This window comes from Xenorhabdus lircayensis, from assembly GCF_016306625.1.
In the GTDB taxonomy this organism is placed as follows: domain Bacteria; phylum Pseudomonadota; class Gammaproteobacteria; order Enterobacterales; family Enterobacteriaceae; genus Xenorhabdus; species Xenorhabdus lircayensis.
Genome location: NZ_JACOII010000072.1, coordinates 1 through 49,680, shown reverse-complemented (window position 1 = coordinate 49,680; position 49,680 = coordinate 1). Strand labels below are relative to the sequence as shown.

Sequence of the window (49,680 nt, the reverse complement as noted above, 5' to 3'; positions counted from 1 at the left end):
CACTGTTTCATTGAGCAATCCCCATACGCTTCAAACACCGAAGGCAACCAGTTGCTTAACGGCAGCCAAGACGGGAAACTGACAAAAAAATCGCAAGTATTAAACGGGGAAGGGTATAACTGCATCATGGTGTGATCCCATGCCAGTTGCAATCCTTGCCATGCGCTGTAAATCCACAGCAGGATCGCCAGCCAGCGCAGTGGAGTTTTAGGCGCTATTGCCCCCAGTAGCGCAGCCCCCAAAATACCAAACAGCGCAACACGCTCATAAATGCACATCACGCAGGGCTGCAATTTCATCACATGTTGAAAATAAAGTGCTGTTGCTTCCAGGATAAGAGCTGTCAACGCCATCAATAACCATGCGCCTCGCCCTTGGGAACTCTGTTTTAAAAACTGAAACATTTTTGTCTTCCCATCTTATTAAGGTAAATAATTGGGTATATTGTGCCGCTTCATCAGCCATAAAAAAATAAAATTAAAGTCAACCACACTATTTTTTCAGGAAAGCAGTTAATAAAAAAGCCGGATAGTGTGGTTTTACACACCATCTGGCAGGATACAACGATAAATTGATAAATTCGGTCAACGATTACAGCGGGGCGATCAAACCGAGTTTTATGAGATATTCAGTGGCAGGTACTAGCCAGAACTCGACGCATAACCAACCTACTAATGTCATCACAATGGTATAAGGCAATGCCATCATCACCATGCGTCCATAAGAGAGGCGAATCAACGGAGAGAGGGCTGAAGTCAGCAGGAACAGGAAAGCCGCCTGCCCGTTTGGTGTTGCCACGGATGGCAAGTTAGTCCCCGTGTTAATGGCAACGGCCAAATATTCATACTGCTGTTGTGAAATCAGACCATTTTTCAGGGCAATCAGCGCTTCATTAATGTAAACCGTACCGACGAAGACATTATCAGAAACCGCAGAGAGCAAACCGTTGAACAGGTAGAATAAGGAGAGCTGTGAAGCTGGCGATGATTGTAAGACAAATTGAATAAATGGTGTAAACAGTTGTTGGTCAACAATCACGGCAACCACTGAGAAAAACACGGTTAACAATGCAGTAAACGGCAGAGCTTCTTCGAATGCTTTACCCAGTGCGTGTTCTTCGGTAATACCACAAAATGTGGTAGCCAGAATAATGACTGACAGGCCAATCAAACCCACTTCGGCCAAATGGAAGGCCAGTGCGGCAATCAGCCAAATGCCGATCAACGCCTGAACAACAAGCTGGGCTTTTTCTTGACGGGTACGTTTTTCAGTGGCTTTTTGATCGTAATCTTCCAAAACGGAACGAACGCGCTCAGGCAATTCAGCACCGTAACCAAACAATTTAAAGTGTTCGACCAGCAAGCAGACCAATAAACCACAAACAAACACAGGAATGGTAACAGGCGACATACGGATAAAGAATGTGACAAAATCCCAACCAACGTGCTTGGCAATAATCAGGTTTTGCGGTTCACCGACCATCGTCATCACGCCACCCAATGCCGTACCGATACCTGCGTGCATCATCAGGCTGCGCAGAAATGCCCGGAATTGTTCCAGCGTCTGCTTTTTATCTTCACTGTCAATGAATTTATCATCACTCAGCTCAAAATTGCCATTTTGGGAAAGAAATTGGTGATAGATGGCGTAAAATCCGACTGAAACACTGATTACGACTGCAATCACGGTCAGGGCATCAAGGAAAGCGGACAAGAAAGCACTTGCCAGACAGAATGCCAGAGCCAGCATTTTTTTGGAACGGATACTCAACAGCAGCTTTGTGAAAACAAATAGCAGCAACTGTTTCATGAAGTAAATGCCCGCGACCATGAAAATCAACAGTAAAATGACTTCCAGATTGTTGCTAATTTCATGGCCTACCTGTTTTGGCGAAGTCATTCCAATGATGACTGCTTCAATAGCGAGTAACCCGCCGGGTTGCAAAGGATAGCATTTTAATGCCATTGCCAGCGTGAAGATAAACTCAACAACGAGCATCCAGCCAGCAGCAAAGGGGCTGACGAAGCAATAAACCAGTGGATTGATGATAAGAAAGACAATGATAGCCAGTTTGTACCAATCCGGCGAGTTACCGAGAAAGTTTTTCACCACTGCACGTCGGATACCGATTTCCATTATTATTAACATTCCTCTTTGTGGATACGTGAGACAAATCTAAACAGCCATATCGAAATACATTGGGCATAATACGCCCGACAAGATAGCAATTTAAGGGGATCCGCACATAATTAATCCGTGAATGATTGCGTTTTTTATGAGCCCTTTCACTCTTTCGCGGTTTATTTACCAGGTAACTATGTCGAACAAACACATTCTGGTATGATCAGTGGCTATTATTAGCCAAGAAAACTGCTTTGGAATAATTAAAATTATGGTAATTAAGGCTCAAAGTCCTGCAAGTTTCGCGGAAGAGTATATCATTGAAAGTATTTGGAATAATCACTTTCCACCCGGTTCCATACTACCAGCAGAACGTGAATTATCTGAATTGATCGGTGTCACCCGTACGACTTTGCGTGAAGTATTGCAGCGCCTTGCCCGTGATGGCTGGTTGACTATTCAGCATGGTAAGCCAACAAAGGTCAATAACTTCTGGGAAACATCCGGTCTTAATATTCTAGAAACGCTGGCACGCCTTGATCATGATCGCGTTCCTCAGTTAATCGATAATTTATTGGCAGTGCGAACTAATATCGCCGCTATTTTTATTCGCACTGCGTTCAAACAGAATCCTGAAAAATCACTGGAAGTTCTGGCGGAAAAAGAAAACGTGGAAGATACCGCCGAGTCTTTCAGCGCTGTGGATTATGATATTTTCCGAGGCCTGGCCTTTGCATCAGGAAATCCAATCTATGGTTTGATTATCAATGGATTGAAAGGCCTGTATACCCGCGTTGGCCGCTATTATTTTTCCAGCCCTGAAGCACGTAATCTGGCATTGAATTTCTACCAGCAATTAAGTTCTCTGTGTCGGGAACAATCCTATGACAAAATCATGGATTGCGTGCGTAGTTATGGCAAAGAGAGTGGGATTATCTGGCATGGTATGCAGGGTGCTATGATCGATGAATTAGTAGAAGCCCGTTTCGGTTGATTATACTCTTCATTTTTTGATTTGCCGCGTTGTTGATTGCGTTTATTCGCCCCAGTCACGTAGTGATATACTATGTAGTTATATAATAGAGAATTATCTATGTTTCTGGGGATTTGTTCCTTTTCCCCAATCATCGCTCTAATCACTCCTCAATACATGCCTGCTATTTTAGGTAGTGCGCTTTAGGTAGTGCGCTTAATACCTGTTCTTTTTTTGAACTTATTTATACCACGATATTTCTGGTGTTTTAATTGACGTTGAAAATTTACCTAAACTGTATAATTCAATTTTTTAAATTATTATTCTATTTAACTAATATTTGAACGAGGTATTATTTCTATAATTTTACATAGTTCAATATTTATTGAATCGCATATTGTGAATGTAATGTTTCTTTTTTACCGAGAAAATCACTCCTATAGATAGGGATTAAAGGGGTTTTTTAGTATTTAATTCTTCTTTAATTTTATGATTTATGGTTGTTTTTTATATATTCACTCGTATTTTCAATAAAGGATTTACCTGCAATTTGTAATAAAAATGTGACTTAAATCTTAAAAGCTAATTATTCATATCGCAGTTTATTATTCTGTATTGGTTTTTTGTATTTAGCATATTATGCTTGAAAATATTACTCATCAATAGGGGACAGAATGAAGGTCCTTATTTTAGGCAGCGGCGTTATTGGTGTAACCAGCGCGTGGTATTTGGCGCAGGAAGGTCATGAAGTCATCGTGGTTGATCGCCAGAATAGTGCTGCAGAAGAAACCAGTGCCGGTAATGCTGGCCAGATCTCACCAGGGTATGCAACACCTTGGGGGGCGCCAGGGATCCCACTGAAAGCAATGAAATGGATGTTCCAACGTCATGCACCTCTGGCTATTCGTCCTGATGGTTCGTTATTTCAATTACGCTGGATGTGGCAGATGCTGCGCAATTGCGATGCAAGCCATTACGTCATGAATAAAAGTAGAATGGTACGTCTGGCGGAATACAGCCGAGACTGTATTAAACAATTAAGAGCGGATACGGGTATCCAATATGAAGGGCGTCAGGGAGGAACCCTGCAACTGTTCAGAACGGCCAAGCAATTTGATAATGCAACCAATGATATTGAAGTGTTAAAGCAGGAAGGGGTTCCTTATCGGTTATTGACTGCAGAACAATTGGCAACGGTGGAGCCTGCTCTTACCTATGCTTCTCATAAATTGATGGGTGGGTTGCAACTTCCGAATGATGAAACCGGTGATTGTCAGATGTTTACCAAGACACTGGCAAAAATGGCAGAAGACGCTGGCGTGAAGTTTATATTCAGTAAGCAAGTTAAACAGATTTTGGTAGATGGGAATAAAATCACGGGTATCCAATGCGATGATGGTATTATGACAGCGGATAATTATGTGGTAGCGATGGGGTCTTATTCTACTGAGATATTGAAAGATCTTATCAAAATTCCGGTTTATCCATTGAAAGGTTATTCGTTGACGATGCCGATTATAGATGAATCAAGAGCGCCAGCCTCAACCGTATTGGACGAAACGTATAAGATTGCCATTACCCGTTTTGATAACCGTATTCGTGTGGGTGGCATGGCGGAAGTGGTCGGTTTTAATTTGAATGTGCCCCAGAGTCGCTGTGAAACGTTGAAAATGGTTGTTCAGGATCTTTACCACAATGGTGGCAATATTGCGGAGGCTTCGTTCTGGACAGGTTTGCGTCCTATGACCCCTGATGGAACTCCTATTGTTGGCCCAACCAAATATTCGAATCTTTATTTAAATACTGGGCATGGAACATTAGGCTGGACAATGGCCTGTGGTTCAGGGAAGTTACTAGCTGATTTAATTTCGGGCAAGAAACCTGATATTGCGGCAGATGATCTCTCTGTATTCAGATATATCAATGGATTCAATATAAAAGTGCTTCCAATGAAGCCTTATTTACATATTGCATAAACTATAAAAGGGGTCGTCATGCCACGTCCTATTTTGGCAACGATCCATCTCGATGCATTCCGCCATAATTTGGCGGTTATTCGTCAAAGGGTCGGTAATAGTAAAGTCTGGTCGGTAGTGAAAGCGAATGCGTATGGGCATGGATTGGACAGAATATGGCAAGTACTCATGCAAACGGATGGATTTGCACTGCTTGACATGAATGAAGCTATTTATTTAAGAGAACAGGGATGGCAAGGACCAATCCTGCTATTGGAAGGTTTTTTCAAGCCCGCGGATTTGCAGATCATCAATGAGTATCGTCTGACAACCGCAGTACATAGCCATTGGCAGCTTGAGGAGATAGAAAAAGCCAGATTGGACAATCCCATTGATATCTATTTGAAACTCAATAGCGGTATGAATCGACTGGGATTCACCCCAGAAGAGTATCCGCAGGTAGTTTTAATGGCGGAAGGGGTTAAAAATATTAATTCAGTGACTTTGATGACCCATTTTGCTAATTCGGATAATGAAGTTGGTGTCGATGGGCAGTTTGCGGTTGTTAAACGCCTGCAAATGAACACACTTCCTCACTCTTTGGCAAATTCTGGTGCCGTTTTGTGGCATCCGAAGACACATGGAAGTTGGGTACGGCCAGGCATTATTCTTTATGGTGCATCTCCGAGCGGAAAGTGGCGTGATATTGCGGATGTTGGGTTGAAATCAACTATGACGCTGCAAAGCGAAATTATTGCAGTTCACGAACTTCCCAAAGGGGACAAAATTGGCTATGGCAGTCGCTATACGACTCAGCAACCCATGCGTGTAGGCACAGTAGCGTGTGGCTATGCGGATGGATACCCGCGGCATGCCCCAACGGGAACACCTGTCATGGTTGATGGCGTTCGTACTCAGTTATTGGGTGCTATTTCAATGGATATGCTGACAGTTGATTTGACGCTATGCCCACAGGCAGATGTAGGCAGTATTGTCGAGTTGTGGGGAAAAAACCTACCGGTGGATGAGGTCGCAGAATCGGCAGGAACTATTGGTTATGAACTTCTGTGCGCTTTAGCGAAGCGCGTTCCCGTCATAGTTGACTAAGGGCCTGCGGGGATAGGCTGTAATCCTTTCTATTGCAGGTATTTTTCTTTCTTTATTCTGGAGCAAATACCTGTTTTATACATATAGTGCGATTGAATAAAAATTCCTTATCAAATAGTTGGCAATAAATCTTTTGATAAATACACTTTATTCCTTATTTCATAAAATCCGTTCTGGTAGGAAATGAATTACAATGAATAAAAACAAGCTGTTTGTTGCTGTAGCGGGGCTTTGTCTGTTTTCTTCAGTGGCATATGCTGGAGAATGGTCTGTTGGTTTGTCGGCAGTGTATGAAGCTAAACCTTACAAAGGTATGAAAGCGAAAGATAAGGTGTTGCCGGTTCCCATGGTTTCTTACGAAAGTGAAAATTTTTATTTTCATACGCTGGCAGCAGGTTATTACCTCTGGAATCAACCTAAAGATCAGCTTTCCGTTGAGGTGTTTTACTCTCCTCAAGCTTTCCATCCCAATGATAGCAAAGATGAACGAATGAAAAAGCTGGATCGCCGTCGTGACACAATGATGGGAGGATTTACTTATCAGCATCACGAAGATTGGGGAATATTGCGTGCTTCCGTTGCTGCGGATATGTTGGGTGAAAGTAAAGGGGTCAGTGCTGATTTCGCCTATTTATACAGTTTCGAGCAAGGTGATTGGATATTGAAACCCGGTATAGGTGTGGTTTGGGGGAGTGAAAAACAGAATCGTTATAGTTATGGCATTACAAAACGCGAATCTGTACGTAGTGGCTTGGCTGAATACACACCGGGGGATAGTTGGAGCCCTTATGTTGAATTATCCGGTTATTATCCTTTTGCCAAGAGTTGGGCTGCTTTCATGACAGGGCGTGTGGAACATTTACCAAGTCAAATTAAAAATAGCCCGATGACCAATCGTTCATACTCCGGTATTATTTGGTCGGGCGTTACTTATACTTTCTGATATATCCTCCATCTTCCAATTGGGTATAAATAAAATGAAAAGCTGAACTCCCAAAATCATCATGGCAGAGTTCAGCTTCTCGTTACTTTCATTTAACTAGGTGTTGTTGTGGACTTCTTGCCGCCTGTGATCAATTGGGTCTGAATAGCAAGAAAAACGAATTCTATTATAGTAATCCGACTAACAGCAGCATCACGTTTAAAGTGGATGACAAAGATTACCCGCTATCTGATGGACCACTTTCTCTAATTTGTTTCCCTGAAAAGCCTGCCAAATTATCAAAGAGGGAAAATACAGGAAAAAAGACGTCTATGTGTATTCCGATGAGCCGTTTGGGTATGAATTTGGCGATATATTACAGCTCCTAGATACCACCAGAGATTTTGCGGCAGCGGATAACAACAGAAAGTCTGTCAGGGTTGCCGTTCTTAGGTCGTAATGGGTTATTGATACGGGCAGTCTCGATACAAGCCATATTTTTATAACTTTCTTTGCTCATATCTTTCATGCTACTAGAAAGTGCAGCACCCGGGTTCCAGCACACCACATCACTATGGTGATAATGGTGTATTTCAATCGTCCGTTTCCATTGAGGATCTCTGAGCAGGTTAAAATCGTCAGGTTCTGTATAGATACGATCGGTTCGTCCTTTGAAGATTAAATCTTCATGGACGTATTGCTCTCTATTGGCAACGGTATCAATAAAATGGGCTCCAAGCCCACTGACCTGAATTTGATTGATGTCACTGACATTGAAGTAAGAGTGAAGGGCAGCGGTAGCTTGATATTCACCGTGAAATTCTAACTCTATTTCGCAGGTTTCCCCTAATTTAAAGCGAGCAATCAGCGTGAATTCATGTGGCCATAATTTATGGGTATAAGCGTTATCTTGTAGTGCGAATGTCAAAATAACACCATTCTCATTCTCATTGTGTGCCTTGAGTTCCCAAGGCAATATCCGCGCAAATCCGTGGCTAGGAGCGGTAGATGAACCAAACCAAGGCCAACAGATGGGAATACCACCACGAATAGCAGTGCCTGCACCGAAAGCTGTTTTATCGCTTAACCATAATATCGGCTTTTCACCACTAGGTTGCCATGTGATTAGATGCGCCCCCTGAATACTGATCGCACCGCGTGCTATAGGATGGGAAACAACAATCAACGGAAAATCATCGATGTTTCGCTGACTGATATAAGGGGATATTTGTTCTACAACCGGTAATGAGAAAATTTTATCAAGCATCTGTCATAACCTTATGTAAACCTGAATTGGCAGTTGAACCAAGGCATAAGAATAACTCAATGTTTTGGAAAAATAAATTTTGGAGATATAAATATAAAAGCCATCTGTACACAGATGGCTTTTGAACGGGTATGAAGCTCAATTATTTAGAGATGTGAGCGATCAAATCCAGAACTTTGTTGGAGTAACCAGTTTCGTTGTCATACCAAGAAACCAGTTTGACAAAGTTGTCGTTCAGAGCGATACCTGCTTTTGCATCGAATACAGAAGTCAGTTTTTCGCCGTTGAAATCAGTAGAAACAACGTCATCTTCAGTGTAGCCCAGAATGCCTTTCAACTCGCCTTCTGCTGCTTCTTTGATTGCATTACAGATTTCTGTGTAAGTTGCTGGTTTAGCCAGACGTACAGTCAGGTCAACCACAGAAACGTTAGGAGTAGGAACACGGAAAGACATACCAGTCAGTTTGCCGTTCAGTTCTGGGATCACTTTACCTACTGCTTTTGCTGCACCGGTAGAAGATGGGATGATGTTCTGTGCTGCACCACGACCACCGCGCCAGTCTTTCGCTGAAGGGCCGTCAACAGTTTTCTGGGTAGCCGTTGTTGCGTGAACAGTCGTCATCAGACCTTCAACGATGCCGAATTTGTCATTGATAACTTTAGCCAGTGGAGCCAGGCAGTTGGTGGTGCAGGATGCGTTGGAAACGATCTCCTGACCTGCATAAGCGTTGTGGTTTACACCCATAACGAACATTGGTGTGTCGTCTTTGGATGGGCCAGTCAGAACAATTTTTTTCGCGCCAGCAGCGATGTGTTTACGCGCAGTTTCGTCAGTCAGGAAGATACCGGTTGCTTCAGCAACGACATCAACACCCACTTCGTTCCATTTCAGGTTAGCTGGGTCTCTTTCAGATGTAACGCGGATGGTTTTGCCGTTAACAACCAACTGACCGTCTTTAACGTCAACTGTACCGTTGAAGCGGCCGTGGGTTGAATCGTATTTCAGCATGTAAGCCATGTACTCTGCATCCAACAGATCATTGATTGCAACGATTTCAATATCTGAACGTTCTTGTGCAGCACGGAAAACAATACGGCCAATACGACCAAAACCGTTAATACCTACTTTGATAGTCATAGTATTCCACCAGCTATTTTTTAGTGAATTTAGTGAATTAAAAGTTGTTTCTAAAGTTACCAAAATCTTACCAGCCGTCAAGCGGAATCGTGTCAACAATTGAAAAAGATCAATTTAGTCATCACTATCTGAACGCTTGCTATACAGCTGGGGCAAGCTCTACGCACATCATTATCGGGGTATAAGGATATATTTAAAGTTACCATCGGTTAGATATGTGAGATTTATCACAATTAGTAAAGTAAATTGCTATGTTGAATGGGTTAGAATGCGTTTTGACATTTTGATGTTAATTTTTTGTTGTTTTCGATGATTTTTTATTGAAAATACTGGCCTTAAAAGGTGGTCATTATGACTAAAAGTCAAAATATTTCCCTTTCCATAGAACAGCTTAGTGTAATGCAGCGCCACGTTACGCAAGAATCAGGCACTGAGCCGCCATTTTCAGGAAAACTACTGCACAACAAAAAAAGTGGCCTTTACCATTGCCTATGTTGCCGTCAGCCATTATTCGTTTCTGATACTAAATTTGATTCGGGATGTGGGTGGCCGAGTTTTTATCAGCCGATCAATGATGAATCTATCGCTTGTCTTGATGATTATTCTCATAACATGCATCGCATAGAGGTACGTTGCGGCCACTGTCAGGCTCATTTAGGGCACGTTTTTCCCGATGGCCCCAAACCAACAGGAGAGCGTTTTTGCATTAATTCAGCAGCGCTACGTTTTGTTGATCAAGAAACTGGTGAAGAAACAGCGGGCTAATGCTATTCCTGAAGGTTTTTGCATCTAAATGAAACGTTGAATCTAATTACTTTGTAGAAACGATTCAGTGTGTTATTAACTGATAATGATATTAAGTCGTAACAGTATTAACTTGTAACCGTGTCGGCTTGTAGTCGTGTAAATAGTACATGTAAGGAAATATCGATGAAGTTGGATGATTTACTCTCTGCCATGACGCCTGAAATTTATCAGCGATTGGTTCAGGCTGTTGAATTGGGGAAGTGGCAGGATGGTATACCCCTCACGTCAGAACAGAAAGAACATAGTTTACAGGCAGTGATGCTCTGGCAAGCCAAGCATAATCATGATCCTGAACATATGACGATTGGCACGGATGGTCAAATTACTATAAAAAGCAAGCAAGAGTTAAAGGCTACATTTCAAGCCGAAATGGTCGCAAAATTAAAACCTCAGTCAGAAGATTGAAATAAAAACCTCGTCTTTGGCAGAAATAGGACGAGGTTATGTTTATTAGGCCATTAGCACTTACAAAATGGTGATTATTTCGCTCTGTGGGATTAATTTAGCGCCTTTGGCGGCCATCTCCTCAAATGCGTGTTGGCTGTCATCTGCCCGAATATTAACACCACGGCAACCATCAATAATTATATAGGTTTCATAGCCTAGCGCTAAAGCATCAAGCACAGTAAATTTGACGCAGTAATCTGTAGCGATGCCCAACACAAACAGACGCTGGATATTTTTCTCGGTCAACCATCCATGCAGGCGAGTTTTGCTTTTATGATCATTGTCGAAGAATGCGCTATAGCTATCTATCTGGGGGTTTTCACCTTTTCGGAAAACTTCTTGGATAGTAGATTGATTTAACGCAGGATGGAACTCTGCACCAAATTGTTCTTGCACACAATGAACAGGCCACCATATTTGGGGAATGCCATTGAGTTCACCTAATTCGCCAATTCTCTGCCCAGAATTGGCTGCAAAGCTCATGTGGTTATCTGGGTGCCAGTCCTGGCTAGCAATGACAGAAATGTTATTTTCCTGGCACAGCTCGATGACTTTATTGGCTACCTCAATCACTGTATCGCTATCTTTGACCGCCAGTGCGCCCCCAGTACAGAAGTCATTTTGCAGATCGATCAGTAATAATGCTGTTTTTATCATATTTTTCGATTTACCTATTTATTATTCATCGGAGTAACTCAATTCCCCACGCAGATTCTTTTGCATCAGGTGGCGGATCTCTTCAGTTGTATAAGATTGACTCAGTAAATAGTGTAATTTCGTCAAAGCTGCTTCGAAAGTCATGTCATAACCACTAATAACACCCGATGCAGCCAGAGAGTGACCAGTAGCATAACCTCCCATATTGACCCGGCCAGAAATACACTGTGTCAAATTAATCACAATAATCCCTCGCTCGGTCGCTTCCTTTAATGTTTTCAGCAAAGCAGCACACTGAGGAGCATTGCCAACACCATATGATCGTAAGATCAATGCCTTGACCGGCTGCATTAGAATATTTTCCACTACCTGACTGGATAATCCTGGATAGATGGTCACAACACCAATCGGTTGCGATGTGATCGGGTTTACGACAAATTTGCTGTGATCGACAGGTATGGAGTTTGTTTTGAAAGTACGAATGTTGATCCCAGCTTCCATCAGTGGAGAGTAGTTTGGGGATGAGAAGGCATCAAAGCCATCAGCGTGGGCTTTAATCGTTCTATTTCCACGAAACAATTTATTGTTGAAAAACAGACCGACCTCGTTGACAGGATAGTTAGCCGCGAGATACAGCGCGTTAAGTAGATTTGTTTGCCCATCGGAACGTAATGCTTCTAAAGGAATTTGTGACCCTGTCACAATGACGGGCTTATTGAGGTTTTCAAGCATGAAAGAGAGCGCTGATGCAGTGAACGCCATGGTATCCGTACCATGCAGAATAACAAAGCCATCATAGTCATGATAATTCTGGTAAATATCATTCGCGATAATACTCCAGTCGTCAGGACTCATATCAGAAGAATCAATCAAAGGCTGGTGTTCACGGATCGTAAATGTTGGCATTTCTGGGCGGTGAAATTCGGGCATTTTTGCGAGCTGCTGCTGTAAGTGGCCGGAAACAGGAATGTATCCATTGGGGGAATGTTGCATCCCGATTGTGCCGCCAGTGTAAACAACATAGATGGATTTCTTCTGCATGGTAACGCCTCAATAAAAATATTTAGCCGGATTATAGGGACTATACGGAATAAAAAAAGCCTGATGGTGAGATCAGGCTTCAAATTTGATAGAGGACTTTGTTAGTCGTTTTTAACGGACATCAACACAATTTAGACAGAACGTATAGATATTCTGTGGATCATTCATGTTGTTATAAAATACCGCTTGCTTTTTCATGTCTTGAGCAACTTGGGCGAATGGAGCCGGCAACATTGATTGCAACGTATTAGGCAGCAGGGCTTGCGCTGATGAAGTTAGCCCTAACATCATTTTTTCAGAAAATGATAGCTCAGGCTGCATCCAATCCAGTGATACATTTTTGACTCCTGCCAATTCGGCGGCTTTTTTGACCGCGTCATCAAAATCACCCAGTTGATCGACTAAACCATACTTCTTGGCATCAAAACCGCTCCAAACGCGCCCTTGGGCGACATTATTGATTTCGTCCAGAGATTTATTGCGGGTTTTTGCAACCAGTCCGATAAACTTGCCGTAGCCATTTTCAATAGACAATTGCATTATGTCTGAGAATTCTTGGTTGATACCTTTGGTTGCAGAAATATCAGCCAATGGGGTCGTTGAAATACCGTCTGTATTCACACCAATATGATTAAGGGTTTTTTCAAAGGTCTGAAGGACACCAAAAACACCGATGGAACCTGTTAATGTATTTGGAGCAGCAATGATGTAGTTAGCAGGAGTGGATATCCAGTAACCGCCTGATGCTGCTAGTCCGCCCATTGAAACAACAATGGGTTTTGCACCTTTGCCATTATTTTCCTTATCGCCATTGCGGATAGCGGCAAGTTCACTGCGGATAATTTCAGATGCACCGATACTGCCACCTGGGCTGTTCACTCGTAATACGATAGCCTTTATGTTGGGATTATGGTGTGCTTCACGCAGTTGTTCTACAACCGTGTCACTTCCCACTATACCTGATGATTGTTTACCCTCTAAAATCGCACCTTCAGCAATAATGACGGCAATGTTACCTTTGTTGTCATCTGAGTCTTTTACTGGTTTTTGGGCAATGTAGTCATAGATACTGATGTAATTGAAATGTTGTTGTTCTTCATTCCAACCGAATATCTCTTTCATTTTCTTTTCAACTGCACTGCGCGGTTCAATATAATCCACCAGCTTGTTTTGATATGCATACAGTGCAGCATCTCCGCCAGCTTTACGGAATTTCTCGATAAAGTTGGTTGCTCCAGGGAAGACTTGATCGGCAGGGATATGCCTGTTAACCGCAATGGTATTCAAATAATGGTTCCAAAGCTCGTTAATCCAGAGGCTGTCAGCTTCACGGGCTTCTTCTGACATATTATTCCGCAACATGGGTTCAACTGCTGATTTATAGGTGCCCACACGGAAAATATGGGTGGAAACTTTCAACGTATCTAATAATGATTTGTAGTATAAGTGGTTGGTTGAGAAACCATGGATATCAACGGAACCTAGTGGAGATAAGTATATTTCATCCGCATAGCTGGCTAAATAATATTGTGATTGGCTGTAAGCATCACCGATTGCAAAAACCGGTTTGCCTGCTGCTTTAAATTCGTCAATAGCCTTGCCAATATATTTCATGGAAGGCTGGTCTGCACCTATAAAATCATTCAGTTTTAATACCATCCCGGTAATTTTGGGGTCATTTTTGGCGCGACGAATATTGTCAACAATGTCAAATAGGGAGGTTTCTTGAACATTGCTATTGGAAGGGCCAAAAAGATTTTTCCCCCATTGCTCAAGTGGATTGTGAGCAGAGATATGATCAAGAACAACACCAGACAGGTTGACATATAATGCCCCGCGATAGTTATCATCGGGTTTGGATTGTTGTTGATAAACGATTATGCCAACAGCAATGACAACAACCAGCAGGATAAAGATAAGATTGGAAATAAGTTGGCGAACAAAATTTAGCAATGCCCAACTCCATTTAAATAACGCCGTTATAACACTCCATAAAGTACGCATATCGTCTCCAGTTATGGGATCAAATGAGGTTATCCTAATCAGCTCGCCTGTAAATGTCAGCTGGAAATCACGTGAATGATTGAAAAAACGGTTTATGTGCTTTCATTCACTAACGAATAAACAGAGAATGTTGAGCCGTGACAGACTATCTTATTCAGGAGAACACAATGAATGCTTTGGAACTTTTATTGAATCGTCGTTCAGCTTCACGTTTAACGACACCTGCCCCAGAAGGAAATGAATTGCAGCATATTTTAGCCGCAGGGATGAGGGCTCCTGACCATGGAGCATTGCGTCCTTGGCATTTTGTTGTGATGCGGGGAGAAGGAATTAATAAATTTAGTAAACTTCTTGAACAAGCAGCAATTGAGGGGGAATTGGGAAAAGAGGTTGAAGAAAAGGCGAAAAATGCGCCTTACCGCGCTCCTATGATTATCACAGTTATTGCCAAGGTAGTTGAACATGCGAAAGTACCTGCATGGGAACAAGTCGTTGCAGCGGGATGTGCGGTTCATGCCATGCAAATGGCAGCAGTCGCCCAAGGTTTTGGCGGAATATGGCGTACAGGCTCATGGACAGAAGATCCAACTGTCAGGGCAGGTTTGGGTTGTGAGGAGAATGACGAAATTGTGGGGTTCCTCTATTTAGGAACACCGGAACTCAAAGCTCCTGCAAAAGTATCAACACCAGATTTGACAAACTTTGTCAGTTATTTCTAACTGGAGCGAGCAATGTCAACTGAAATCCGTCTGACTCAGTATAGCCATGGTGCCGGATGTGGCTGCAAAATTTCACCCAAAGTGCTGGAAACGATCTTGCACAGTGAACAGGCAAAATTTTTCGATCCTAATCTGCTGGTGGGTAATGAAACCCGTGACGATGCTGCTGTGTATGATATTGGTAATGGTATCGGCATCATTAGTACTACGGATTTTTTCATGCCGATTGTTGATGATCCGTTTGATTTTGGTCGTATTGCGGCCACTAATGCCATCAGCGATATTTATGCAATGGGCGGAAAACCCATAATGGCGATTGCGATTCTGGGCTGGCCAATTGCTAAGTTGTCCCCAGAAATCGCTCAAAAAGTCATTGAGGGAGGTCGGGCTGTTTGCAAGGAAGCGGGCATTTCTCTTGCAGGTGGACATTCGATTGATGCACCGGAACCTATCTTTGGTTTGGCAGTGACCGGTATCATCAATATTGAACGTGTGAAGCGTAATAATCGGGCAAAAGCGGGAAGTCTCCTGTTTCTGACTAAACCTTTAGGCGTCGGTGTATTGACCACGGCTGAAAAGAAAGGCTTGCTTCAGCCTGAACACCAAGGTGTTGCGAAAGAAACGATGTGCCGGTTGAATAAGGCAGGGACAGATTTTGCAGGGATTGATGGTGTTACGGCGATGACGGATGTAACAGGTTTTGGCCTGTTAGGGCATTTGGGGGAAGTTTGTGAAGGTTCGGGCGTTCAAGCAATGGTCAAATTTTCACAAGTGCCAAGATTGCCAGATGTTGATGCTTATATCGAAAAAGGTTGCGTACCTGGTGGCACAGGGCGCAACTTTGACAGTTATGGGCACTTAATTGGGAAAATGACTGTTCGTCAACGTCATCTCCTGTGTGACCCACAAACTTCGGGTGGTTTATTGCTGGCTATTTTGCCGGATGCCGTGGAAGAGGCGAAAGCTATTGCACGAAGCCACAACATTGATTTGATTGCGATTGGTGAACTGACTGAACTCGGCTCAGGCAGGGCATTGATTGAAGTTATTGAATAATTCCATGCGTCTTTTTATTGCAGAAAAACCTAGCCTAGCGAGAGCTATAGCGGATGTTTTACCGAAACCCCATCGGCGTGGGGATGGGTTTATCGAATGTGGTAATAACCAGTTTGTTACTTGGTGTGTCGGCCATCTATTGGAGCAGGCTGAGCCAGATGCCTACGATAGTCGTTATGCTCGCTGGGTATTGGCTGATTTACCGATCATTCCTGAAAAATGGCAGTTAAAGCCACGGGCTGCCGTGGCTAAACAGCTCAATACGATTAGATCCCTGTTGGAAAGGGCCAACGAAGTTGTCCATGCCGGTGACCCTGATCGTGAAGGGCAATTGCTGGTGGATGAAGTACTGGACTTTTTGGATCTGGATCCCGAAAAAAAACAGAATGTCCTGCGCTGTCTAATCAATGACCTGAATCCTCAGGCGGTCACAAAGGCTATTGAACGACTGAGGAGCAACCGGGAATTTGTCCCCTTGTGTGTTTCTGCACTCGCGAGAGCCAGAGCAGATTGGCTTTATGGCATCAATATGACCCGTGCTTATACGTTATTGGGTCAGAATGCGGGTTATCAGGGCGTATTATCTGTTGGGCGTGTCCAGACGCCTATTCTGGGGCTGGTCGTTCGCCGTGATGAAGAGATAGAGCATTTTGTGCCGAAAGATTTCTTTGAGGTCAAAGCGCATATTGTCACGCCGAATGAAGAGCGATTCACGGCCTTATGGCAGCCTAGTGAATCCTGCATTGATTTTCAGGACGAAGAGGGAAGAGTTATCCATCGTCCATTGGCAGAGCATGTCGTGGCGCGTATTACTGGACAACCTGCCTATGTCTCCGCATATCAGGATAAGCGAGAATCAGAAACGGCACCATTGCCATTCTCGCTTTCTTCCTTGCAAATTGAAGCCGCCAAGCGTTTTGGTTTGAGCGCCCAAGATGTACTTGATATCTGCCAGCGGCTCTATGAAACCCATAAATTGATCACTTATCCTCGTTCTGATTGCCGTTATTTGCCAGAAGAACATTTTGTGGGGCGTCATGCGGTTTTGAATGCTATTTCGGTTCATGCTGCACACCTGTTTCCGCAGGATGCCTTGGATATAGAGAAAAAGAATCGTTGTTGGGATGATAAGAAAGTTGATGCGCACCATGCGATTGTTCCTACCGCCCGCAGTAGCCAAGTTAACTTGACCGAGCATGAAAGCCACATCTACAGCTTGGTTGCCAGGCAATATCTGATGCAATTTTTCCCTGATGCGGTATTCCGGAAGTGTACGATTGAACTTGATATTACAGGCGGAAAATTCATTGCTAAAGCACGTTTTTTGGCAGAAGCAGGTTGGAGAACCTTGCTTGGCAACAAAGAGCGGGATGAAGAAAATGAAGGTACTCCATTACCTGTTGTTGCTAAGGGAGATGAGCTTTTGTGTGAGAAGGGTGAAGTGGTAGAAAGACAGACACAACCACCACGACCTTTCAGTGATGCAACATTATTGTCTGCAATGACAGGCATAGCTCGATTTGTTCAGGATAAGGCCTTGAAGAAGGTGCTGAGGGCAACCGATGGCTTGGGTACGGAAGCAACTCGAGCTGGGATTATTGAACTGCTATTCAAGCGGGAGTTCCTGTACAAAAAAGGGCGCCACATTCATGCTACTCCTGCTGGTCGAGCCTTGATCCATGTATTGCCGGATATGGCTGTATTACCTGATATGACAGCACATTGGGAATCTCGACTGACGCAAATCAGCGAAAAGCAATTCCGTTATCAGGATTTTATGCTGCCTCTTCAGGAAGCATTGCAGCAATTAATCTGGCAAGCAAAACAGTATCGTAATTTGAAAGCCTTTAGGGATTTGCCCCCTGTTCCCGCGAAAGGTAAAAAAGGGAAAGGAAAACAGGCAAAAACCAGCAAGAGCAAAACAAATAATACCAATCAAGCATAACTAAAATGAAAACACAGCACCACCAATTAGGGTGCTGTGTTTCATGTCTGGTGATTATATTTCAAACTCTGCCCAAACAGGGGCGTGGTCAGACGGTTTTTCCATGCTGCGAATAGCATAATCAATACCAGAAGAGATACACCGTTTTGCCAATGGTTGGCTGGCAAGCAGCAAATCAATACGTAGTCCACGATTGTCATCAAAACCTTTTGAACGATAATCAAACCAGGAAAACTGATCATTGATTTCGGGGTGTTGTACCCGGAATGTATCGATGAGCCCCCAATTTTTAAGACGCTCCATCCATTCTCTTTCTTCCGGTAAGAAAGAGCACTTCCCAGTTTTTAACCAGCGTTTTTGGTTATTTTCTCCGATCCCAATATCAAGATCGGTTGTGCTGATATTCATATCTCCCATAATCAGAATATTCGATTTCGGAGAGTGATTATTTTCTAGGTAGGATTGCAAATCCTGATAAAACTTTTCTTTTGCAGGAAATTTAATCGGGTGCTCACGGCTTTCTCCTTGAGGAAAATAACCGTTGATTACGGTTAATAAACCGAAAGGTGTTTCAATCTCAGCCATAATAATGCGGCGTTGTGCATCATCACTATCGGTAGGGAAACCTTTACGAACTTTTACGGGTTGCTGACGGGTAAGCAGGGCTACACCATAGTGTGATTTTTGCCCATGATAGAAAACGTGATAGCCCAGTTTGCTTACTTCTTCTAAGGGAAACATTTCATCATGAACTTTTATTTCCTGCAATCCGATAACATCTGGTTGGTGTTTTTCAACAAGAGCAGCAAGTTGATGAGGACGTGCTCGCAGCCCATTAATATTGAATGAGATAAATTTCATATCGTTATAATCACCTAATAAATATACTGATTTTTAATGTTAACAGATATAAATAAAGATGTAACTATTTATTAAATAATAAATTTTACCTAATTATCTTGATATCTAGCTATTTTACTCTTATATATCATACTATACTGCGCATAATACGCTAGTTATCTAAAATTTAGAGTATCGAATCGTTTTTATATATAATAAAAAGCACAAAATTAATAAGTAATAAATTAATGGATGCATAATAATTCATTAGTCATAATATGTTATATTCAACTCCTGATATTATAATTTTTGTGAGGGTTTTTATCCTTGGAATTTATTTTATGTCATGCGTTACAAAAATTAATTAATGAAAAAGTAGAAGAGTTAATCAATCTCTGATAGAAATTTGGACTTGTAGGCCATGGTTATATTTATTAAAGGTTTACAATCACGGTGGAATATTCATCATGATATAGATGAATAATATAGTTCATCTAAACCGCATTATTGCATCAGGGACTGGCATTTTATATAAATGTCATTTGAAAAATATCTGTTTTTATTGTACAAAATTATACCTTCACAATATCAAGTTTGATTTAGCGGTTACCTGATGAGAAGGCCATTTCAAGGATATTATTTTAGCCACAAGTTACATAGGAACGGTGAATTATGTTTTTTTCTCGTAAATTAGAAGCATTCATGGCGGTGGTGGAAATGGGTTCTTTAAGCAAGGCGGCAAGAGTGATGAACCGTACGACTCCCCCAGTCGCTAAATCAATTAAAGACTTTGAGGCGACGTTAGGAAAGCGCTTATTTAAAAGGGAGAAGTTTGGGATGATTCTGACCAAAGACGGAGTGGAGTTATATAATGACCTAAAAGAGCTCTATTTGAAAGAGAAGGAAATTACAAAGAAACACATCAGCGGGAGTATTTGTAATGTTGTAAATATATACCATGATTGGGGTAAGAAAAAGCATCTGATTTCGCTTTATAAAGCAGCGGACAGAAATAATGCTCAGGTTAATATATTACGCTTCAGTTATGATAACATTGATGAAATAGTTGACTATGAGGGCAATACAATAATTTTAAGTTCAGAAAAAATACTTAGTGACCGATTCAGTCTTGTACGGAAAATTGATGGACCAAATTTGGGGATCTGCTGCCGTAAAGAGTTATTGGATGAAGTACATGGGGACTTTACTCAATTGCTGAAAAAGAGAACTTGGTTATGTGATCCAGTACTCTATAAAGGTAATTTGATAAAGAATTTGGAAGAGGAAATGATAAAAAATGGGGAGAAAGTCAATATTCGGCAGATGGATAATATAGAATGCTGTCTGAATTTTATTCAGTCAACTGATTATATTTTTATTACAGATTCCCATTCCGGTGCATTGGAAGAGGGAGAAAGCTTAGGTTTCATTCCAATATCACGACCTGATGCACTTAATCAGTGTTATGTCTACAAATCAAAATCTCATTCAAGTGTGTTAAATCGTTTCATCGACTCTGTCAGCGATATGGAGTAACCGATTGAATAAGCGGAGCAAACTGTTAGGATACTCAGCTCCGCTATTGATACTTGCCCAAATGCATTAATTTTAAAACATTAATTTGGTCGTTAATCTAGAGTGATTAGTATCGATAGTTGATGTCAGCAATGGAATATCTATTTGTTGTTTTTGCAATGCATTGAGAGCTTGAAGCAGATCTTTGATAGTGGTGAGGAAGGGGGATTCGTCATTTCGTTCCTCACTTTTGATTACACGCTAAACATCTCATTATCCCCCTACATTCAATTCAACGCGCTGCGCGCATTGTTATATCGCTACGCTCAATTTGAACTTTGATCGAAAGTTCTCGTCTTTTCTTGGGGAGGTATAGGTTGTTTTTGTTGTTTTGTTGGGAGTAAAAAGTAAATCTTTGATGGTGGTGGGGGAAGGATTCGAACCTTCGAAGTCTGTGACGGCAGATTTACAGTCTGCTCCCTTTGGCCGCTCGGGAACCCCACCAGATTTTGAATTTTGTGCTGTCGTTAGCAGCGGACGGCATAATATCAAATAAGCCGCCGCTGTAAAGTAGTTAATTGAAAATAAAGTATCAAGCGCCGTTTTTTTGAACTTGATGATCAAGTTATGGCCTGTGACAAAATGCTTTACTGCTTATCAAAGAATAACGGTACGGTTACCGTATACAAAGACTCGCTGAGAAAAGACCCAGTGTAACGCTTGGCTCAGTACATTCTTTTCAACATCTCGTCCTGCACGCATCATCTCTTCAGCTGTATAGGTATGATCCACATTTATTACATCTTGAGTGATAATTGGGCCTTCATCCAAATTATCATTTACATAATGAGCCGTAGCACCAATGATTTTGACACCACGTTCATAAGCCTGATGATAAGGACGTGCACCGATGAATGCTGGCAAGAATGAGTGGTGAATGTTGATTATCTGATTCGGATAATGTTGAACAAATGCTGGTGTTAAGACACGCATATATTTCGCGAGCACAACATAATCGGGTTTATATTGATCAATCTGGGCCATCAAGGCTTCATCAAGCTGTTCGCGGGTTAAACCTTCATGGCTGATGTAATGGAATGGAATACCGAATTGCTCAACCAGTTGTTGCAGGATCGTATGATTGCCGATAACAGCAGCAATTTCGACATCCAGCCCACCATAAGCGCTTTTTACCAAGATATCACCAATGCAATGCGCTTCTTTTGTCACCATGATAACGATCCGACGGCGACCCGCAGTATTTAATTCTCGGCTTGAACCGACAGGCAGGGCATCATCCAAATCGGCCAGAAGAGTTTCATCATTGAAAATACCTTCCAGCTCTGTACGCATAAAAAAACGCCCAGTACGATGATCCACAAACTCATTATTTTGAACGATATTTAATTGGTGTTTGTAGCAAATGTTTGTGATTTTTGCGATTAATCCTTTGGAGTCAGGACAAATTGTACGCAAGATTTTTTTTTGTATGTTTGTGTTTTGCATGGATTGAGAGATCCTCAAGTATTCTTCACTGTGTGAATTGTTATGTTTGAAATTTAGATACTGATTTAACCACAGCACTTCTTGTATTTTTTGCCTGAACTACATGGACAAAGGCTATTACGGCCGACCTGAGGACGAATGCCATCTATATAAAACCAACGTTGGTCAATGCGCAAAAAACGCGAGCGTTCATGAATCAATTGTCTATCTTGCTTTCCTTGTTCAATAAAGCAAGCTGAAAATTCGACATAGGCTTCGTTATTATGTTTGCCTTCATGCATTTCGAGGACATTTAATCCTAGCCATTGTACACCGGCAAAACTTTGTTCTATTTCTGCACGCCAATTTTCAGAGTGACAATCAGGATGCCAGGTAGCGGTCAGGTAGTCTGCATTTTGTGTGACGTAAGCACTATATCTGGAACGCATCAAGGATTCGGCATTTGGAGCAGGATGATGATTTTCGATATAGGGGCTACAGCAATGTGTAAAAGGTGAGCCACTGCCGCAGGGGCACATTTTTGTCAAAATAACTCCAATTATTTAAAGAGGTTGTTGTTAATATGAGCGATATTGCAAAGATATGTAAGTGTATAAATAGTACCGGTCTATTGGGATATCATCGGCTGATGATACTCGAATATGGGCAATGGTCGCAATATTTGGTAAGGGGCCGCCGTGATGGAAAAAGTATTGAGCGGAAAGAGGATATTAGTAGTAGAAGATGAGCCGTTTTTTTGTTCCTCACTAGTTGGCTATTTGAATTCACTAGGGGCGGTAACGGTGTGCGCATCAAATGGAAAGATGGCATTAGAGAAGGTAGACGCAGAGATAAAACCTGAACTCATCTTTTGTGATTTGAATATGCCTATCATGACTGGCCTTGAGTTTATTAGACATATGGCGGCAAAAGGGTTGACTATTCCCATTATTATTGTTTCTGCGACAAATGAAATGATGAAGATAGATAATGCCTTGCGTCTTGGTGCTAAGGATATCTTGTTAAAACCAATAGTTAATTTCAATGAAATAAAGAAGATTGCATTGGATTATTTATATCCAAAATTATTTTCTTCTGAGGCGATAGAGCGGATCTGCTTAGTTCAGGAATTAACGATATTAAAACAGCATGCAGCCACTGCATGGGGACTAGTAAAGCAGTTACAACCGCCTGTTTCCCAAGTTATTGCTAACTGTAGGGTAAATTATCGTTTGTTGAATACTGTAGGTAAAGCAGGCTTGGTTTTCGATATCGCTGCATTTTCAGAAAAGGAAATGATGTTCTATTGTCTTGATATCAGTCATTCGAAAGACAGAGGTACTATTTCTGCGCTGCTATTAAGAGTGGTTTTCAATAATTTATTGAAAAAAAGAAGTTTTTATAAAAAAAATGGCTCGTTAGATATGCAAGACATTATGAATGATCTGAACTGGATATTGAATAATGAGAAGGAAGCTGAATCACTTCCGCTACTACTGGGTTATTATGATACTCATAATAAGACCATTTTATTGTCGTCAACTGGATTAAATGCACATATTAAGTCAGAGGGTTGTCAGAAACAGTTAGATAAAGGAACTCCCTTTGGTACATTGAAGATCACTCATTCAAGCCAGAGTAGTGGACGTAGCTCTTTTTGGCAATGCAGAATATGGAATAACAAAAATCAAATAAAACTGATGTTTTCTCCACCGTCTTATCAGTGATTTTATAACATTTATGTATCATTCTATGGTGATGCTAAACATTGAATCACGTAAGTGTGATTAAAAGCTTGCGCACTGTATATCTGGTTGAATTAACTGGTATACTCGTGCGCGTTATTTTTTATGCGTATTTACGCGTACGATTTTCTTCACACATACGATTTTTTCAGAGAGTTAACGCTATGGTTTAATCTGTAAAGGAATTTTTCAGTGACAACATAGCAGTAGGAGATAATGTAATGTCAGCAATAAATAAAAAGGTAAAAAAGGCTGTTATACCCGTTGCTGGTTTGGGAACCCGGATGTTGCCGGCCACTAAAGCCATTCCTAAAGAAATGCTTCCTCTAGTGGATAAGCCGCTTATTCAATATGTCGTCAATGAATGTATCAAGGCGGGCATTAATGAAATTATTCTCGTTACACATTCATCCAAGAATTCTATAGAAAACCATTTTGATACCAGTTTTGAGCTGGAAGCGATTCTTGAGAAAAGAGTTAAACGCCAATTGCTGGATGAAATACAGTCGATTTGCCCAAATCATGTGACGATTATGCAAACCCGTCAGGGAATTGCAAAAGGATTGGGACATGCCGTGTTATGTGCTAAACCCCTTATTGGTGATGAGCCGTTTGCTGTTATTTTGCCTGATGTCATTTTGGATGAGTACAGCACGGACCTGTCAAAATATAATTTGAGCGAAATGTTGTCTCGCTTTAATAGCAGTGGGGCAAGCCAGATTTTGGTCGAACCTGTTCCTGTAGAAAGTGTCTCGGATTATGGCATTGTTGATTGCTTAGGCGAAAATCTACAACCTGGTGATAGCAAACCTATTGCCCGTGTTGTTGAAAAGCCGAAGCCAGAAGAGGCACCCTCAAATCTCTCCATCGTTGGCCGTTATGTATTATCCGAAAAAATCTGGCCATTATTGGCGAAAACTGCACCTGGGGCAGGAGATGAAATACAATTGACAGATGCCATTGCCATGCTGATGGAAAAAGAGCCTGTTGAGGCTTACCATTTGCAGGGACGTAGCCATGACTGTGGTAATAAATTAGGCTATATGCGGGCATTTGTTGAATATGGCATGAAACATAAGGAACTGGGTAAATCATTCACGGATTGGGTCATGACCTTGCAAAATCAGATTGGAAAATAATCTACTAGTAATTTAAGGTGTGATATGAAAGTTACTGTATTTGGTATTGGCTATGTAGGCTTAGTTCAAGCAACCGTATTTGCAGAAGTTGGACATGATGTACTTTGTGTTGATGTTGATGCAAAAAAAGTCGAGAACCTGAAAAATGGTCAGATCCCTATTTTTGAGCCAGGTCTGGTGCCTCTGGTAAAGAAAAATCATGCAGAAGGGCGTTTGAGTTTTACAACGGATGCCAAAGCCGGTATTGCCCATGGCAAATTACAGTTTATTGCAGTAGGAACACCTCCTGGTGAAGACGGATCAGCTGATCTTCAATATGTAACTGCCGTAGCTCGAACCATTGCGGAAAATATGGATGGCTACAAAGTTGTTGTTGACAAATCAACCGTGCCAGTAGGTACGGCTGATAAAGTCAGGGCAGTAATGCAAGCAACATTGGCACAACGTAATGTAGAACTTCCATTCGATGTTGTCTCCAACCCTGAATTTTTGAAGGAAGGTGCGGCAGTTTCCGACTGTATGCGGCCTGAGCGTATTATCATTGGCTGTGATAACGACGATGTGGTTGATGTAATACGCGAATTGTATGAGCCATTTAATCGTAACCACGATCGTATGATAGTCATGGATATCCGCAGTGCTGAACTGACTAAATACGCAGCTAACTGTATGTTGGCAACAAAAATCAGTTTCATGAATGAAATTGCCAACCTGGCAGAAATGCTGGGGGCAGATATTGAAAATGTACGTCAGGGAATTGGTTCCGATTCACGAATCGGATATCACTTTATTTACCCTGGATGTGGATATGGAGGTTCATGTTTCCCGAAAGATGTTCAGGCATTGATCCGAACGTCTGAACAAATTGGGTATACGCCAAAAATTCTTCAGGCAGTTGAACAGGTTAACGAAAAACAGAAAAATAAATTGCCTAATTTTGTAAAGCATCATTTTGGTAATGATTTATCTGGCAAGACATTCGCTATTTGGGGATTGTCATTTAAACCCAATACGGATGATATGCGTGAGGCATCAAGTCGTGTATTGATGGAAACATTATGGGAATGTGGCGCTAAAGTGCAGGCATATGATCCTGAAGCTATGCAGGAAACTCAGAGTATTTATGGTCAGCGCGAAGATCTCTCCTTAATGGGAACAAAAGAGGCGGCATTAAAAGGTGCTGATGCTTTGATTATCTGTACTGAATGGCAAAACTTCAGAGCCCCTGATTTTGATGTAATTAAGGATTCATTGAAAAATCCTGTGATTTTTGATGGGCGTAATCTTTATGATCCTGAGCGTCTGCAATCGCGCGGATTTACATACTATGGTATTGGTCGCGGCGCCTCAATCAATCCGGTCATTTGAGTTATTATATGAAATTTTTAGTTACAGGTTCCGCTGGCTTTATTGGTTTTCATGTCAGTCAGCGGTTATTGAATATGGGGCATGAGGTTGTCGGTATCGATAACCTCAATGATTATTATGATGTTAATTTGAAGCAGGCGAGATTAAATTTATTACTCCCTCATTCAAATTTTAAATTTGAAAAATTAGATCTGGCCGATAGGATTGCCATCCCAGAATTGTTTGCTAAACATCAATTTCAGCGAGTGATCCATTTGGGGGCTCAGCCGGGTGTGCGCTATTCAATCCAAAACCCAATGGCATATATCGACGCCAATATCATAGGTCATATCAATATTCTTGAAGGGTGCCGTCATAATCGTGTAGAACATTTATTATATGCATCTTCAAGTTCAGTATATGGATTAAATAAAAAGCAGCCGTTTTCCACTGATGACTCTGTTGATCATCCGATCTCTTTATATGCAGCAACGAAAAAAGCTGATGAGTTAATGTCTCATAGTTATTCGCATCTTTATCAACTTCCCACCACAGGATTAAGGTTTTTTACTGTATATGGGCCATGGGGTCGCCCTGATATGGCTTTATTTAAATTCACTAAGGCTATGTTAGAAGGCAAGCCAATTGATGTTTACAATCGTGGCGATATGGTGAGGGATTTCACATATATTGATGACATTGTTGAATCTATAATCAGATTACAAGATATCATTCCTGCCCCGAATAAAGACTGGTTAGTTGAAGATGGACAGATATCTGCCAGCTCTGCACCATACCGTATTTACAATATCGGTAATGGTCAGCCGACAAAGCTAGGGGATTTTATTGAAGCCATTGAAACTTCATTGGGGATTGAGGCAGAGAAAAACTTTATGGAAATTCAGGATGGGGATGTGTTATCAACGTGTGCAAATTCCAGTGCGCTTTACGATAAGATTGGCTTTTCACCCGATACTCCGGTAAAGGAAGGGGTGAAACGGTTTGTCGATTGGTATTTGGATTTTTATCAGAAATCAGAACGGTAAAAATAAAAAAAGGAGCTAATCGCTCCTTTTTATAAGATTATGTTAATAAAAAACTAAGTTAGTGTTAAATTCTTCTTTAGCACGTTGAGAATATGAAGACCACTTGGCCTTTAATATAACTCTCTGTGTTCCTACATCAGCCCGTAATAAACCTAGTTAGTTATATTAATCGTAAAACAAAAATACCCTTGAGAGGGTACTTTTGTTATTTAGTCTATAAAACAATTGATTAGATCAGGAAATCTTCCAGTTTTTTGCCTTCATCATCAATTGCTTTCTTGATTACAGCTGGTGTACGGCCTTGGCCAGTCCAAGTTTTAGTCTCGCCTTCATCGAAGTATGAATATTTAGCTGGACGTGCAGCACGTTTAGATTTACTAGTAGCTTTACCACTTAAAGCGTCCACTAAATCACTTAATTCAATACCATCTTTTTCCAGCATTTCACGGTATTCTTGAACCTTACGTGTACGCTCTTCTATTTGTGCGCGAGCTTGGCTTTCTTCATCACGGCGTTCTTCAACAACAGTCGTAAGTTTTTCCAGCATTTCTTCTAAAGTAGTAAGTTCACATTCTCTTGCTTGTGCGCGCAAGGTACGGATGTTATTTAAGGATTTTAAATTTTCGCTCATTGTCCTGGTCTCAAATTATAATGGTGATGGCTGATGTAGGGATAATAATAGAATGCTATTTTATTTTCTGCAATAGTGAATTTACTTTCTCAGGCTAAAACATGTCATTTTAAAATGCAATTTTTTTGATAATCGATATATTGCGTTTTAATCCTGCTATTGGGTTTACCATTTTTCAATAAGCATTGAAGCAAGATTACTGTAAAGTTGAGTAAGGGATAAACTGCAACGTATAAAACTAATTTATAGTCAATCTGTAAGGAATGTTAACTGTTCTTCTAGAAATAAGTTTGAGAGTAAGCGAGTGGTGAAAGTTTTTTATGGGTAATCCATTAGTTATGATTATAGCGGCTAAATTGAACAAAAGTAAACCGCTATGATTATTAATATGCAAAGAATGGAGGGATAAATAACTATTTCTTTTTGATGTTAATTTCGTTCATTTGTCATGCAGAAAGTGCTAGTGGTGATGATTTTATATGCACAAATGTGATGATTATCATGAAAATAATCTTTTCTTATTCGTTCTAATTTGTTTCTGCTACCCCACATTTGGCAATAACAAGAAGTAATTTCAATCAGAGTTTGTGGTAAACTTACCGCAATATATTGCCTGATTAAATTTGACAAGAGGATGGACGGGCCAATGGCTCAGCTTTATTTTTATTATTCTGCCATGAACGCAGGGAAATCAACTTCCTTATTGCAATCTTCCTATAACTATAACGAAAGAGGAATGAGGACGCTGATTTTTACAGCGGAAATCGATACTCGATTTGGTAACGGTAAGGTCAGTTCCCGTATTGGCTTATCCACTGAAGCATTGCTGTTCTCATCAGAAACAAATATTGCCAAACTTATCAGAAGTGAGAATGAGGCGGAAAAAGTCCATTGTGTTTTGATTGATGAATGCCAATTTTTGACGAAAGAGCACGTCGAGCAGCTTTGTGAAATTGTAGATTATGACGATATCCCTGTTCTTTGTTATGGCTTAAGAACAGATTTTCAGGGAGAGTTATTCAGGGGTAGCCAATATCTTCTCGCTTGGTCAGATAAATTGGTGGAGCTGAAAACAATCTGTCATTGCGGGAGGAAAGCCAGCTGTGTACTCCGTTTTGGCAGCGATGGGAGTGTTGTTTACGATGGTGCTCAGGTTGATATTGGCGGTAATGAAAAATACGTCTCTGTGTGCCGTAGGCACTATACCGATGTTATTCGTGAAGCTAAGTCAAAAAAGGTTTAATACGCCGCAATTTTAAATCAAGTGGGTATAAAACTATTAAGCTAGGAAAATGAAATAATAAAAAAGGCGCTGGGTTTTACCTAACGCCTTTTAAGTTACATCAGTTCATCATTTATTATTGTTTCTTATTATTTTTTCTGTTTGGTTTTGCTGTCTCCTGAGATTTGACCTGTTCTGTGAATTCGCGACCATAGAAAGAATCTAACAGCAGTTGCTTCAATTCAGAAATTAATGGGTAACGTGGATTGGCTCCGGTACATTGGTCATCAAATGCATCTTCTGAGAGTTTGTCGATTTTCGCCAGAAAGTCAGCTTCCTGAACACCTGTTTCACGAATTGAGGTCGGAATGCCTAACTGGGATTTCATTTCTTCCAGCCAAGCCAACAGTTTTTCAATTTTTGCAGCAGTACGATCGCCTGATGCGGTTAATCCCAAATGGTCAGCAATCTCTGCATAGCGACGTCGCGCCTGCGGCCGATCATATTGACTGAATGCAGTTTGTTTTGTTGGATTATCGTTAGCGTTGTAGCGAATCACGTTACAGATTAATAATGCATTAGCTAAACCATGTGGAATATGGAACTCAGAGCCAAGTTTATGGGCCATGGAGTGACATACTCCCAAGAACGCATTAGCAAAGGCGATACCTGCAATGGTTGCTGCATTATGAACACGCTCACGGGCAACGGGATTCTTGGCACCTTCGTGGTAACTGGCGGGAAGAAAATCTTTCAGCAGCTTCAATGCTTGCAGTGCCTGCCCATCAGAATACTCATTGGCCAAAACAGAAACATAGGCTTCCAGTGCGTGAGTCACAGCATCCAGACCTCCGAAAGCACACAGGGATTTTGGCATATCCATGACGAGGTTTGCATCGACAATCGCCATATCAGGGGTCAGTGCGTAATCTGCCAACGGATATTTCTGTCCAGTGATGTCATCGGTGACAACTGCAAAAGGCGTTACTTCCGAACCTGTACCTGATGTTGTGGTAATGGCAACCATTTTTGCTTTCACACCCATTTTCGGGAATTTATAGATGCGTTTACGGATATCCATAAAACGCAGAGCCAACTCTTCGAAATGTGTTTCTGGATGTTCATACATCACCCACATAATTTTGGCTGCATCCATGGGGGAACCGCCACCAAGGGCAATAATGACATCTGGTTTAAATAGGTGCATTTGTTCAGCACCCTTGCGGACGATGCTCAAGGTAGGATCTGCTTCAACTTCAAAGAATACTTCGGTTTCCAGACCGTAAGTTTTCAAGACATTGATAACCTGATCAGCGTAGCCGTTATTAAATAAGAAGCGGTCTGTCACAATAAAGGCGCGTTTTGCTCCATCGGTAGCGATTTCTTCCAAGGCTATGGGCAGAGAACCGCGGCGGAAATAGATTGATTTTGGAAGTTTGTGCCACAGCATATTTTCAGCTCTTTTGGCGACGGTTTTCGTATTGATTAGGTGTTTTGGCCCTACATTTTCGGAAATAGAATTGCCTCCCCAAGAGCCACAGCCCAGCGTCAGGGAAGGGGACAGCTTAAAGTTGTACAAGTCACCGATTCCACCTTGGGATGCAGGTGTGTTGATCAAAATGCGTGCAGTTTTCATTTTTTTGCCAAAATATTTAATGCGTTCAACTTGATTATCCTGTTCGGTGTAAAGACATGACGTGTGCCCAATACCGCCCATTTCAACCAATTTTCCAGCTTTTTCAACAGCATATTCAAAGTTCTTGCCACTGTACATGGCAAGTAGAGGCGATAATTTTTCATGGGCAAAGGGTTCAGTTTCATCTACCAGAGTGACTTCACCGATAAGGATTTTGGTGTCCTCAGGAACGCTGACACCGGCCATTGCAGCAATTTTTGTTGCTGGCTGACCAACAATGGCTGCATTTAAATTACCATTTTTCAAAATAATATCTTGAACGGCCTTTAGCTCTTTCCCTTGAAGGAGATAGCCACCGTGGGTTGAAAAACGCTCACGGACTTGGTCATAAACAGCATCAACGACAATGACAGATTGTTCTGAGGCACAAATCACGCCATTATCAAATGTTTTGGACATCAGGATAGATGCGACGGCACGCTTGATATCTGCCGATTCATCGATCACTACCGGAGTATTACCGGCACCGACACCAATCGCGGGTTTGCCAGAACTATAGGCTGCTTTTACCATGCCCGGGCCGCCTGTTGCCAAAATCAGGTTAATGTCAGGGTGGTGCATTAAGGCATTTGAAAGCTCAACAGAAGGTTCATCTATCCAGCCGATGATATCTTTTGGTGCCCCTGCTTCAACCGCTGCTTTCAAGACGATTTCGGCCGCTTTATTGGTTGCTTGTTTGGCGCGTGGGTGAGGGGAGAAAATAATACCATTACGGGTTTTCAGGCTGATGAGTGCTTTGAAAATTGCAGTAGATGTTGGGTTTGTTGTTGGAACGATACCGCAAATTAGGCCAATAGGTTCAGCAATAGTGATGGTACCGAATGTATTATCTTCAGATAAAATGCCACAGGTTTTATCATCTTTATAGGCGTTATAAATATACTCAGAAGCGAAGTGGTTTTTGATCACTTTATCTTCCACAATTCCCATACCAGATTCAGACGCAGCTAATTTTGCCAATGGAATACGAGCATCTGCGGCCGCAAGAGCAGCAGCACGAAAAATTCTATCAACTTGTTCCTGAGAAAAATTAGCAAATTCATGCTGGGCTTTTTTTACGCGAGCAACTAATTCATTGAGTTCAGAGACCTGAGTTACAGCCATAAAAATTACTCCTGATAAATGTTAAATTTTTAAAGGGAATTAGCTGCGGAATTATTAATTCATTAAATAATGTCATGAGACTAATCGTTTAGGAATTAATTATAAATACCGCCAATTTCCTTAAAAAATTACTTAACAAAATGATTAACATAGAATTAATTAATTTATTTGAAATTTTACGTTGAATACAGCCTACCATTTATAGTCTTTTTTATAGTGATTTAGATCATAAAAACATTAAGCTGACTCAATTCAGCTTGGGTTTTTATGGGAATGACTATGAGTTAATGTCCTAGAGTAAATTTAAAAATTAATTTAACTGTAATGACACAGTTTATTAACCTTATTTTATCGTATTTCCTATAGCGGGATCGATCTTATTGGCAGAATTTGCTGGATTAATTGATTTTAACTTAACGAAAAAATTCTGATTCAATGTATTTTTTAGATGTTGTTATAAATTTTATTTATTTACCTTTAAAAAGGGCTAATCGTGAGTGAGTCATTACTGGGGCTTTCTGGGTATATTAAATTCTTTATGGGATTGTTTGCGCTAGTGAACCCGATTGGTGTCTTACCTGTTTTCATTAGCATGACGAATTACCAGACCATTGTGGGACGTAATAAGACCAATCTAATGGCAAATTTGTCTGTTGCCATTATCTTATGTATCTCATTACTGGTCGGTGATTCTATCCTCTATGTATTTGGTATTTCTATTGATTCATTTCGTATCGTTGGTGGGATGTTGATAGTTACAATTGCAGTGTCGATGATTAATGGTAAGTTGGGGGAAGATAAACAGAATAAGCTGGAAAGATCAGAGGCTGCGGTTAGAGCCAGTGTTGCTGGCTACTATTCTGTTCGGCATCTTTGTTGGTAAAATTTTTGGGGCAGACAGGCATCAATGTGATTACTCGAATTATGGGATTATTATTAATGTCGCTGGGTGTTGAGTTTATTGTCACCGGAACAAAAGCTTTGTTCCCTAGATTACTATGATAGTTCATAGGTAAGATAACCTATGTGTTTATCTAGGTCGTTAATGTAAAAAGGTGAAATTTTCTACTTAAATAGAGAATTAATTAACCAAAATATAGCTAATAAATAACCAACTGAAGTGTGGCCGATCAATCATATCATTTCTGTGTAATTTCTTAAAAATCATTGTTTATATTTTATTCCTATTTAGTTTTCTACTTCCTCAAAATAATACTGTAATTTTTTACACTATTTTGCTTTCCTTAGTCTTATCTGGCTGGTGGTTTATTTTTATATTTTGTGATGAAGGTGGATTTTTACTCTGTGGTGATTGCATTTTGTTAAAATAATGTTTATTTTCTCTTTCAGTTGCATTTCATGGTTTTTGTATTGAAAGAGTCAAATAAAATTTATTATTATCAATTAGTTATATTTATGACGTGAATGTATTCTGCACAAGAATAACAGATTACCTTAATGCCTTAATAAGCCTATTATAAAAAATTCTATAACAATTATTAAGTGGATATGGTTTTTTAATAGATTAATTACTACTTGTTAACGTGATAAGTAAATTATCGGAGTTAGTAGATTAAAAACGATTAATTTGCTGTTGATAAATTGGAGCAAAAAATGAGAAAAAAAACATCAAAGTTGGGGCAGTTGATTTCGAGTATTGTTTTATTATCATTTCCTGCTGTGCAGGGTATTGCTGCGATTGTTCCCGCGGAAGTCACACTAGCCGAAAAACAAGAAGTAACCATTAACAACGGTGTTGAAGTGACTTCACTAGATCCTCATAAGGTTGAAGGTGCTCCAGAAACTGTCATTATCCGTAATTTGCTAGAAGGGCTGGTGACAACAGGACCAAATGGCGAAACCGTGCCTGGTATGGCAGAAAGATGGGAAAATGAAGGTTATAAGGTTTGGACGTTCTATTTACGTGACGATGCCAAATGGAGCGATGGTAAGCCCGTTACTGCGCAGGATTTTGTCTATAGTTGGCGTCGTCTGGCTGATCCAAAAACAGGGTCACCATACACCAGCTATTTGCAGTATGCCTATGTCCAGAATGTCGACGATATTCTGAAAGGAACAAAGTCACCAGAACAATTGGGTGTTAACGCATTGGATGATCACCGTTTCCAAGTAACACTAAGTCACCCAGTTCCTTATCTGGTCGATATGTTGAGCCATACTGCAGTAAAACCGGTCAGGCAAGATTTGGTTGAAAAGTGGGGTAATAAATGGACATTGCCAGAAAATTATATTGGTAATGGCGCTTATATATTAAAAAACTGGGTGGTCAATGAGCGAATTGTTTTAATGCGGAACTCACAGTATTGGAATGATAAAAAAACTATTATTGAAAAAGGCACTTTCTTACCTATCGTCTCAGGAATCAGCGATGTTAACCGTTATCGTAGCGGAGAAGTGGATATCACTGACAGCGCCATTCCACCTGATCTGTACCAAAAAATGAAACGGGATATTCCCGAACAATTGCAAATTTCACCTTTTCTGTGCACGTTTTACTATGAAATTAATAATCATAATCCACTGTTTAAAGATAAACGGGTGCGGGAAGCCATAAAACTGAGTCTTGATCGGGATATCATCACTGAAAGAATTATGGCGCAGGGACAAATTCCAGCATATGGCTTTACTCCGACTTATATTGGAGGGGGCCTGACCATCAATCCAGGATGGGCAAGTTGGACACAGGAACAGCGTAATCAACGGGCAAGGCAATTGTTAAAAGAAGTTGGTTTTGATGCCAGTAATCCTCTTAAATTTACTTTGCTGTACAACACATCAGAGCAGAACAAACAACAAGCCATTGCTGCGGCTTCTATGTGGCAGAAAAATATTGGTGCAAAAGTCATTCTACAAAATCAGGAATGGAAAACCTCTCTCCAGAATCGCCATCAGGGACATTATGATGTCGCCAGAGCAACGTGGTGTGGCGATTATAACGAGCCTTCTTCTTTCTTGAATGTGTTGTTGTCACATAGCAGTAATAATACCGGTTTCTATCAAAGTGCGGCTTTTGATAACTATCTTAGTCAGGCACTTGTCGCTAAAGATGAAGCAGCACGTAAGGAATTTTATCAACAGGCCGAAGCTCAGCTTGATAAAGACTCAGGATTGATACCCGTTTATTACCGTGTCAGTGTGCGTCTCATTCGCCCGACAGTTGGAGGAATGACAGGGAAAGATCCTCTCGATTATGTCGACTTAAAGAATTTGTATATCAAAAAGGTGAATAACTGATCGTTATCACGATGTGTTTTTTTAAAAAAAAGTTCTGTCTTGCTGTAAACAAAATCGTTCCTTTTGGATACGGATAATAACTATCCCAATGTGTGGATATGACTTTAATGGGTCAGATGATATCAATGGAGTAAGAATAAGATGATAAACACAACAAAGAAAAAAATAGTTACTGGCATTACAGTAGCGCTAGGCATGATGATGGGAGGGCAGGCCTTTGCAGCGCAAGTGCCTGCTGGTGTCCAACTGGCAGACGCTGCGAAACAGGTGTTAGTTCGCAATAACGGTTCTGAGCCACAATCATTGGATCCACATAAAATAGAAGGTGTACCGGAATCCAATATTGCCCGTGATTTGTTTGAAACGTTGGTGATTAATGAACCTAATGGCAAAATTATACCCGGCGTAGCAGAGAGTTGGGATAACCAGCCGGATTTTAAAGTTTGGACATTTCATTTACGTAAAGACGCAAAATGGTCCAATGGTGACCCTGTCACTGCGCAGGATTTTGTTTACAGTTGGCGCCGATTAGTAGACCCAAATACCGCATCTCCTTACGCAAGTTTTATGCAATATGCCCATCTTCTTAATGTTGATGATGTCATCAAAGGTAAACAGAAACTGGAAACATTGGGTGTCAAAGCGTTGGATGACCATACATTACAATTAACACTTAGTGAGCCTGTTCCTTATTTAGTCAGATTGTTTGTTCATACAAGTACATCACCAGTCCACCGAGCAACTGTAGAAAAGTATGGTGAGAGATGGACACAACCACAGAACTTTGTTGGTAATGGCGCTTATAAACTGAAAAGTTGGGTGATCAATGAACGCCTTGTTTTCGAACGTAGTCCAACTTATTGGGATGATAAAAATACAGTCATTAATCAAGTAATGATCTTGCCAATTTCCTCTGAAATTACTGATGTTAACCGCTATCGCGCTGGTGAAATTGAGATGTCCTTCGACAACTTACCAGTTGAGTTGTTCCAAAAACTGAAAAAAGAGATCCCCGAGCAGTTACGTGTTAACCCGAAATTGTGTACTTATTACTATGAAATTAATAACGAAAGGCCGCCATTTAATGATCCACGAGTACGCACGGCACTGAAACTGGGCATAGACCGAGATCTTATGACTAATAAGGTGAAAAATCAGGGGGATATTCCTGCTTATGGTTATACACCTCCTTATATTGCCGATTTTAAAGATGTGAAGCCAGACTGGTATGCCAAACTAAATCAGCAGCAGCGCAATGAAGAAGCGAAAAAACTTTTGGCAGAAGCCGGATTTACCAAAGATAATCCTTTGAAAATTAAATTGTTGTACAACACTTCTGATTTACATAAAAAATTAGCCATCGCTGCCGCTTCTCTTTGGAAGAAAAATATTGGTGTTGACGTTTCTCTCGAAAACCAGGAGTGGAAAACTTTTCTTGATTCCCGCCATCAAGGCAACTATGACATTGCCCGCGCCGGATGGTGTGCCGATTATAACGAAGCCTCTACCTTCTTGAATCCTATGTTATCTAACAGTAGTAATAATACTTCTCACTACAAGAGCAAAGAATTTGATGCGTTAATGAAACAATCACTTCAGGTAAAAACGGATGAAGAACGCGCTGAAATTTATGCTAAAGCTAATGCGCAGTTAGACAAGGATTCAGCGATTGTTCCAATCTATTACTATACAAACTCTCGTTTATTAAAACCTTATGTAGGTGGTTACACCGGAAAAGATCCATTGGATAACTTCCATACTAAAGATATGTACATCATAAAACACTAGGAATTAGTGGTGGCCCAAATTGGGTCACCTGCGTATCAGATAATTAAAAGCCACGGTTTGGCTAAACAATAGGAACGGGCAATGCTAAAATTCATTTTACGCCGCTGCTTAGAGGCGATCCCGACACTTTTTATTCTCATCACGATTTCGTTTTTTATGATGCGTCTTGCACCGGGTAGCCCATTCACAGGGGAAAGGAAGCTACCGCCAGAAGTTATGGCAAATATTGAAGCGAAATATCATCTGAACGACCCTATCTATAAACAATACTTCAATTACTTAATCCAACTTTCCAAAGGGGATTTTGGTCCTTCATTTAAATATAAAGACTACAGTGTCAATGACCTGGTTGCATCAGCACTGCCAGTTTCGGCTAAATTGGGCTTTGCTGCCTTTGTGATGGCGGTCATATTTGGTGTCAGTGCGGGGGTTATTGCGGCATTGAACCAGAATACAAAATGGGATTACACGGTAATGGGGTTTGCCATGACAGGGGTTGTGATCCCCAGTTTTGTGGTGGCCCCCTTACTGGTTCTGATATTCGCCATTACATTAAAATGGCTGCCGGGAGGAGGCTGGAATGGTGGGGCACCTAAATATATGCTTTTGCCAATGGTCGCGCTTTCCCTCTCTTATATTGCCAGCATATCCCGTATTACCCGCGGTTCCATGATAGAAGTTTTGCATTCCAACTTTATTCGTACAGCACGAGCCAAGGGTTTACCATTGCGAAAGATTATTTTCCGCCATGCGTTAAAACCCGCCTTATTACCCGTGATGTCTTATATGGGGCCCGCATTCGTAGGTATCATCACTGGCTCAATGGTTATCGAAACTATTTTCGGTTTACCCGGTCTGGGCCAATTGTTTGTTAATGGTGCATTAAACCGTGATTACTCACTGGTACTCAGTTTGACGATTCTGGTGGGAGGATTAACCATCATGTTTAATGCTATTGTTGATGTGCTGTATGCCGTCATTGATCCGAAAATTCGTTACTAAGATTGGAGCACGCAATGTTACTGAATAAGAAAAATAGCGAAGCTCTGGATAATTTCTCCGAGCAATTGGAAATTGAAGGCCGCAGTTTGTGGCAGGATGCACGTCGCCGTTTTATACATAATAAGGCGGCGATTACGAGTTTATGTATCCTGTTTCTGATTACATTATTTGTGATTTTAGCGCCGATGCTGGCTCAATTCGCTTACGATGACACCGATTGGAACATGATGACGATGCCACCTGATTCTGAATCCGGCCACTATTTTGGCACGGATTCATCAGGGCGTGACTTACTGGTGCGTGTTGCCATTGGCGGACGTATTTCACTGATGGTCGGTATTGCCGCCGCCTTGATTGCCGTGCTATTTGGCACCTTATATGGCGCGATGTCAGGTTATCTTGGCGGTAAAACCGATATGGTCATGATGCGCTTGTTGGAAATTCTTAACTCCTTCCCATTCATGTTTTTCGTTATCCTTCTGGTGACTTTCTTCGGTCAAAACATCCTGTTGATTTTCGTTGCGATAGGCATGGTGTCGTGGCTAGACATGGCCCGTATCGTCCGTGGTCAGACATTGAGCTTGAAACGCAAAGAATTTATTGAAGCAGCGTTGGTTGGTGGTGTTTCTACCCGGCATATTGTATTGCGCCATATCGTGCCAAACGTATTGGGTGTTGTGGTGATTTACGCCTCATTGCTTGTACCCAGCATGATCCTGTTTGAATCTTTCTTGAGCTTCCTTGGTTTGGGAACTCAGGAACCACTCAGTAGTTGGGGAGCCTTGTTAAGTGATGGTGCCAACTCAATGGAAGTGGCTCCGTGGTTACTGTTATTTCCGGCAGGCTTTCTGGTAATGACTCTGTTTTGTTTTAACTTTATTGGCGACGGCCTGCGTGATGCCCTCGATCCGAAAGACCGTTAAGGAGAGCCTGTGAATAGCGTAGAAACTTCAAAAAATGTTGAATCACTATTAACGGTGAAAGATCTGAATGTGGTGTTCAGCACTACTGATGGCAACGTGACTGCCGTGAATAAACTGAACTTTGATTTACGGGCGGGGGAAACTCTGGGGATTGTGGGAGAATCTGGCTCTGGTAAGTCACAGACGGCGTTTGCGCTAATGGGATTATTGGCCAGTAATGGTTCTGTTAGTGGTTCTGCCAATTTTAATGGTCGGGAAATTCTCAACCTGAAAGAAAAAGAGTTAAACCGGATGCGGGCGGAAGAGATCTCGATGATATTTCAAGATCCCATGACCTCCCTGAACCCTTATATGCAGGTAGGCAATCAATTAACTGAAGTATTGATGCTGCACAAGCATATGAGTAAAAGCGAAGCTTTTGAAGAATCGATTCACATGTTGGACGCGGTTAAGATGCCAGAGGCACGTAAGCGCATGAAAATGTATCCGCATGAGTTTTCTGGCGGTATGCGTCAACGTGTCATGATTGCTATGGCGCTGTTGTGTCAGCCCAAACTGCTGATTGCAGATGAACCGACAACCGCACTGGATGTGACGGTTCAGGCACAGATCATGACGTTGCTCAATGACCTGAAAAAAGAGTTTAACACCGCCATCATCATGATTACCCATGATTTGGGCGTGGTGGCAGGCATTTGTGACAAAGTCTTGGTGATATATGCGGGGAGAACGATGGAATATGGCACGGCGCGTGATGTGTTTTACCGTCCTACACATCCATATTCGATTGGATTATTGAATGCTGTTCCTCGCTTGGATGGTGATGAGGAGTCATTGACGACCATTCAGGGCAATCCCCCTAATTTATTACGTTTGCCGAAAGGGTGTCCATTCCAGCCACGTTGTCAGTTTGCCACTGAGCGCTGTGCTCACGAAGAGCCACAGTTGGAAAACTTTGGCCTTGGGCGCTTGCGTGCCTGCTTTAGACGCCAGGAGGAATTGGTATGAGCACAATAGCTGAAAAACGTGTCCTATTAGAAGTCGATGACCTCAAAGTTTACTTTGATATCAAAGATGGAAAACAGTGGTTCTGGCAGCCGGCGAAGACCTTAAAAGCGGTAGATGGTGTCACCTTGAGATTATATGAAGGTGAAACGCTGGGAGTCGTGGGAGAGTCTGGCTGTGGAAAATCAACACTTGCCAGAGCCGTGATTGGGCTGGTGAAAGCTTCTGGCGGCTCAGTCACTTGGCTTGGACAAAATCTGCTGGAGATCAATGACAAACAATGGCGGGATATTCGCAACGATATCCAGATGATTTTCCAAGACCCTTTGGCATCGCTGAACCCGCGTATGACCATTGGTGATATTATCGCTGAACCATTGAAAACTTATTACCCCAAAATGAAGGTTGGGGTAATAAAGGAAAAAGTTAAAAAGATGATGATGCGGGTAGGGTTGTTGCCTAACCTGATAAACCGTTATCCCCATGAATTTTCAGGCGGACAGTGCCAACGTATTGGCATTGCCCGTGCTTTGATTCTAGAGCCTAAATTAATTATCTGTGATGAGCCTGTTTCAGCGCTGGATGTTTCCATTCAGGCGCAGGTTGTTAACTTGTTGCAGGAATTACAGCGGGAAATGGGGCTTTCCCTGATATTTATTGCGCATGACTTGTCGATAGTGAAGCACATATCAGATCGTGTATTGGTGATGTATTTGGGGAATGCTGTGGAATTGGGAACTTACGACGAGGTTTATCATAATCCGTTGCATCCTTATACCCGAGCACTCATGTCAGCGGTGCCGATTCCTGATCCAGACAAAGAACGCAACAAGCATATTGAATTATTGGAAGGAGAGCTGCCTTCGCCGATTGATCCTCCATCTGGATGTGTATTCCGTACCCGTTGCCCAATGGCTGATGCCGAATGCGCCAAAACCCGCCCACTGCTAGAGGGCAGCTTTAAACATGCGGTGTCTTGTCTTAAGGTTGATCCGCTGTAGTCAGTTGTGTAGAAAAAAATATTAATGTGACGCTGTCACGAATATAAATTTAATGCCCTCATGATGAGGGCATTTTTATCGGTCAGTAAAACATGCAGGGGGAGAGATAGGCCGTTATTTTTTCCACAGAATATGGTAGATGGGGTGAGATCGTTCCCGGCAAAGCAAAATACGGGCAAAGATATCATCAATTTCAGCATCGTCCGATTCTGCTAAACCAATAATGACTTCTGAAAAAAAATCCGGATTCAAATCAAAATCGACATGTTTAAACCAGACCTCTGAAGGTGCTAATAATTCAGCTCCGCCCCGTTCTTCAAATTGCAAATTAAACAATAGACTATCAGCCGGATCGAGATTAGAGAGAGCTTGTTCCAGAAAGATATCGTAGGCTTTTTCAAGTGCCTCATCTTCAGTCATTCGGTTGTTAAAATCCAATTGCATAGAATGTGTCGGTTGATTTTCCATGATGGCATTGTCCGAGATTAATAACAGGATGAAATTAAAACATGTTCTATATTGAATGAATAGCCCCAATAGCAGCAATAAGGCTATGCAATATATTGACAGATAATAATGGCAAACTTTTTTCTCCCATGAATTATAAAAGAGGGCTGAAAAAGTAGCAGAGGCGTTCAAGGATACGATGCCAAACTGGGCGCTTATCCCATTCATTATTTGCAAGCAGCGTTGAACGCATAATATAGTCTTGCTGGACCAAAGTTAAATCATTGCCAAAGTGCTCATCGTCAATCACTACCGTGATTTCAAAATTCAGCCACAAGCTACGCATATCCAAATTAACGGAACCGACCATGCTGAGTTGCCCATCTACCAAAACACTCTTGGTATGTAATAAGCCATCTTCAAATTGATAAATTTTCACACCTGCCTCCAGCAACTCTGCAAAAAATGCACGGCTGGCCCAGCGAACAAGGAATGAATTGTTTTGACTTGGCACAATAATACTAACATCGACACCGCGCATGGCTGCAGTACAAATCGCATGCATTAGATCATCACTGGGAACAAAATAAGGTGTGGTAAGAATAAGCTGCTCACGAGCGGCAAAAATAGCAGTCATCAAGGATTGCTGGATCAATTCATCAGGAAAGCCTGGCCCGGAAGCAATAACTTGGGCTGTATGCCCACTGGCTTGCTCGAAAGGCATGATGACACTGTCAGGAGGGGGAGGAAGATGACGCTGTCCCGTTTCCATTTCCCAGTCGAAAGCGTAGATAATTCCTAGTGTTGTTGTGACAGGGCCTTCCATTCTCACCATGATATCGACCCATTGACCGACTCCCGCATCTTGTTTAAAAAAACGCGGATCAACCATATTCATGCTGCCCGTGTATGAAATATGATTATCGATCAGAATAATTTTTCTATGCTGACGTAAGTCCATGCGACGCAAGAACAAACGGAAGATATTAACCTTTAGTGATTCGACAAATTCAATACCTGCCTTCCGCATAATATCAGGGTACGGACTGCGGAAAAATTGCCAGCTTCCGGCTGAATCCACCATGATTCGACATTTAACACCGCGTTTGGCAGCGCGCATGAGGGCATCAGTGACCTGATCAACTAATCCTCCGGCTTGCCATATATAAAATACCATTTCAATATTGTATTTGGCATTTTCAATATCATTAATAATGGCTTTCAGGGAGTTATCATAAGACATCATTAATTGCATCTTATTGCCCCTGACACCTTTGACCTTTTGGCGCCGTTCGCACAACTGAAATAGCGGTGTGGCAACCTCGCTATTTTCATTGGCAAAAATGTGGGATGAATTTCTTAACTCCGCAAGCCACTTAGCGACAGATGAGCGCATTTGTTTGGCTTGTTCAACTCTGCGCTTGCCAAGATGCAATTCGCCGAACGACAAATAAGCAACAATTCCTACTAAAGGCAGAATGTAAATAATGAGTACCCAAGTCATTGCTGATGTCACTGGACGACGTTTTATCAAAACTCGAATAGTGATACCAGCAATAATCAGCCAGTATAAGAAAATCGCCAGCCAGCTCAGTACAGAATAAAAGGTTGTCATACGTGGCTATCAATCCTGTTTATTTAAGTATTTAATACTGCCATTACCACAAGTTTCTAGAAATTTGGGCAAACTATCAACCTAATATATGCCAGACTGGCAATTGGTTGACATCTTTAATTGTGAGGATTAAGAATAATACTATTCACCTCAATGAGAGAATTAATCTGGAATATCTTATGAAACATAGCAGGAATGAAGTAGGACGCTGGAGAAAGATCCGTCAAAGCATCCGCCGCCGTCGTCGCTGGTTGGAAGATCAGTCCCGTCGCAATTTTCGTATCTATGCACTGCGTAAGACAGGGGCTTACAAGCGCCGTAGGTCGATTTTGTTCGTTCAGAATATAGAATGGCTTTAACATGATATATACCCAATAGATTTCAAGTTGCAGCGCGGTGTTAATCCCCAGGCGCATAGCTAACTATGTGACTGGGGTGGGTGAACGTAGCCAACAAAGCAGCCGCTTGAAAGATGAAAGGTGTAGATGTTTTTGAATCGTTATTGAATATGATAGTCATTTGCATTTAAACTAATGGTAATCTGAAAATTGACTATCATACTGCTAATCAAGAATTCTCTTATGCGTTGGATATATTGGCCAGTACTACTTTCTGTTTGTTTACATATTTCTATTGCTGCGGCGCTTTTTCATGCTATCGAACCTGAAAAGCAATCAGAAGCAGCTCCCATATCTGTTGCTATGATCCAGTTGGCCGCTGAAGAGGCACCGGTCTCTGAAGCTGCCATACCTGAATCAACTCCTGAACCTGAACCACCGGCACCAGAACCTATCGCGAAAATTGCTCTGCCTAAACCTGAAAAAAAACCGGAAGAGAAAAAAATTGTCAAAAAAGAGTCTAAGCCAATAGAAAAAATTTCAGAACAACCACTGAAACCTGTTTCTGATCAGGACTCCCAGATAGCGAAGAACCTGAATGATCAAAAATCGGCTCATCCTGCCATTAATGACAAAGTTAAAGTACAAAGTGGGCCAAAGGCATTGAACAGGCCAGATCCTATTTATCCATCCAGAGCCCAGCAGTTGGGTACTGAGGGGACGGTGAAGGTGGAATATGATATTGATGAAGATGGCAGAGTTAAAAACATCAAGATTATTGCCTCAGATCCCAAGAATGTTTTCGAACGTGAAGTGAAAAAAGTTATGAGAAAATGGCGTTACGAAAAAATACCTGCAACGGGATACGTTACCACTATCGAGTTTAAAATATCGGGTATTTCGCAATCCTAACCTACTTAAATGTTCCTTTTCAAAACAGGGGATGTAAAGCATCCCCCTGACTTCATCAGAAAACGCCAGATTTTTTTGGGGTCTTTGTTTTACTGAGCTGATTATAAATTATACTTTGTTTAGGCTCTATGTGGTTTCGATGGTTGGTCATGTGTATGAGGCTTTCGTTATGATTGAATATATATTATATGAAGCAATAAAATATTCGAGAGGGATAATGCTTATCCTAAGCCTACTTTTCCTATTTATATTCAAATGATTCATACATTAGGTATATATGATCATATTTTTGTGATTTTTGATCCTCCAGATTCCATTGTACGAAAACCAAAAATAGGAACAATAGTAAATAACTCCCTGAAGGTGCTTGCGTATGTGATCATTGGGCAAATATTATGTGTAGTGATAAACGTGTGTACCGTTTGGCAATGATATATCCGAATGGCAAAATTGAAATGTAACAGATTGAATTATTAAGGGCTTATTCCCTTCATCTTTCAAGTTGCAACTCTATTGGCTGCGTTCGCTTATCCTCGTCATAGAGTGATATCTATGTGTCTTAGGATTCACTCCCTTACCGTTGTGTTGCAACTCGAAATTTATTGGGTATTCATTTCTAATGAATCGTTACTCTGAATCACTGCTCTCCAATTTGAAGTGTCTTTTTCCTTCGGGTAAAGGGCGGGACGCGTTATTTTCATTAACGGCGACATACGTGAAGACCGCGTCTGTTGCGCGATAACGCTGCCCAACTGGCTCAGAAGCTACTTTTTTCACCCAAACTTCAATATGAATGGTGATTGATGAATTGCCCGTTTTGAGGCAACGGGCATAACAGCACACGACGTCACCTACCGCAACTGGTTTCAGAAAACTGATGCCATTTACGCTAACAGTTACTACACGTCCCAGTGCAATCTCTTTTGCCAGAATTGCGCCGCCAATATCCATTTGAGACATCAGCCAGCCACCGAAAATATCCCCATTGGCATTGGTATCAGCGGGCATGGCCAGTGTACGGAGAACCAATTCTCCGTTTGGTAAGGATTGTTGTTGTGTCATTAGAAAACTTGCTTTATTTGGTGAATACAACAATACCTGCCGATGTATCGGCAGGTACCCATATGAAGGTCATTACATTATTCTTATTTTTGTTCGCGAGGCAGATGACGGTAGATATATATCACACTCAGTACAGTAAAAACCAGTGTCAATGCTGTTAACCCGAACACTTTAAAGTTTACCCAGACATCCTGAGGTAGCCAGAAAGCGACATAAATATTTACCAGCGCACAGACTATAAAGAAGATAGCCCAAGCCATGTTCATTTTGTTCCAGACAAAATCAGGTAATTCTAACTCTTTGCCTAACATTCTTTGAATAAGTGGTTTTTTCATAATCCATTGGCTGACAAGCAGAACCAGAGCAAAAATGGCATAAATTACAGTCACTTTCCATTTAATGAATAAATCACTGTGGAAAGTGAGTGTAAGCGTGCCGAAGACAGTAACCATGATAAATGTAATCAAGGAGGTTTTTTCGACTTTACGGTAAATCAGGTAAGTAATGACAACGGCTAACCCTGTTGCTGCAATCAAGGCACCAGAAGCATAGAAAATGTCGTACATCTTATAGACGATGAAGAAAACGACTAATGGTAAAAAGTCTAAAAGTTGTTTCATAAATTGAACCCATTGTGATGCCCATGATGGCATGTTCTTGAATTTGTGCCAGAGTGTATCAGATCTCAATGAAATGGTTTATTTATCAGTAAAAAAACATTTTTCATTTGTTTGGGTAATTTTACCACAATGAACAAAAAACAGAGCGGTAGTGAGGAGCTTGTGAGTTTCCATTTAACACCGCATTATAATGAGCTCCGTTTTCACGAAAGGGCATAAAGGTCATGTTGTGGGAAAGATTGCATCGCTGGATGCCAGGCTTGGGAAGTCTCTGTCATTATCGTAAAGAATATCTTAGCCATGATATGCGGGCAGGCCTCTCTGTTGCTGCGGTCGCCTTGCCAGTTGCGATTGCTTATGCTGAATTAATGGGAATTAGTGCCATTATTGGCCTGTATGCCTGTATTTTACCGATGTTTGCTTATGCGTTGTTCGGTACTTCTCGGCAGTTGATTGTTGGACCGGATGCGGCAACTTGTGCCGTTATTGCTGCTGCTGTGGCACCATTGGCATTGGGAAATGAACATGTTCGTTGGCAGCTTGCCATTGTTATGACATTAATGACGGGATTCTGGTGTATTCTGGCTAGCCATTTCCGACTGGGTGCATTCGCAGATTTTCTATCACGTCCCATTTTAAAAGGCTTTATCAATGGTGTCGCGATTACCATTATGGCCGATCAGTTTGCTAAGGTCTTTGGGCTTTCTGGTCTGCCTGCGGAATTGATCGAACGATTGATTGCACTTCCCTATAAGTTATTGGAATCTCATTGGCCGACGGTAGGAATGTCTGTAATGACGTTACTGGTATTGCTCAGTGTGAGTTTTATTCGACCAAGTTGGCCTGCGCCACTGATGGCAATGATCGTGTCGACTTATCTCAGTTGGCAATTTGAACTCGACCAATATGGCATTCAGATTGTTGGCAATATGGGGAACGGTTTACCCATTGTTCCAATGCCTGAATTTGAACTTGGCATCATGCGTGATTTGGTGGTTCCTTCCATTAACCTTGCGGTGATCAGTTTCGTCAGTTTTATGATGACGGCCCGTAGCTTTGCCAGTAGAAATGGCTATCAAGTTGATGCGGATTTAGAACTCAGGGCATTGGGCATCGCCAATATTGCTTCGTCATTATCACAGGGATTTGCTGTCAGTGCCGCCAGTAGCCGCACGGCAGTCAATGATACGATTGGTGGTAAGACACAAATGGTATCTATGATTGCAGCCAGCGCCATCCTATTGATATTGCTGTTTATGACAGAATTTCTGACGCATATCCCTCTGTCATCACTGGGGATTGTCTTGATATTTTCCACATGGTCACTTTTGGGTTTAAAAAATATCTGGGCATATAGGAAACGTAATCGTCAGGCTTTTACACTCTCAATTTTCACGCTAATCGCAGTTTTGCTGGTGGGGGTGATTGATGGCATTGGTTTTGCCGTTTTGCTGGGGTTATTGCAATTTTTGCGTGTTATTTTCCGTCCTTCAGATCAATTGCTGGGAGTGAATGACCAAGGTATGGTGCACTCCATCCATCAAAATAATGATATCAACCCCGTGGATGGCATCATGATGTATCGTTTTAACTCTCCTTTAACTTATTTTAACGTCGGATACTTTAAAAAGCGGGTCTTACAGCATGTGAAAAGTGCATCAAAGCGCCCTGCATGGCTGGTGGTAGATGCGGCGGTTAGTTTTACCCATGATGATGTCAGCGTTTTTGCTGCGCTGGATGAATTGATCACGGAATTAAAAGAAAAAGGCGTGACATTGGTATTGGCGGGGCGCAGAACAGAACTGAATTACTGGATTGAACAGAATAAACTTAGCCGCAGCGATGAGGATTTGATTGTAGTGCCCGATCTCTACTTTGCCATTCGTCTGATTCAAAGTAAGCAGCAAGTTGAGGAAAAACAAGAAGGATAATTTTAGCTTATCTCGCTACCGTTCACCTCGCTATATTGGAGCGAGGTGAACTATTTGTCGGGGTTTATTGCATGCTGTTTGTGGCTTTATTCTGTGGTTTAACCAGCATATACAGGCGGAATAGGTAAATCAGCAGCAGAGCTGATAATAGATTATTCAGCATTGACAGTAGCATATCGGGCATTTTTACCAGCACAAGCACCAATATCAGCTTTACAGCAATCCATAACAACATGGCAGGGATTAACAGGCGCATGTTGTTGAATGCCAATTTCCAACTTTCCTGCATGGCAGCAAAAACATTTTTGCCTTTTTCAAACAGAAAGATAGGGGCAAGTGCGAATGCAATAGAAAATAGCACCCCTGGTAGGAACATCAAAGCGTAGCCAATTTGAACCAATAAGGTACAGATGAACATTAGCAAAAACATTTTGGGCAACAGTGCTATTGATAATGTGCCGGCATGAATGGCATTGGTTTGACGACCGTTAGATACAGCATTGATGAGTACTAACACGCTGGCAGTAAGTAAGGTATTGCCGAATATGTTGGTAAATAGGATCCCGAACGCTGTGCGCAAGAACATGAATTGTTCGTCTGGCGTTAATTGTGCCACAAAATCTTTGATTCCCGCATTACCGGATTCTTTGAAAGCATTTTGTATCTCAATCAATAACTTGAGTTGTTCACCGTTCGGCATTAGAAAATGCTCAAGCAGTGTTGTTACCAACGCGGCCAAGACAGAGAGTATGACAATATTCAACATTTGGCTCTTCAAAAAGTTGATGCTGTCACGATACAGGGTATTTGCCGTGATGGGCATGAAAATGGCTCCTATCAAATAAAACAACGATAATGCTCAATTGTACCTTGTTCGGGGGATTATTGGATACCTAAGATTTGTTTTCTTGCCGTTGCCCTGTAGCTTGAAGTGATTGGGGATAAAAGGCTTATTTTGTGTTCGGTGACATCATTGATGAGTTTTATCAAAATGATAAATATATTAATTAAATGTTAATTAATTGAAATGTTAGATGAGATGTTATTAATATAATAGTTCTACTCTTAATTATTTTTAATAAACAAAAATTGATATAAAAATATAAATATAAATATAAATATAAATCAGTAATAAAATTAATAATCAGGGAATTTTGATTTGGATCAATTTAAAATATTCCTCAGATGAAATAATAAAACTATAAATACCTTTTTTTGCAAAAAATCTTTAAAAGGTGTGATCTGTCTTGGATCACAACAGTAAACAAACGGGTATATTTCTGACTGTTTTAAAACCACATGAATGGGATGGATAATGAAAAAGATTTCTGCGCTTGTATTGGCCGCGGCTACGTTAGTTCCGTCATTGACCTTTGCTCATGAAGCGGGTGACTTCCTGTTCCGTTCAGGTACAGCAACGGTAAGGCCAAATGCGGGTTCTGATAATGTATTAGGTTTGGGATCTTTTGATGTCAATAATAATACTCAGTTGGGTTTAACTTTTGGTTATATGATCACCGACAATATTGGTGTTGAATTATTGGCAGCGACACCATTCCAGCACAAAGTCAGTTTACCGGGAGCAGGTGAAATAGCTGAAGTTAAGCATTTACCACCAACTCTGATGGCACAATATTATTTTGGCGCGACAGAAAATAAATTACGTCCTTATGTTGGGATTGGTGTTAACTACACGACATTTTTTAGCGAAAAATTTAATAATAATGCAACCGTAAAAGCGGCTAATTTAAATAGTCTGGATCTGAAAGATTCTTGGGGTATAGCGGGGCAGGTGGTCATGTATTAAATGGTTAGTTACTGTGATATGCTTCCGGCTTTTTAAGGATGAAGC

The 49,680-nt window shown here is 41.3% G+C and carries 41 protein-coding genes, 1 tRNA gene and 2 pseudogenes; 26 read left to right on the top strand and 18 right to left on the bottom strand.

Features of this window, described 5'->3' with window-relative positions; translation table 11 throughout:
* Both dsbB and nhaB read right to left on the bottom strand, forming a co-directional pair.
* A partial coding sequence (gene dsbB / locus H8A87_RS18810) for a disulfide bond formation protein DsbB (RefSeq protein WP_198691422.1) occupies positions 1-404 on the bottom strand: 404 nt, incomplete at its 3' end.
* Positions 405-591: 187 nt separating this feature from the next.
* Positions 592-2,136, bottom strand: a complete 1,545-nt coding sequence (gene nhaB, locus H8A87_RS18805) for a sodium/proton antiporter NhaB (RefSeq protein WP_198691421.1) — start codon at positions 2,134-2,136, stop codon at positions 592-594.
* A gap of 256 nt (positions 2,137-2,392) precedes the next feature.
* Between nhaB and fadR the strand changes: the two genes are divergently transcribed.
* From fadR to H8A87_RS18785, 4 genes are all read left to right on the top strand, one after another.
* The gene (gene fadR / locus H8A87_RS18800; protein ID WP_198691420.1) at positions 2,393-3,115 is read left to right on the top strand and encodes a fatty acid metabolism transcriptional regulator FadR; all 723 of its coding nucleotides are present in this window, start codon (positions 2,393-2,395) and stop codon (positions 3,113-3,115) included.
* A gap of 653 nt (positions 3,116-3,768) precedes the next feature.
* Entirely contained in the window at positions 3,769-5,070 is a 1,302-nt protein-coding gene (locus tag H8A87_RS18795; protein ID WP_198691419.1) for a D-amino acid dehydrogenase, read from the top strand.
* Between the two features lie 18 nt (positions 5,071-5,088).
* Complete coding sequence (gene alr, locus H8A87_RS18790; RefSeq protein ID WP_198691418.1) at positions 5,089-6,156, top strand: alanine racemase; 1,068 nt, start codon at positions 5,089-5,091, stop codon at positions 6,154-6,156.
* Positions 6,157-6,349: 193 nt separating this feature from the next.
* A complete protein-coding gene (locus H8A87_RS18785; protein WP_198691417.1) occupies positions 6,350-7,099 on the top strand; it encodes a MipA/OmpV family protein in 750 nt (249 codons plus the stop codon).
* 364 nt (positions 7,100-7,463) lie between these two features.
* Here H8A87_RS18785 and H8A87_RS18780 read toward each other — a convergent pair whose 3' ends face one another.
* Entirely contained in the window at positions 7,464-8,345 is an 882-nt protein-coding gene (locus H8A87_RS18780; RefSeq protein ID WP_198691416.1) for a D-hexose-6-phosphate mutarotase, read from the bottom strand.
* 142 nt (positions 8,346-8,487) lie between these two features.
* A complete protein-coding gene (gapA, locus tag H8A87_RS18775) occupies positions 8,488-9,483 on the bottom strand; it encodes a glyceraldehyde-3-phosphate dehydrogenase (protein WP_198691415.1) in 996 nt (331 codons plus the stop codon).
* 351 nt (positions 9,484-9,834) lie between these two features.
* On the opposite strand from gapA, the gene msrB reads away from it, so the two are divergent.
* Positions 9,835-10,248, top strand: a complete 414-nt coding sequence (gene msrB, locus H8A87_RS18770; RefSeq protein ID WP_198691414.1) for a peptide-methionine (R)-S-oxide reductase MsrB — start codon at positions 9,835-9,837, stop codon at positions 10,246-10,248.
* 165 nt (positions 10,249-10,413) lie between these two features.
* Positions 10,414-10,695, top strand: a complete 282-nt coding sequence (locus H8A87_RS18765) for a YeaC family protein (RefSeq protein WP_198691413.1) — start codon at positions 10,414-10,416, stop codon at positions 10,693-10,695.
* A 60-nt stretch (positions 10,696-10,755) separates the two neighbouring features.
* On the opposite strand, the gene pncA is transcribed toward H8A87_RS18765, so the two are convergent.
* The 3 genes from pncA to sppA all read right to left on the bottom strand — a co-directional run bounded on the left by pncA (position 10,756) and on the right by sppA (position 14,439).
* Complete coding sequence (gene pncA, locus H8A87_RS18760) at positions 10,756-11,391, bottom strand: bifunctional nicotinamidase/pyrazinamidase (protein WP_198691425.1); 636 nt, start codon at positions 11,389-11,391, stop codon at positions 10,756-10,758.
* A gap of 24 nt (positions 11,392-11,415) precedes the next feature.
* The gene (gene ansA, locus H8A87_RS18755; RefSeq protein ID WP_198691412.1) at positions 11,416-12,435 is read right to left on the bottom strand and encodes an asparaginase; all 1,020 of its coding nucleotides are present in this window, start codon (positions 12,433-12,435) and stop codon (positions 11,416-11,418) included.
* Between the two features lie 111 nt (positions 12,436-12,546).
* Positions 12,547-14,439: a signal peptide peptidase SppA gene (gene sppA / locus H8A87_RS18750; RefSeq protein WP_198691411.1), complete on the bottom strand. Its 1,893-nt coding sequence runs from the start codon at positions 14,437-14,439 to the stop codon at positions 12,547-12,549.
* A 167-nt stretch (positions 14,440-14,606) separates the two neighbouring features.
* Between sppA and H8A87_RS18745 the strand changes: the two genes are divergently transcribed.
* The 3 genes from H8A87_RS18745 to H8A87_RS18735 are packed head-to-tail and all read left to right on the top strand — an operon-like array spanning position 14,607 to position 18,159.
* Entirely contained in the window at positions 14,607-15,158 is a 552-nt protein-coding gene (locus H8A87_RS18745) for an NAD(P)H nitroreductase (protein WP_198691410.1), read from the top strand.
* A 12-nt stretch (positions 15,159-15,170) separates the two neighbouring features.
* Positions 15,171-16,214, top strand: a complete 1,044-nt coding sequence (gene selD, locus H8A87_RS18740; protein WP_198691409.1) for a selenide, water dikinase SelD — start codon at positions 15,171-15,173, stop codon at positions 16,212-16,214.
* A gap of 4 nt (positions 16,215-16,218) precedes the next feature.
* Positions 16,219-18,159 (top strand): DNA topoisomerase III, encoded by a 1,941-nt coding sequence (locus H8A87_RS18735; protein WP_198691408.1) that lies wholly within the window; start codon positions 16,219-16,221, stop codon positions 18,157-18,159.
* Positions 18,160-18,213: 54 nt separating this feature from the next.
* Here the strand turns inward: H8A87_RS18735 and xthA are convergent, their stop codons facing one another.
* Positions 18,214-19,020 carry an exodeoxyribonuclease III gene (gene xthA / locus H8A87_RS18730; RefSeq protein WP_198691407.1) on the bottom strand — a complete coding sequence of 269 codons (807 nt, stop codon included), beginning with the start codon at positions 19,018-19,020 and terminating at the stop codon, positions 18,214-18,216.
* A 651-nt stretch (positions 19,021-19,671) separates the two neighbouring features.
* Here xthA and H8A87_RS18725 point away from each other — a divergent pair.
* Positions 19,672-20,535: a helix-turn-helix domain-containing protein gene (locus tag H8A87_RS18725; RefSeq protein WP_198691406.1), complete on the top strand. Its 864-nt coding sequence runs from the start codon at positions 19,672-19,674 to the stop codon at positions 20,533-20,535.
* A gap of 398 nt (positions 20,536-20,933) precedes the next feature.
* Here the strand turns inward: H8A87_RS18725 and H8A87_RS18720 are convergent.
* The 3 genes from H8A87_RS18720 to H8A87_RS18710 all read right to left on the bottom strand — a co-directional run bounded on the left by H8A87_RS18720 (position 20,934) and on the right by H8A87_RS18710 (position 22,547).
* A tRNA-Tyr gene (locus tag H8A87_RS18720) sits at positions 20,934-21,018 on the bottom strand.
* 153 nt (positions 21,019-21,171) lie between these two features.
* The gene (gene purU / locus H8A87_RS18715; protein ID WP_198691405.1) at positions 21,172-22,020 is read right to left on the bottom strand and encodes a formyltetrahydrofolate deformylase; all 849 of its coding nucleotides are present in this window, start codon (positions 22,018-22,020) and stop codon (positions 21,172-21,174) included.
* Between the two features lie 65 nt (positions 22,021-22,085).
* Positions 22,086-22,547 (bottom strand): YchJ family protein, encoded by a 462-nt coding sequence (locus H8A87_RS18710; RefSeq protein ID WP_198691404.1) that lies wholly within the window; start codon positions 22,545-22,547, stop codon positions 22,086-22,088.
* Between the two features lie 153 nt (positions 22,548-22,700).
* Between H8A87_RS18710 and rssB the strand changes: the two genes are divergently transcribed.
* From rssB to H8A87_RS18690, 4 genes are all read left to right on the top strand, one after another.
* A complete protein-coding gene (rssB, locus tag H8A87_RS18705; RefSeq protein ID WP_198691403.1) occupies positions 22,701-23,726 on the top strand; it encodes a two-component system response regulator RssB in 1,026 nt (341 codons plus the stop codon).
* Between the two features lie 239 nt (positions 23,727-23,965).
* Positions 23,966-24,883 (top strand): UTP--glucose-1-phosphate uridylyltransferase GalU, encoded by a 918-nt coding sequence (galU, locus tag H8A87_RS18700; protein ID WP_198691402.1) that lies wholly within the window; start codon positions 23,966-23,968, stop codon positions 24,881-24,883.
* A gap of 24 nt (positions 24,884-24,907) precedes the next feature.
* Positions 24,908-26,251 carry a UDP-glucose dehydrogenase family protein gene (locus H8A87_RS18695; protein WP_198691401.1) on the top strand — a complete coding sequence of 448 codons (1,344 nt, stop codon included), beginning with the start codon at positions 24,908-24,910 and terminating at the stop codon, positions 26,249-26,251.
* A gap of 8 nt (positions 26,252-26,259) precedes the next feature.
* Positions 26,260-27,276 carry an NAD-dependent epimerase gene (locus H8A87_RS18690; protein WP_198691400.1) on the top strand — a complete coding sequence of 339 codons (1,017 nt, stop codon included), beginning with the start codon at positions 26,260-26,262 and terminating at the stop codon, positions 27,274-27,276.
* Between the two features lie 229 nt (positions 27,277-27,505).
* Here H8A87_RS18690 and H8A87_RS18685 read toward each other — a convergent pair whose 3' ends face one another.
* On the bottom strand, positions 27,506-27,907 hold the full coding sequence (locus tag H8A87_RS18685) for an H-NS family histone-like protein (protein WP_198691399.1): 402 nt from the start codon (positions 27,905-27,907) through the stop codon (positions 27,506-27,508).
* Positions 27,908-28,553: 646 nt separating this feature from the next.
* Between H8A87_RS18685 and H8A87_RS18680 the strand changes: the two genes are divergently transcribed.
* On the top strand, positions 28,554-29,150 hold the full coding sequence (locus H8A87_RS18680) for a thymidine kinase (RefSeq protein ID WP_198691398.1): 597 nt from the start codon (positions 28,554-28,556) through the stop codon (positions 29,148-29,150).
* Between the two features lie 115 nt (positions 29,151-29,265).
* On the opposite strand, the gene adhE is transcribed toward H8A87_RS18680, so the two are convergent.
* Positions 29,266-31,929: a bifunctional acetaldehyde-CoA/alcohol dehydrogenase gene (adhE, locus tag H8A87_RS18675; protein ID WP_198691397.1), complete on the bottom strand. Its 2,664-nt coding sequence runs from the start codon at positions 31,927-31,929 to the stop codon at positions 29,266-29,268.
* Between the two features lie 493 nt (positions 31,930-32,422).
* On the opposite strand from adhE, the pseudogene H8A87_RS18670 reads away from it, so the two are divergent.
* The 7 genes and pseudogenes from H8A87_RS18670 to oppF all read left to right on the top strand — a co-directional run bounded on the left by H8A87_RS18670 (position 32,423) and on the right by oppF (position 40,903).
* Positions 32,423-32,931 (top strand): annotated as a pseudogene (locus H8A87_RS18670) (NAAT family transporter).
* Positions 32,932-33,543: 612 nt separating this feature from the next.
* A complete protein-coding gene (locus H8A87_RS18665; RefSeq protein ID WP_198691396.1) occupies positions 33,544-35,184 on the top strand; it encodes an ABC transporter substrate-binding protein in 1,641 nt (546 codons plus the stop codon).
* Positions 35,185-35,325: 141 nt separating this feature from the next.
* Positions 35,326-36,972 carry an oligopeptide ABC transporter substrate-binding protein OppA gene (gene oppA, locus H8A87_RS18660; RefSeq protein WP_198691395.1) on the top strand — a complete coding sequence of 549 codons (1,647 nt, stop codon included), beginning with the start codon at positions 35,326-35,328 and terminating at the stop codon, positions 36,970-36,972.
* 81 nt (positions 36,973-37,053) lie between these two features.
* A complete protein-coding gene (oppB, locus tag H8A87_RS18655; protein ID WP_198691394.1) occupies positions 37,054-37,974 on the top strand; it encodes an oligopeptide ABC transporter permease OppB in 921 nt (306 codons plus the stop codon).
* Positions 37,975-37,988: 14 nt separating this feature from the next.
* Positions 37,989-38,897, top strand: coding sequence for an oligopeptide ABC transporter permease OppC (oppC, locus tag H8A87_RS18650; protein WP_198691393.1), 909 nt, complete (start codon positions 37,989-37,991; stop codon positions 38,895-38,897).
* 9 nt (positions 38,898-38,906) lie between these two features.
* Positions 38,907-39,905, top strand: coding sequence for an ABC transporter ATP-binding protein (gene oppD / locus H8A87_RS18645; protein WP_198691392.1), 999 nt, complete (start codon positions 38,907-38,909; stop codon positions 39,903-39,905).
* Entirely contained in the window at positions 39,902-40,903 is a 1,002-nt protein-coding gene (oppF, locus tag H8A87_RS18640) for a murein tripeptide/oligopeptide ABC transporter ATP binding protein OppF (RefSeq protein ID WP_198691391.1), read from the top strand. Before oppD ends, oppF begins: the two co-directional genes overlap by 4 nt.
* Positions 40,904-41,017: 114 nt before the next feature.
* Here oppF and H8A87_RS18635 read toward each other — a convergent pair whose 3' ends face one another.
* Together H8A87_RS18635 and cls are read right to left on the bottom strand one after the other, a co-directional pair.
* Positions 41,018-41,347, bottom strand: a complete 330-nt coding sequence (locus tag H8A87_RS18635) for an HI1450 family dsDNA-mimic protein (protein ID WP_198691424.1) — start codon at positions 41,345-41,347, stop codon at positions 41,018-41,020.
* Between the two features lie 157 nt (positions 41,348-41,504).
* The gene (gene cls / locus H8A87_RS18630; protein ID WP_198691390.1) at positions 41,505-42,965 is read right to left on the bottom strand and encodes a cardiolipin synthase; all 1,461 of its coding nucleotides are present in this window, start codon (positions 42,963-42,965) and stop codon (positions 41,505-41,507) included.
* Between the two features lie 179 nt (positions 42,966-43,144).
* Here cls and H8A87_RS18625 point away from each other — a divergent pair, with 179 nt between their 5' ends.
* Both H8A87_RS18625 and tonB read left to right on the top strand, forming a co-directional pair.
* Positions 43,145-43,324: a YciY family protein gene (locus tag H8A87_RS18625; RefSeq protein ID WP_198691389.1), complete on the top strand. Its 180-nt coding sequence runs from the start codon at positions 43,145-43,147 to the stop codon at positions 43,322-43,324.
* Between the two features lie 222 nt (positions 43,325-43,546).
* On the top strand, positions 43,547-44,215 hold the full coding sequence (tonB, locus tag H8A87_RS18620; RefSeq protein ID WP_232370364.1) for a TonB system transport protein TonB: 669 nt from the start codon (positions 43,547-43,549) through the stop codon (positions 44,213-44,215).
* Positions 44,216-44,842: 627 nt separating this feature from the next.
* Here tonB and yciA read toward each other — a convergent pair.
* The gene (yciA, locus tag H8A87_RS18615; protein WP_198691388.1) at positions 44,843-45,277 is read right to left on the bottom strand and encodes an acyl-CoA thioester hydrolase YciA; all 435 of its coding nucleotides are present in this window, start codon (positions 45,275-45,277) and stop codon (positions 44,843-44,845) included.
* Between the two features lie 83 nt (positions 45,278-45,360).
* Positions 45,361-45,897: a septation protein A gene (locus H8A87_RS18610; protein WP_198691387.1), complete on the bottom strand. Its 537-nt coding sequence runs from the start codon at positions 45,895-45,897 to the stop codon at positions 45,361-45,363.
* 224 nt (positions 45,898-46,121) lie between these two features.
* Here H8A87_RS18610 and H8A87_RS18605 point away from each other — a divergent pair, with 224 nt between their 5' ends.
* Complete coding sequence (locus H8A87_RS18605) at positions 46,122-47,828, top strand: SulP family inorganic anion transporter (protein WP_198691386.1); 1,707 nt, start codon at positions 46,122-46,124, stop codon at positions 47,826-47,828.
* Between the two features lie 64 nt (positions 47,829-47,892).
* On the opposite strand, the gene H8A87_RS18600 is transcribed toward H8A87_RS18605, so the two are convergent.
* On the bottom strand, positions 47,893-48,651 hold the full coding sequence (locus tag H8A87_RS18600) for a YciC family protein (protein WP_198691385.1): 759 nt from the start codon (positions 48,649-48,651) through the stop codon (positions 47,893-47,895).
* Positions 48,652-49,143: 492 nt separating this feature from the next.
* On the opposite strand from H8A87_RS18600, the pseudogene H8A87_RS18595 reads away from it, so the two are divergent.
* Positions 49,144-49,623 (top strand): annotated as a pseudogene (locus H8A87_RS18595) (OmpW family outer membrane protein); the annotation flags it as partial.
* Between the last annotated feature and the right edge of the window lie 57 nt (positions 49,624-49,680).

Coding starts and splice junctions, on each gene's coding strand:
- H8A87_RS18610 (WP_198691387.1), bottom strand. CDS start 45,897: ATGAAACAACTTTTAGACTTTTTACCATTAGTCGTTTTCTTCATCGTC.
- rssB (WP_198691403.1), top strand. CDS start 22,701: ATGGAAAAAGTATTGAGCGGAAAGAGGATATTAGTAGTAGAAGATGAG.
- yciA (WP_198691388.1), bottom strand. CDS start 45,277: ATGACACAACAACAATCCTTACCAAACGGAGAATTGGTTCTCCGTACA.
- H8A87_RS18780 (WP_198691416.1), bottom strand. CDS start 8,345: ATGCTTGATAAAATTTTCTCATTACCGGTTGTAGAACAAATATCCCCT.
- H8A87_RS18745 (WP_198691410.1), top strand. CDS start 14,607: ATGAATGCTTTGGAACTTTTATTGAATCGTCGTTCAGCTTCACGTTTA.
- xthA (WP_198691407.1), bottom strand. CDS start 19,020: ATGAAATTTATCTCATTCAATATTAATGGGCTGCGAGCACGTCCTCAT.
- cls (WP_198691390.1), bottom strand. CDS start 42,965: ATGACAACCTTTTATTCTGTACTGAGCTGGCTGGCGATTTTCTTATAC.
- H8A87_RS18690 (WP_198691400.1), top strand. CDS start 26,260: ATGAAATTTTTAGTTACAGGTTCCGCTGGCTTTATTGGTTTTCATGTC.
- oppB (WP_198691394.1), top strand. CDS start 37,054: ATGCTAAAATTCATTTTACGCCGCTGCTTAGAGGCGATCCCGACACTT.
- purU (WP_198691405.1), bottom strand. CDS start 22,020: ATGCAAAACACAAACATACAAAAAAAAATCTTGCGTACAATTTGTCCT.
- ansA (WP_198691412.1), bottom strand. CDS start 12,435: ATGCAGAAGAAATCCATCTATGTTGTTTACACTGGCGGCACAATCGGG.
- galU (WP_198691402.1), top strand. CDS start 23,966: ATGTCAGCAATAAATAAAAAGGTAAAAAAGGCTGTTATACCCGTTGCT.
- H8A87_RS18665 (WP_198691396.1), top strand. CDS start 33,544: ATGAGAAAAAAAACATCAAAGTTGGGGCAGTTGATTTCGAGTATTGTT.
- H8A87_RS18795 (WP_198691419.1), top strand. CDS start 3,769: ATGAAGGTCCTTATTTTAGGCAGCGGCGTTATTGGTGTAACCAGCGCG.
- H8A87_RS18785 (WP_198691417.1), top strand. CDS start 6,350: ATGAATAAAAACAAGCTGTTTGTTGCTGTAGCGGGGCTTTGTCTGTTT.
- gapA (WP_198691415.1), bottom strand. CDS start 9,483: ATGACTATCAAAGTAGGTATTAACGGTTTTGGTCGTATTGGCCGTATT.
- alr (WP_198691418.1), top strand. CDS start 5,089: ATGCCACGTCCTATTTTGGCAACGATCCATCTCGATGCATTCCGCCAT.
- H8A87_RS18635 (WP_198691424.1), bottom strand. CDS start 41,347: ATGCAATTGGATTTTAACAACCGAATGACTGAAGATGAGGCACTTGAA.
- fadR (WP_198691420.1), top strand. CDS start 2,393: ATGGTAATTAAGGCTCAAAGTCCTGCAAGTTTCGCGGAAGAGTATATC.
- H8A87_RS18765 (WP_198691413.1), top strand. CDS start 10,414: ATGAAGTTGGATGATTTACTCTCTGCCATGACGCCTGAAATTTATCAG.
- nhaB (WP_198691421.1), bottom strand. CDS start 2,136: ATGGAAATCGGTATCCGACGTGCAGTGGTGAAAAACTTTCTCGGTAAC.
- sppA (WP_198691411.1), bottom strand. CDS start 14,439: ATGCGTACTTTATGGAGTGTTATAACGGCGTTATTTAAATGGAGTTGG.
- oppA (WP_198691395.1), top strand. CDS start 35,326: ATGATAAACACAACAAAGAAAAAAATAGTTACTGGCATTACAGTAGCG.
- H8A87_RS18685 (WP_198691399.1), bottom strand. CDS start 27,907: ATGAGCGAAAATTTAAAATCCTTAAATAACATCCGTACCTTGCGCGCA.
- H8A87_RS18695 (WP_198691401.1), top strand. CDS start 24,908: ATGAAAGTTACTGTATTTGGTATTGGCTATGTAGGCTTAGTTCAAGCA.
- tonB (WP_232370364.1), top strand. CDS start 43,547: ATGCGTTGGATATATTGGCCAGTACTACTTTCTGTTTGTTTACATATT.
- H8A87_RS18600 (WP_198691385.1), bottom strand. CDS start 48,651: ATGCCCATCACGGCAAATACCCTGTATCGTGACAGCATCAACTTTTTG.
- oppC (WP_198691393.1), top strand. CDS start 37,989: ATGTTACTGAATAAGAAAAATAGCGAAGCTCTGGATAATTTCTCCGAG.
- H8A87_RS18625 (WP_198691389.1), top strand. CDS start 43,145: ATGAAACATAGCAGGAATGAAGTAGGACGCTGGAGAAAGATCCGTCAA.
- H8A87_RS18605 (WP_198691386.1), top strand. CDS start 46,122: ATGTTGTGGGAAAGATTGCATCGCTGGATGCCAGGCTTGGGAAGTCTC.
- H8A87_RS18725 (WP_198691406.1), top strand. CDS start 19,672: ATGTTTTTTTCTCGTAAATTAGAAGCATTCATGGCGGTGGTGGAAATG.
- H8A87_RS18735 (WP_198691408.1), top strand. CDS start 16,219: ATGCGTCTTTTTATTGCAGAAAAACCTAGCCTAGCGAGAGCTATAGCG.
- H8A87_RS18680 (WP_198691398.1), top strand. CDS start 28,554: ATGGCTCAGCTTTATTTTTATTATTCTGCCATGAACGCAGGGAAATCA.
- adhE (WP_198691397.1), bottom strand. CDS start 31,929: ATGGCTGTAACTCAGGTCTCTGAACTCAATGAATTAGTTGCTCGCGTA.
- selD (WP_198691409.1), top strand. CDS start 15,171: ATGTCAACTGAAATCCGTCTGACTCAGTATAGCCATGGTGCCGGATGT.
- msrB (WP_198691414.1), top strand. CDS start 9,835: ATGACTAAAAGTCAAAATATTTCCCTTTCCATAGAACAGCTTAGTGTA.
- oppF (WP_198691391.1), top strand. CDS start 39,902: ATGAGCACAATAGCTGAAAAACGTGTCCTATTAGAAGTCGATGACCTC.